Genomic DNA, 57,671 nt, shown 5'->3' with positions numbered 1-57,671 from the left:
AAATCCAGCCTACCGATACGTATTTGGACTGGAAATATCCCGCATTTATTCCACGCTGGGTTTGTATGATATGCACCTCAATCCCTTGTCGCTCACTCGCTGGAGTATGGATGAGCGGATGACACCGGAACGGCTGGTCGGCCTGGTCGCGCAAGGGGCCCAGCAGTTCCTTGACCAGCATGGCATCTCTTCCGAGACCGTTCTGGGCATTGGTATAGGGGCTGTTGGACCCTTGAATCAGAAGACAGGCATTATTCTGGAGCCTGAATGGTTCCCGGCCCCATTGTGGAAGAACGTACCGATATGCCGCATGCTGGAAAGTCTGCTGCATATCCCGGCCAAGCTGGATAACGGGGCGAATACGGCTCTGATTGGCGAGCATTGGGCCCTGCGCAACAACCATATCCAGCATGCGCTTTACGTCCATGCCGGAGTCAGCATTCGCTCTGCCGCCATGTCCGGTGGACAAGTTCTCCGCGGTGCCGCTGATACTGAAGGAGCCGTTGGCCAGATGATTATTCAAGCCAATGGCCCGCGCCTGCGGGAGAGCGGGAATTACGGGGCGCTTGAAGCCTTCGTATCCGTGCCGGCGCTAGAGGAGCGGGTACGTACCCAGCTTAAGATCGGTCGGGAAAGCCGGCTGTCCGGCATGCCTCCCGAGCAAGTCAATTTCGCTACTCTGGTTGAGGCATTAAATCAGGGTGATGCGCTTGTGAGGGAGCAATTCACGGAAACCGCCGCTTACCTCGGGATTGGATTGTCCAATCTCATCAACGCGCTGCATCCTGAATACGTCATTTTGGGCGGCCCTCTTGTAACTGCCCATCCCGTCGTTTTCGATACTGCGCTGGAGATTGCCAAGAAGAATACGTACCATTACCCTGAGTATAATCCTGTCTTCACGCTGGGAGAGCTCACTGATGAAGCGGTAGCAACCGGGGCAGCGATGATGGTTATCCAGCAATGGACAGGCGAATGATGGGCTTCAAGCGGGTAGACAACAAAGAGGACAAACCGTGAAATGCAAAATGACCATTATAAAAGCGCTTGGGGCCTTTAACTTCTCCCCCAAGCGCTTTTGATTTGTTCTGCCTGCTGCACCATGCGCTTGATCAGCTCAGATACCGTGGGGATATCCTGAATCAGGCCTGTCACCTGACCGGCCCAGCCAAAGCCAGCTTCCTCGTTGCCATCATGAATCCACCGCCGGTTAACTTCCCCGCTAATCCATGGCTTCAGCTTCTCATAACCGGGATCGCTGCGCTCCAGCTCCAGAATGCGCTCGGCGAAGGAGTTGCGCAGTACCCTGGCAGGAAATTGAATCGATTGCTTGATGATGGTGGTGTCCGCTTCCGAGCTCTGAACCAATGCACGCTGATAGGAAGCCGCCGCTGCGGTACATTCCTGTGTTGCGATAAAACGGGTGCCCATCAGGATTCCCTCCGCTCCCAAGGCCTGTGCCGCCATCCAGCCACGTCCGTCACCGATTCCTCCGGCTGCAATGACGGGGATTTGCACCGCATCCACCACGCGGGGAACCAGTACCATCGTCCCCACACCATCGCGTCCCAGATGTCCTCCCCCCTCGTGCCCGACGGCAATGACAGCCGAGGCGCCTAGCTGCTCGGCCTTCTGCGCCTGCCTGCGCGAGGACACCAGCACCAGGGTGGCGATTTCCGTAGCACTCAAGATTTGCAAAATCTCGGCTGGATTGCCCCCTGTTATGGAGACGACCGGGACCTGCTCTTCCATGATGATTTGCAGCCGCTCATGGAAATCGGCATGGTGCATGCCTAACGCCAGGTTCACCCCAAAGGGCTTGTCCGTAAGCGTCCGTGCCTGCCTAATCTCTTTACGCAGGACATCGGCATTCGGAAGGCTCATCGCGGTAATCTGCCCCAGCCCGCCTGCATTGGATACGGCTGCCGCCAGGCCCGCATCTCCCAGATAGGCCAGCCCGCCTTGAATAATGGGGTACTTGATATTCAATCGCCGGGTCAAACGTGTGCTCCAGTTCATCCATTTGTCCTCCATATCATAAATAGCAGTAAAAGCAGGCATCCGCCTGCCCAAAAATCCTGTGCCCTCAAGGTCAGCGGCCTGAATGTGCTTCTTCCCTGTCCATTCCCGAATGCCCTGGCCTCGATAGCCATCGTTAGCTGCTCGGCCCGCTGGATCGTTGTCATCAAGAGTGGAATGACGATGGGAATATACGCGAGCAGACGCTTTGGCATTCGCACCGCTGCCAGATCATAGCCCCGAGCCTTCTGGGCTATGATAATCCGCTCCAGTTCCTCCATAATCGTAGGGATGAAGCGAATCGCAATGACAACCATCAAGGAGACTTGGCTGACAGGCACTCGCAGTTTGGACAACGGGGATAACAGGCTCTCCAGGCCTTTCGCCAATATCAATGGCTTGGTGGTCAACGTTAATATTGAGGCTGCTACAATCAACAACACAAGGCGCCAGGTAACAGATACGCCCGCCCAAATGCCCTCCTGCGTTAGCATGATCCAGGACCAGGACCAGATCGTATGCGTCCCGGGTGTGGCGAAGATGTTATAGAGAAAAGTAAACAACAGAATAAGCCTTACAGGCCGCAGCATCTGCCAATAGCTAATCCACGGAACTTTGGACATCAGCGCCGTGAACAGCACAAACCCCGTAATGATCACAAATTGCCGCAGCGAGTGCAGAGACATTGCCCCCAGCATCACCAGCAGCATGCCAAGCAGCTTCGTTCGGGGATCAAGCCGGTGAAGCAACGAATCTCTGTCCATAAATTGCCCCAGAATCATCCTGCTGTTCATGTCTTAAGCCCTCTTCCTCTCGCCTGCCACACCGGAATGACACAGCGCAGAATATCCTGCTCCCGGCAGCCAGCCGGTTCTATGGGCTGCCCGGACAGTTCCTGGATCAGGTGCAGCAATTGTATGGCTTCCGGCAGCGGCAGCCCAGCCTGCTGCAACAATTCGGCATGGCTCAGAAACAAGCAGTCAGCCTGCTCATGTCCAAGAAGCCGTCCCTTATGAAGCACCAGCACCTCATCCGAATACTCTGCCACATCCTCCATATGATGCGAAATGAACAGCACCGTGCGCCGCTTCTCCTGCTGCCAGGCACGCAGCATTTGCAATATCTCCGCCCGGCCGGGTGCATCAAGCCCTGCTGTTGGTTCATCAAGAATCAGCAGCTTCGGGTCCGTCAGCAGCACCGATGCCAGCGCAACACGCCGCATTTGCCCTCCGCTTAGCTGAAAAGGCGCCAATGGCAGCAGTCCTTCATCCAGACCCACCAGCGGCAGCACGCCCCGAATGGCCTCGTCGATCTGCCGGGAAGACCAGCCTTGCATGCGAGGGGCAAAAGCAAGCTCCTTGGATACGGTAGTCTCAAAGATTTGACGCTCCGGCTGCTGAAACACCAGACCGATCTGCGGCAGGACTGCCACCCGGCCACGGGCATCCCGGGGCACAGGCTGTCCATGGATCGTATACGCTCCAGCAAACTCGGGAACAAGCCCTTTGAGCAGATGAGCTAGTGTGGATTTGCCAGCCCCGCTGGCTCCGATCACCGCGATCCACTTGCCCTCATCAAGGGTGCAGCTTATCTGCCGGAGAGCGGTCACCCCGGCATAGCTCACGCTTACTCCGTCTAATCGGTATGCCATTGCGTGCGAATCAGCTCCTTCCAATCCGGGCCGATAGCTGTCTCAATCCCTAGCGCCTGCTGCACCCGGGCAGCAAAGGGCTGCTGTAGGCCGTACTCGGCTAACGGCAGTGTGCGGAATGCCTCCGAAGGCAGTCCGTCAAAGGCAACTCGCCCTTGATGCAGCACCAGAACACGCTGGGCATGAAGGACTTCGTCCATATGATGAGTAATCTGCACGAGAGTCACCCCTTGGCGGCGCAGCTCCTGAAGGATATACATCATCTGCTGCCGACCCTGAGCATCCAGCATCGAGGTCGCTTCATCGAATATAATCATCTGCGGCCGCATAGCCAGGACGGCAGCAATGGCTGCCCGCTGCTTCTGGCCGCCGGATAACCGGTGCGGCTGAGCCTGTCTGTATTCCTCCATCTCAACGGCCCGCAAGACCTCATGGAGACGTGCATGCATCTCTTCGCGGGAAAGTCCGATATTTTCCATACCAAACACGATTTCATCCTCCACGGTCGTGGTGATGAACTGGTCATCCGGATGTTGAAAAACAATGCCCACCCGCACGTTCTCCCCCTTGCGAATTCGCCCCCGTCCAGGCGATTGCAAGCCTGCCATCAGCCGGGCCAGCGTGGACTTGCCAGAGCCATTGCCCCCGATGATGGACACGAACTCGCCCGCTTGCAGCGTCAAGCTCACCTGCTCCAGAACCGGCTGCCCAGCCCGGTAAAAGAAGTCTACCTGCTCCAATGCAATAAGCATCATCCCTCACCCCCGCTTCTCCAGCGCCCGAAAGCCAGCGCCGGATCATCGGTGGTCCACCGCTTGACGGGCTTCTGCCATAAGGTCACCGCTGTACCGTTAATGCCAAAAATTTCACCGGTCAAATGAGCGTCCGGCTGCTTCAGGAGCAGGTCGACAAAGCGGGCCACTTCCTCCGAAGTCCCTACATTCCAAAATTCGGGAAACGGCTCGTTGCGAAGGGCATGCTTGGCCTGCAAGTGTTCGATTACGGGGCTGGTCATATCGGTGAGTGCCGCCGGAGCCACGGCATTGACGCGGATACGCTCCCCTTTCAGCTCCTCCGCCAGCGTCCAGACCATCCCCAGCATCCCCGCCTTGGCGGCACTATAATTCACTTGCCCGGCGGAGCCCTGCAGTCCGGCTGTCGAGGTCATCAGCACGATATCCCCGCCGCGCCCGGACATATGGGGCAGCACTTCCCGGATGCAGTAGAAGGCGCCATTCAGATGCACATTCAGCACCGATTGCCATTCCTCCTCCGTCATTTGCTTGCATTTGCGGTCCCGCACCATGCCCGCATTATGAATGAGGACATCAACCGGGCCAGCTTCCTCGGCAATGGCCTTCATCATGGCTGCCACCTGTGTGGCATCTGCAACATCAGCGCAATAACCCAAGGCTTCCCCGCCCCGGGTATGTATCTCTTCTATAACCAGCTCAATCGCGTCTGGCCGCAAGCCGTTCACGGCTACCAGATACCCGCTTTGGGCAAGCTGGAGGGCCAGGCTGCGGCCAATTCCCCGGGTCGCGCCGGTAATAAGAGCCATTTTTCGAGCGGGTCTATTCACCATCCAAAGCCTCCCTCACAATGAGATATCCCCGGGCTACCAGATCGCCGCCTTCTTCAGTCACGTGAAGCTCAACCTTATCATCGACAGAAGCGTAGGCAAAATAAGCCGTGGTGTCCACAAGCAGCGGACGGATAAAGGTCATTTGGGAGGATTTGATCCAGGAGGCAGGGTGCTGGCTTAGATACAAGGAATGCGCCAAGCCCATAATGTACATCCCGTGCGCAATCGGACGCTCGAAGCCAGCTTGCTTCGCCGCATCAGGCTCAAGGTGAAGGGCGGATACATCGCCGGAAGCTGCTGCATATTGCCGCAGGGCCTCTTCTGTAATCTTCATTGCCTTATTCATCATCAGTTGGTCCCCCCTTCTCTGGAAATTAACACCGTGTCCGCTGTCACGGCCAACTCGCCCCGGCACCAGCATTCCAGCCGATGCGTATACAAGATGAGTTGGCCGCTGCGGCCTGCTTTTGTCTCGCATTTGATTAACGCCAACTCGCAAGCCAGTTGATCTCCCGCCTTCAAGGGCGTCTCATAGCGAAAGGACTGCTGACCATGAATCAGCGCCTTCTCCTTGGCCAGCCATGGTACCTCATCAGTATGCCAGAAGGTGATCGGCATCGTTGGCGGGGCCACAAGGCAGCCGTCCACTTGTTGCAAAGGAGCTGCTATGCTATGTCCATAGGTCATAATCGCTTCGGCTGTCAGACAATAGGGAAAAACAAGCCGGTTCATAGCGCGGCCTCTACCAGGGTGGCCATTCCCAATCCTCCGCCGACACCAAGCGCAGCCGCCCCGCGCTTAAAGGGCTTATGCAGCATCTCCGCATACAGACGGGTCATCAGAACCGCCCCGGATGCCCCATAAGGATGGCCCAAAGCCAGCGCCCCGCCGCCAGGATTCACTTTGTCCTGCGGAATCCCCAGCTCCTGCAAGGAACCCAGCACCTGAGCGGCAAAGGCTTCGTTAAATTCCACCACATCCAGGTCATCCACGGTTAGCTGATGTCTTTGCAGCAGACTGCGCAGCGCCGGGACCGGACCTAATCCCAGATAGTGCGGGTCCACTCCGACCACCCGCGTATCTACAACATGCAGCACCGGTTGCAGCTTGAGCTCGCGGCACTTCTCCGCCGACATGATGAGCACGAGCGCGGCTCCATCATTAATGGGACAGGCATTCCCCGCCGTGACCGTTCCCCCTTCGAGAAAAACAGGCCTAAGCTGGCGCAGCTTGTCCAGGCTGGTATCCGCTCGGGGACATTCATCTTCATCGATCAGCCTCTCTCCGGCCTGAATCGGTACGATCTCCTGCCGAAACCTTCCCGTCTGCTGAGACAGCACGGCCTTCTGATGGCTGCGCAGAGCATATACATCCTGGGCCTCCCTGGAGATGTCGCAGGCACGGGCCACATTCTCCGCCGCTACTCCCATCTCCGGATCACCATAAGCCGCAGGGGTAAACGGCGCCCGCGTGTACAGCTCGGGCACGCCCGTTAGCGTCTGCGGCTTGCGCATCCGCCATGGCGCCCGGCTCGTGCTCTCCACCCCTCCGGCCAAATAGATATCACCGGCCCCGCTTTGGATCAGCCGTGCGGCCAGATGAATCGCCTCCAGGCCGGAGCCGCACTGGCGATCAATCGTGACGCCGGGCACGCTAACAGGAAGCCCGGCCGCCAAAGCCGCAACCCGGGCGATATTTCCGCCCGGTCCAACCACATTGCCGATAATGACATCATCCACACGGTCCTGCGCCACTCCCGTCTCGGACAGCAGCTGACGGATGAGCGGAGCAAGCAGCGCTTCCGGCTCAAGCTCACTAAACACTCCCCCTATACGTCCAATAGGGGTGCGCTTCGCCATAACAATTACGGCCTTTGTCATAAGCTGCTATCTCCTTTCATCACTTCTATCATCTGCCGGCGGGCTATCTTGCCGCTGCTGGTATAGCTGAAGCGGTTCACGGCAATAAGCTCCTTGGGAATTTTATAGCTGGCCAATCGCTGGAGACAGTAGGCTTTGATGTCCTCCAGGCTCCAGCGCAAGCCCTTGCGCCATTGAATGATCGCCGTGACCTGCTCGCCCCAATGCTCATCCGGCTTGCCAAACACCATGACCTCCCGGATGGAAGGAATGCGCCGCAGCACCTGCTCCACTTCCTCCGGAAAAACCTTTAGCCCGCCTGTTTTAATCATATTTTGCAAACGCCCGGCCAGATAGAGCGTACCATGGTCGTCCATATGCACATAGTCTCCTGTTCTTAGCCAGCCGTCCCGAAACACCGCCTGCGTCTCCTCGGCTAAGCCATAATAGCCGGCAAACAGCATGGGGCTGCGAACATAAAGCAACCCGGCTGCTCCTGGCGACAGCTCGCGGAAATGCTCATCGCGGATGGACACCTCTACGCCCTTAAAGGGCTTGCCCAGGCAGCCCGGCTGCTGTTCCTGACTCGCATCGGCATAGCTGATATAGCTCGCCTCGGACGAGCCGTAATATTCATAAAGCCTGGTCCCGGCAAAGCGCTCCCGGCATCGCTTTTTGGAGCGCTCGGACCATAGCCCTCCCGAGCTGATTAACGCCCCGATGAAGTATTGACCGCCATCTGCTGCCTCAAGCAGCGCATCGATCATGGTCGGCACCACATACAAGATCATCCCCGGTATGCTGGCGCACAGCTTCAGCACATCTGTCGCCGCAAACCTCGTTTGCATATGAAAGGTGCCCCCGCCAACCAGGCATTGCATCAGGGCAAACAGCGAGATGGAATGAGCCAACGGCCCGGGAGCCATCACCTGCTTCATGTGACCTAGCTCAAAGGCCTGACCCGTAGCCTCAAAGCTACGCAGCCACGAGCTAGGTGTACGGGCATACCCTTTGGGCATACCTGTTGTCCCTGAGGTGAATCCGATGAACAACAGCTCATGCGCAGCTTCCATCACTAATCTTGGCTCTTGAGCAGCCAGCCACATATCATAACTTCCTGGCGGTTGGCCATCACCCGAGAAGGCAAAGCGCTCGCATCCATCGTCCTCCCCCGCCGCGATCCCGGTCAGGTCCTGATCATGAACCAGAACCTTGGGACTGCATTGCCGGATCACCGCAGCGACTTCGCAGGCACTCCATTTGGGATCAAGCACAACGGGCACTCCCCCGGCATAGAGAGTCCCAAGGAAGACCTCAACGAACTCTGCGCGATTCTGCGATAGAATGGCTACTTTATCACGAGTACCAAAGCCGGCCATTTTGCGCAGACCACAGGCCACCTTCTGCACCCGTTCTACCAGCTCCGAATATGTCAATGAGCCTCGCGCGTGGGAAATGGCGGTTTGATCCGGTTCCTTTATAGCATGATTCAAGATAGGCAACAGTAAGTTCATGTTCAATCACGTCCAGACTAAACTCAAGATGCTGAGCTATGTATTTTGTCCTCAATGGGACTGACCGCTCTAAGCTGCATCGCAATCAGACTTGCGGCCACTGCCTTGATCAGATCACCGGGAAGATATGCGGCTGCCCCCAGCAAGCCCGCCCAGATGGATGTATTCGTAATCAGCGCCATGACCGGAGCGCCAATCAGGTTCACCAGCAACACGCCAAAGCCAATATGAATGATTAGCATTTTCCAGGTTTTCAGGCTCCGCCATACCTTTTCTGTTGCCCAACCGATGGCATAAGCGGCAATGGGAAAGCTCAAAATATACCCGGCCGACGGACCAACCAGTGCAGCGAAGCCTCCCCGGCCACCGGACAATACCGGCAAGCCGATAGCCACTAAAATAATGAACAAGAGCAGGCTAATGGCTCCCGTTTTTCGGCCCAGAAAGGACCCGGCCAGCATAACCCCAAGTGTCTGCGCGGTAATCGGAACCGGGATAAATCCTAACGGAAGGGGCGGAAGCAGGCCTAGTACGGAAATGAATGCAGCTAACAGCGAGGCGTATACCAAATCCTTCGTCTTCATCGTTGTTCCTCCACCCATTGCGAAATGAGAAATGTATGCTTTGAATTATATTTCGCCGCTCGCCAATTGTAAACCACTTTTATCAGAAAAAGGTTAACAATACATCCAAATGTATTAAATCATTTTCTGATACTGCTTGACGAATCCCATGATTCTTCTGACCTGGTAGTATGACCATCTTGAAATACAGAAAAGAGCTGGCACCAGATATGTTTGGTGCCAGCTCTAATTTAACTTTGCTTCAAATTAACTTACTTTCATGAATTGGTGGATCCTTCTGGCCCTAGCCCTTTTTCATGAAGGTAATTTAACATAAGACTCCGCCACGCTTGGTTAGCAATAGAATCAGCAAACATAATATCAAACGCATGGGGGCCATATGGAAATTCAATCAAGGTAACATCAATTCCAGCAGCCTTAGCACGCTCTGCAAATCCCTTAACACTCTCCGGCACAACAACCGTATCCGCAGCTGGTTGAAGTATAAAGGTCGGCGGAGCGTTCTCAGAGAAATAAGTCTCTGCCGATATTGCAGCTAAACGTTCAGGATGATCATCAAATGCTCCTCCAATCAACTGCTCAAGCGCCTCTTTTAATGTTTCCTTGAGTGCAGGGGGATCTATTGCCGGATAGTCTACAGCAATCGCTGCAGGAACAGGAACATTATCTCCACTTTGTGCTTTACCTGCGGCAGCAGCATATCCGACTAAGGTTGCAAGATTTCCGCCTGCAGATTCCCCGGTCAATATAATTTTAGAGGTATCTCCATTCCACCTGCCAGCGTTCTCACCCACCCAGGCAAGGGCGCTGGATACGGCAGCTGGTGCGTCCTCCCAAGTCGGGTCACTAGGTGTAGAAAGAGGGTACTCCACATCAAATACAAGATATCCCTGTTTAGAGAAATAATAATCATCCGCAGCAAAATCCTCGAAGGTCCCCATTAGCCAACTTCCCCCATGGATATGCATAATGATCGGAGCTGGCTTGGACGAATTCTCAGGAGCAAATACAGCAATGGGATAAGTCTTGCCATTTGGCGCTGTATACTCCTCCAGTGCAGTCCGATCAGTAGGATTTTTAGAAGGAAACAACGCTTTTAATGCACTGGCTTTGCCTCCATGCTGCTTAATAAATTGAAGTTCATGAGTTACTATCCCCGTTGAACCAAACAAAGCAATCAAAGCAATGCTAGCCATAACCACCGGAACCGTCTTACGTCGTTTGATTGCTATATAACCAAGAACCCCAAAAGAAAACAAACTGATAACAACTATATACTGGCCTATAGTTGGCCACATGATATGACTAACCATAGCAAAATCGTTCGCTAACGGAGCAAACAGAAGCGTTCCCAACACAATCAGAAACACTAATACTGCAAAAAGAACAGCGAGTGCAATTGCAATTTTCCATAACCATTTTTTACTCTTTGCCCATGGGCTTAGTTCTTCCATCGGTTCACATCTCCTTCATCCTTCTCCAATGCTTGTTGCTTATATATGAATTGCATGCTTCTATTTTAACCTATTCTACCTGAGAATAAACACGAGATTCAACTCCCAGCTTATTGTATATATTTGTTAGATGAGCCTTCAACCGTGCATTCCGTATTTTCAAGTCAGATGTAACTCTTTTTTCTTTGATCCAACCTTTGTAAAAGCAACCCTGATAAACCTCCGCACGCCAACAAGCTGAACAGGCTGGCAACCCACTGAGTCGGTGTGGTCTCATAGTATCCTGCTACAGAAAATGCCGCAGTAATTGGATAGAGGGAGCGCATTGTATTTTGCATTCCTGCAAAAAGACCAAAAAACGAATAAATTTCAGCAAATATTAAAGCCAGCCAATAGCCCTTTTTTAACCGATACACCATAGCTATGACAGGAGATACCGCAAGGAAAAGGCCAAGACCCTCTATGAGATAGATTTTTGCAAAGCGAAGCACCATTCCAAGCTCAAGCAATGAGCTATGTAGAATTGCCTCTATGACACAGCGATCCATACTAATTTTGAGCGCTCTATTTGGCATACGGTCCTCCTATATCTCTTTTCTATTTTAGCGACAGCTGCTTTGAGTTGTTATATAGTCCACGTTCAATACCTATGCCCTTATTATATTTCTTTTATCTAAAATATACAGGGATGTTCATAAGCCGCTTTTGGGATTGACTCTTCTCTCTCTCAACTATATGCTTTTCTCATGAACAGCATGGACTCAGGGATGGAGGATCGAATCATTGAGTGCAGAAATTGTCGAGCTTCAAATTCCACCATTGCCTTATTATTTGGGCTCTGGCCGTTCGGAATTCTCTATAGGAGATCGTCACCCTAACCGCAAGAAGCTGGGGATCTATGACCTGTTGATCATGGTGAAAGGTGAACTGCATATCGGAGAGGATGGCCAGGAATGGACCTTGCAACAGGGCGATACCCTGCTCCTCGAACCGGACGCTGAGCATTACGCTGTGAAGCCTTGCGAGCAGGATACTATATTTTACTGGGTTCATTTCGAGCATCATCTACCGCCAATTCAACCCCAAGCGGAGGATGCGCCATCCCTATCGCGTCCCTTCAACAACGCCTATACACTACGCCTGCCCAAGCATGCGCAGCTATCCAGCCCTGCGGCAATTCATGCCCTGATGGAGCAGCTGCTTGCCTTGCCAATGACCCATTCGTTCTGGCAGGAGCAACGCTGCCTGACCGATCTGTTATCCATGCTGGAGGAAGGGGAAATTAGTGAAGCTGGATTGGCTGCAGCGCGACTGGCTGAGAAAGCCTCTGCCTACATTCGGGAGCATTATCGGGAGAAGGTTACCAACAAGGCTCTGTCCTCGGCTCTTCATTTTCATAGCAATTATATTGTCCGCTGCATGAAGTCGAGATATGGGCGTACCCCGCTGGAATATTTGCAGGATTTCCGCCTGGAGCAAGCCAAGCGGCTGTTAATCACCACGGAGTGGTCCATCGAACGGATCGCCGAGGAAATCGGTTTTCGCTATGCTCCCTATTTCTCGGCTTGCTTCAAGCAAAACGTAGGGATATCCCCTTTCCACTTCCGCAAGCAATACTTCAGTTAACTCAAAAAGGGACTGAGAATGTAAGACGCTCTCAATCCCTTTCCTTTATCCTCATGGTTGTATTAATCGACTCGTTCCTCGCCGGGAATTGGATAAATCTTAATTTTGTCAAAGATGTTATTCACGTTGTCCACCTCATTGTATTCCCCGGCTTTCGTAAGAATTCCATATTGAAGAGTACCTGCCATCCATCCATGGGAGTAGTAGACATAGTCTCCAATGTAAGCAGGACGCTCTCCCCATTCCTTGCTCACAGCCGGAACAATATTATTGATCACATCCGGTTCACCTGATGGTTTGGTTGTAACTTCTCCTTCCCAGACCTGCCACGCCGCATAATCACGAACCTCATAATAGCGGACATACTTGCTCTCTCGGGTGAAGAACCTTTTGGCTTGACCATAAGGGAAGTAATATTGCGTATTCCGTATATCCATGGTGAAACCCAGATGAGCTTTCAAGCTAATGTCAGGCAGCTCCAGAACTGCCTGACGTGCCACCGCTAGGTCGCTACTTTCCGTATCCGGATTTCTCGGGGCAGGATAAACGACGGCGGTTCTTGTCGTTGAATCCCAGAACGTCAACGTGTCCAGAGACTCCGCAATCAATCGCAAGGGCACATACACCGAGCCATTTACAATACGTGGAGCTTGGCTAGCTGCTATTTTTTCCGTTCCTTTCAGCGCTTCCTTGCTTCCAATAGTTAACTTAAGCGTTTCCCTGGATAAGGCATCGTGAACAGAAACAGTCTTGGTTGCATTGTCCCAATTCACCGTGAATAAAGGAATTTCACTAATGGCTCGAATCGGTACCATAGTCGTTTGATTGATGATAAGCGCCTTCTCATGGGTTAGGTTCTGCCCATTGATATTTAGATTCACCTCTGAATTTTCGGCTGACGCTGCACTGCTCCAGAATATTGCTGTTGCCAACAAAATGGAGAACATGAGAAAGCCCTGTTTTTTCATTAATCCATTATCTCCTTCGTATCGATAGTCCTCATAGATAAATATAAATCGCCTGCCTATTAATATATAAACTAAAAAACCGAAATGACCCAAATTGTTTTTGGGATCATTCGGCTTTTTGCAATTTCATGCTTGCTTATGCTGCTTATTCATATTCTAATTCTCTTACCTCTAATTTGGCCTTTAACCTCGGGTAAATTTGTTCATAGAGCTTCTTGCGCAAGATTTGATGAACCAACGCCAACATTAAAGTAATGACAATCAGAATAGCAGGCACAATATACAACATCGGGTTATCTACGAAGAACCCGATTACGTCGAAGGATGGATTGATCCACTTCCCATATACAAATGCCACTGCAATAATCAGGAACACAGGGGCGGCTACAATGCCAGACCATTTGTTGACAGCGTTCATCTTGCGATATACGGATTGATAGGTGTCTTCCTTAAGATATTCCTCCAGGAAAAAGCATTGCTTGTCAAAGGAATCGCTCTTTCTGACTGGCAATTGGTTCGTTGTAATATGCTTATGCAGCACATCCAGCTCGTGGCTGAATTCCAGCGTTTTTAACAGAATTCTTCCGACATTCATCGTACAGCACATCCTCAAAAATAGTATAATCAATTACAAAGACAATGTGATTATTATACTATCAACCGAGGTGCAAATCATTAGTATCCTGGTACTGTATTTGCGAAATACCGTTGTTCTCCTGGGCCTTAGGTATTATTTGCAATGGTTTCTATGCCTTTTTAGAACTCGCTATAGAGCAAGCCTTGAATCGGGCTACATAAGCTGCCGCCAATTCGGTAATCCGGTCGTAACGGCCCTCCTGGGCCGGGGCAGTCAGATTACCGCCAATGCCCACCGCCAGGCAGCCTGCCTTGAGCCACTGCTCCATGTTATCGAGATCAACTCCGCCTGTCGGCATCATGTTGACATGAGGCATCGGACCCTTCACCGCCTTGACGAAGCCGGGGCCATACGCGCTGCCCGGGAACAGCTTCACAATATCGGCTCCGTGCTTCAACGCCTCTTTGATTTCGCTTAGCGTCAGCACTCCCGGCATATAGGGAATACCGTACAGATTACATAGCTGGGCGGTCTCCTGATCAAAGAAAGGGCTAACCACAAACTCTGCGCCCGCCAGCATGGCAATCCGCGCAGTTACCGGATCAAGCACCGTGCCAGCGCCTACCAATGCCCGGTCGCCATATTCGGCGGTCAATCGCCGGATGACCTCCTGGGCATCTGGTGTTGTGAACGTCACCTCCAGGTTGGTGAGTCCACCATCCATACAAGCGGCGGCCATGTTGTAGGCTTCCTCCGCACTGTCTGCCCGGATGACCGCCACCACACCGCACTCCTGCAAACCTCCCAATACCTTGAGCTTCTTCATCGGTTCCTCCTTACAGCAATTCCAAGTATTTATTTAATGTATTCCGCACCGCACCCGGGGCCTCCAGCATTTCATAGAACATTTGCTCGATCTTCTCCCCCAACCCGGCGGAGTATAAGGAAACCCCAAAGATTTGCTCATCCTCCAGGATGGCGCGTATACCTGAGGTCGTGTCCCCCAGCTTAACTCCCGCCAGATGTCCTTGCAGCACCGCAAGCAAAGGGTCAGGACTTGGTGTGAACGGCTTGCCTGTATCATCGATCCCTGTCAAATAGCGGCACCAGGCAGCAATCGCCAGTGGAATTGCCGTCAGGCTTGCCGGATTCAGATCCTCTCTGCGAATATAGGATTTGATCGTCTCTCCAAACCGGATTCCTACCTTTTGTGAAGTATCCGACGCTATTCTTTGCGGTGAATCAGGAATAAACGGATTAGCGAACCGCTCCTGCAGTACCTCGTCGAGGAACTGCTTCGGATTAATAATGCCCGGATCAACCACAACCGGCAGCCCTTCGGCGTAGCCTATCGTTTCTACTAATTTGCGGAGTGTGGCATCCTTCATCGTATCCGAGATTAGGGTGTAGCCCAGAAGACAGCCCGTTACCGCAAGGGCGGTGTGAAGCGGATTCAAGCAGGTCGTCACCTTCATCGTCTCGACTTTATTGACCGTATCCCGGTCCGTCAGAATGATTCCTGCTTCCTCCAGGGGCGGACGGCCGCCTGCAAATTTGTCCTCAATCACCAGATATTCGCTGATCTCTGCATTAACGAAAGGAGCAATATAGGTATTTTGAGCGGTAATATCCACCTCCATCCCCCCAATCCCCTGCTCCAGCAACGCCGCCTGCACCTGTTCAGATGGGCGCGGTGTAATCTTATCGATCATGGACAAGGGGAAGGTGATCCGGCTCTCGTCTTCAAGGTAAGCGATAAAACCTGCTTCCACGAAGCCCTTCTTCACCCACTCCCGGGCAATTGTCACGACCGCGTGCTTGAGCTTGTCGCCGTTATGAGAGCAATTATCCATGCTGACAAAGCTCAGCGGATAAGCGCCTTTCAGATAGCGGCGGTACGCCAGTGCAGCAACCTTGCTCATGGTATGCTTCGGGGCAGCCGGGCCATTTTCAATGTCTTGCTTCGCGTTATCCAGATAGTCCCCATCGGGTCCGGTGAGGGCGTACCCCTTCTCCGTGATGGTGAAGCTGGCCATTTGCAGGCTCGGCTGCTCAAAGACGCTGATTAAGCGGGCATATTCAGCTTCCCAGGCCGGGTCCGCTGTAATCGTATCGACAATGCTGCCGACCACGCTCTTATAAAATTCCCCGCGAGCATTGATCAGCACAAGCAACGTTAAAATGCCGGAAGGCTTGCGATTGGTGTCCACCTTATCCAGATCATAGGAGTTGACGGCGATAATTCCGGTATCTGCTTTCCCGCTGTTAAGCAGGCGCTGATGGGCATTGGCTACGAAGCCCCGGAAGATGTTGCCCGCACCGAAATGAACCCACTGCGGCTTCTCCCGGGTGTTCTCCGTCACCTGAGCAATATCAAACTTCGGCAGCTCCACACCCGCAGAAGCCCAGGCAGAGGCTTCATGGCAAATACTGCTTAAAGATAAACGAAGCATTATTTTGCCTCCCTTGCATTCTCCAGACTGTCCCAAACCCCAAGCAAATACATAATACCCAGCGCGCGATCATACAGGCCATACCCCGGACGGCAATCAGCTTCTTCTCCCCATAGATGACGCCCGTGATCAGGACGTACATAACCGGTATAACCGCTTTCGTGATAGGCCTTGACCACTTCAGCAATATCTACGCTGCCGTCGCGTCCACGGTGGGATACCTCGATAAAGTCTCCGTTCTCAAATACCTTTACATTACGGATATGAGCAAAGTGAATCCGGTCATGGAATTCACGAATCATCGCCGGCAGATCATTGTCCGGATTTGTCCCCAGCGACCCGGTACAGAAGGTTAGACCATTGTATGGACTGTCCACGGCATCCAACATCCGGCGGATCGTATCACGGCTGCGGATAATGCGCGGCAAGCCAAAGATCGGCCATGCCGGATCATCCGGGTGAATTGCCATCTTGATATCCACTTCCTCACATACCGGAATAATCCGCTCCAGAAAATATTTCAGATTCTCAAACAGCTTTTCTTCCGACACATCGGCATAAGCCGCAAAGAGCTCATCAAGCTTGGCCAGCCGCTCAGGTTCCCAGCCCGGCATCGTAAACGCCCCGGCGCCAGCCAGAATCCGATCCACCATCTCCCGCGGATGATCAAGAATGGCAGCCTTTTCATAAAACAGTGCGTTAGATCCATCGGGAAGCTCTTTATATAGCTCCGTACGCGTCCAGTCAAAAATCGGCATGAAGTTGTAGCAGATTACCTTCACGCCTACTTTGGATAACTTACGGATCGTATCGATATAAATGTCAATATAATGATCGCGTGTAGGAAGGCCGATTTTAATATCATCATGAACATTAACGCTCTCCACAACGGCGGTGCTGAACCCTTTGCTCGCAATCTGATCTGCCACTTCCTGAATCTGTTCCATCTCCCAGACCTCTCCGGCTATCTTGTTGTGCAAAGACCAAACAATTCCCATAACTCCAGGAATTTGCCGAATATGGTCCAGTGTAATATTGTCGTTCCCTTCCCCATACCACCGCCATGTCATGTTCATTACAAATCAGGCCTCCCTTGAAATGATAAATATTCTTGTATACAAGATCGGTTTGATCATAAAACAGGTTCTTTTGTTTGTCAACACGGATTATTTCAGCAATCTGCTTTCTCTGCAAAACCAAATCATGTATACTAGATAAAAAAACAAAGCAGGAGTATAAATGTCAATTAAAGAGAAAATCAGAAATACCCTGAAACAAGAAATAGTTACGTTAAAGCTCAAGCCCGGCTCCATCTTAAGCGAGACCGCCTTATCCGAACGTTATCAAATTTCAAGGACTCCGCTTCGCGATGTGTTAAAGCAGCTTAGTCTGGAGTCCTATATCGATATTTATCCCAAAAAGGGCAACCTTGTTTCCTTCATTGATTTGAAATCGGTGGAGCAAATGATCTATTTGCGCAGTGTGCTGGAAAAGGAAATTATTAAAGAATTGTCCTCCCGCCTCCTGCTCACAGGTGTTCATGAGCTCAAGGAGATATTGAATCAGCAGCAGGCGGTGATCCATGAAGGCGAAGACAGTGAGCGGTTTCTGAATCTGGATGATGCCTTTCATCATTGCTTGTTCCGGTTGGCTGGCCGGGAGTTCCTGTGGGACCTCATTCAGCAGTCCAGTATCCATTACGCCAGATACCGCCGATTGCATATGTTAAGGAGGGAGAAGCTGGTGGAAATCCACCATGAGCATCAAACGATGCTGGAGCTTATGATGCATAAAGAAATGGACCAGCTAGATGCGCTGATCCATCACCACCTCAGGGAGGATATTAATTCACGGTACTTACAGGAAAATTTTGCGGAATATATTAAGCCTTGATCTACGCCAGGCTGTTGGCGATACCGACCACAATCCAGGACGCGATTAGAATGCCGTTCCCCATCATAAGCTGCTTCTTCGGCCCGGGGAAGCCCGTCCATTCTCCGTCCTTCAAGCCCCAGGCATTGCTAACGATCAGAGCCAGGCCGTTAAAGGCCAGCCAGCCCACACTGGAGCCGATTGGGCCAAGCAGCACCGTGGCCTTCGCATAGAAGCCCAGAGCAAAAAACCAGATCAATGCGGTTCCGATGGCCTTGGCATACGCCTTGCCACAGCCCGGCTTGGCATAATCGCGATAGGTCCGGTTCTGGATCAGCTTGAAGCAGGCATAGGCAAAGTTCGCCACAAAACCGCCGGATAAGGTAACCACCCACGGAATCAGGCTGGCGCTCGTCTCGGATACCCCATGTTCTGCAGCGATATCCAGCGTCCGGTTCGCATAGGTGAAGCCGATGTTCATAGCCGCCGAGCCAAGCCCGGCAATGGAAGCCATAAGCAGCCCTTGGGACAACGGTAATGACGGAGCGGAAGTCTGACCTTGACTTCCTCCCTGCTGCTTGAGCCGCTTCTCCTTATCCAGACCGGCCTTGGTAATCACCACAACCCCACCCAGCATGATGACCATGCCAGCAAGCAACATGATGAAGGAAGCTGCCCTTGGCAGATTGCCGAACAGAAGCAGCGGAATAAGCGAACCTAGCGAGGCAGAAATCCCCATATTTACACCATACGTCAGTGACACACCTATTGTATCCACCGCTTTGCCGAACAGAACGGAGCTAATCCCCCATAGCAAGCCACACAAGGAAGCCAGGCCAAGCACCTTAAGCGGAGTCTCGCGAACATAATCCAGAAATTCCGGGACTTCAATCCAGGTCCACAACCAGGGAACAAGTAAAATACCGACTACGGAAAAGACGACCCAGAAGGCCTCCCACGAAAAAGGTTGATATTTCTTCATGCCAAGTCCAAAACTTCCTTGAAAGAAACAAGCCAATAATAAGAGCAAAAACCCGGTCAACAATTGATTCTCTCTCCTCCTGCCTCGGTAAGAGGCTAGCTTTTATATGTACAATCATGTTTACTATAAAGAGAGAGAAGCAATAATACAACCTACATAATTAGAGCATTATCATACTCATTTTTGAGATTCCTGATTTATGAGCTGAGCCGAATGGTGAAACCTTTTCCTTATCCTGCGGATGAAGAGATCGGCTTACTATGCCCTAAACCCAGCCAAACATCCGGGCCGCCTGCGCAACGATAAAGGTGACTGCCAAGGCAATAGACAGCGGGATGAGCGCGGAGAGAACCGCCCATTTCATACTCTTCGTTTCTTTATAAATGTTCACAAGCGTCGTTCCGCAAGGATAATGCAGCAAGGAGAACAGCATCATATTTAACGCGGTCAGCCAGGTCCAGTGGTGCTGAAGAAAGATAGTTTTGATATTTTCCAGACCATCCGCATCCACCAGCGCTCCAGAGGACATATAGCCCATCAGCAAAATCGGCAGAACGATTTCATTCGCCGGCAGTCCTAGAATAAAGGCCATAAGAATAAACCCGTCCAGACCAAATAATTGAGCAAACGGGTCTAAAAAACCAGCGGCATGATTCAGAATGCTATCCCCACCTACAAAGGTGTTGCCCAAAATCCAGGTGATGACCCCGGCCGGAGCCGCGACAACAACAGCGCGCATCAGCACATTCAACGACTTATCGCGCGAGGACAGCAGGATGGTTTTCCATACCTGGGGTCTGCGATAAGGCGGCAGCTCCAGGGTATAGTGAGTGGGCACCCCTCTCAGCAGCGTTTTGGACAGCGTCCAGGACACCAGCAGAGTCACAACAATGCCAAACAGCACCATCCCCATAACCACCAGCGCAGTAGCGAAGCTTTGCAGCCCGCTGGCTACCCCCGTCACCATAAACAAGGAAGCAAGCAAGATCAACGTAGGCCAGCGGCCGTTGCAAGGAACAAAGTTGTTCGTAATAATAGCCAGCATGCGTTCCCGCGGCGACTCAATGATCCGTGTGGATAAAATCGCTGCCGCATTACATCCAAAGCCCATAGACATAGTTAGCGCCTGCTTGCCGTGGCCTCCCGATTTCTTGAACAAGCGGTCCATGTTAAAAGCAACTCGCGGTAGATATCCGAAGTTCTCCAAAAGGGCAAATACCGGAAAGAAAATTGCCATCGGCGGCAGCATTACACTGATGACCCAACCCGTTCCGCGAAAAAAGCCCAGCACGAGCACGCCATGCAGCCAAGCGGGAGCATTCATCGCCTGGAAGGCGCGAGTAAGATAACCCTCGGCCACGCCGAACAGGTCGGCAAGCCAGCCGGACGGATAATTGGCACCGGCAATCGTAATCCAGAAGACAACGCCCAGAATGGCCAGCATAATCGGAAAGCCCCAAATCTTGGACGTGGCAATTTTGTCCAGGCGGTATGTCGTTTTCAGCTTTTGCTTATCCTCATAATAAATTGCACCCTGGCAGATTTCTCGGGAGGCTCTATAAATATCGCTGACAATGGCATCGCGCATTTCGGCTCCCCCAGTTAGCTCCCTGGCCATCGACATCAGCTTGTTTAAGGAGTCGGGTGCGTTAGTGGCAAGCGGATTGCCCATAATCCTTCACCCCCTCGCTCATAAATGGGTCTGTCGGGGCTTGCCGCCGTTCCATAATGGTTTGCAGGATTCCCTGCTCGCCATCAATCAAGCGCAGCGCTACCCAGCGCACCGGAAGCTGATCGCCAATTTGCTCGATAATGTAAGGAGTCAAGGCGGCGATTTTCTGCTCAATTTCTTCCCCATAGCGCACACCAAGCGGCTTCAAAGCTACGGCTCCCTTGGCTATGCTCTCGATTTGATCAAGCAGCTCCGCCAGGCCCGATTTGTTCCGTGCCGATACCGGAATGACCGGAACGCCCAGCTTGCGTCTGATTTGCTCAACATCAATCCGTATACCCAAACGCTCCGCCTCATCCATCAAATTAATACAGACCACGACCTGAGCGGTAATTTCCAGCACCTGCAAGGTCAAATTCAAATTTCGCTCAAGCGAAGTGGCGTCCAGCACGACAATCGTGACGTCCGGCTGTTCAAACAGAATGAAATCCCGAGCCACCTCTTCATCCGTCGAATTGGAGAATAAGGAATACGTGCCCGGCAAATCGACCATTCGAAACAAGCAGTCGTGATGCTCTACATTTCCCATCGCCAAATCGACCGTTTTGCCCGCCCAATTCCCTGTGTGCTGGCGGAGTCCAGTCAAGGCATTGAAGAGCGTGCTCTTGCCTGTATTCGGATTTCCCGCCAATGCGACTGTGTATTGCTTCATTCCCTTCCCACTCCTTCAAAGATTCCATAAATCAAAGAGCTTTCTTCCCGCCGCAGAGCAATCATCGTTTGATTCACACGATAAGCTACCGGATCACCTAGCGGACTGCTCTGCAACACCTCCACGGTATTTCCCGGTACAAAGCCCAGATCAAGCAAACGCCGCCTCAGCACACCTTGAACCTCGATCCGGCTAATTTCTACCATTTGACCGGTTTTGGCCTCTGCCAGCGACTTTTCTGATTCATTCATCATTTCCTCCACCTTTTTACTTGATGAAAAAGAATTGGTCTAGGTAAACATTTACGTACCAATATTATCATTATATGAATATGTATTCAAGTATTAATTTTGATACTGAATATGCGGTGAATACGAAGAGAAAATTTATCGTCTTGTGTAATCAAAAAGAAGCAGCCTGGGCATATAAGCCCAGGCTGCTTCAAGTTTTATGCTGAATTGATCACATAATGCTTATTTTAAAACCCCAGCCCTTGGCACCACGCCAAACGCTTTGGCCAAATCGGCCAGCTCCGAATCGGTAATCACTTGCTTGATTTCTCGGCTGCCGATCAGGTTGTGGACAGTTGCCGCCTTCTCTACCGTCTCGATCAAACCGAAGGTTTCGTCCATGGTGGCGCCTGTGCCAAAGATGCCATGATGCGGCCAGATGACAATCCGGTAGTCCTTCATCTTCTTGGCCGTTTCCCGGCCGATTTCATTGCTTCCCGGAACCATCCAGGGCAGGATGCTTACACCATCCGGGAAGACCACAAGACATTCCGTACACATCTGCCACAGGGTCTTGGTAAACTTCGCTTCATCCAGATCGTGGGTAAAGGTCATGGCAATGACATTGGTAGCATGCGTGTGCATAACGATGCGATGCTTGGCATCCACCTTCAACCGCTCGATATGACTCATAAAGTGAGAGGCCAGCTCACTGGTTGGTCTTGCCCCATTGCGCAGCCCCCAGAGAATTTCTACTTGCTCGCCGCTATCAGATACACGTACCACACCAAGGTTGGCTTCCGGGTCTTTGATTACGTTTCTAAAATACTTGCCTGATCCGGTGACGATAAAGTATCTGCCGGCCAGTTCCTTTACCGGGAAGGCCAGGTCCAGAGAGCGCAAGGAGTTGTGGATGTCAATATACTTCGCTACCTCCGCTTCATCCAGTAAATAACTGATATTGCCGCCGTTCACTTCATCCCAGCCCAAGCTCCACATATGATGGGTAATCTCGGTCATTTCCTGAATAAAAGGGGCTTCTGTGCTTCCGATATATCCTGATGTTTCAATCAGAGATGTTGTCATGATTTCTTTTCTCTCCTTAAGTATTGAATATTATGGTTGTTTTATCTCTTCAGCAATACTTCCTGCTCGTGCTGCTTCACCTCATTGAGCCATTGCTCTCGGACAGGCACGCCTTGCGAAGCACAGTAATAATCCCATACGGCTCCAAACGGATAAGACTTGAATTCCTCAACTAAAGCGAGGCGGGAGGTATAATCACCTGCCAGCTCAATTTTCCGCAATTCCTCCACCGGCTCCAGCATGGCACGCAGCAGCGCTTTAATCGTATTCCGTGTTCCGATCACCCAGGCGGCCAGATGATTGATGCTGCCGTCAAAGAAATCGAGACCCAGACTTGTCTTCGGCAGCAGGTTGCCACGAACCAGCTCACGAGCAATTTCCAGCAGTTCATCATCCATGGTCACCACATGGTCGCTGTCCCAGCGAACCGGGCGGCTGACATGCAGCAGCAGGTGCTTGCTGAACATCAGGATCGACGACAGCTTGTTGCTGATCACTTCGGTCGGGTGGAAATGACCCGCATCCAGTGTGATGGCCTTGCCACGCGTTAATCCATAGCCCATATAGAACTCATGCGAGCCTACAACATAGCTTTCCGAGCCGATCCCGAACAGCTTGCTTTCCACGCCGTCCACATTAAATTGCTCATCGATCGGTTCGCTGAAAATCTCATCCAGCGAGGCCGCCAGCCGCTGTCTCGGCGCCAGGCGATCCACCGGGGTATCTTTGTAGCCATCCGGCATCCAGAAGTTCGTGAAGCAGGTCTGACCCAGCTCCCGGCCGAAATGCTCGGCAATTTTACGGGAAGCCTTGCCATGACGAATCCAGAATTCCCGGATTTCATCGTTTGGATGACTCAGCGTAAAGCCATCCGCCGCATTGGGGTGTGAGAAATAGGTCGGGTTAAAATCAAGGCCCAGCCCCTGCTCCTTCGCCCAGTCCACCCACTTCTGGAAGTGGCGCGGCTCCAGCTCATCCAGATCAACCTGCTCATCCGTATCTGCATAGATTGCATGCAGGTTGACCTTGTGCTTGCCGGGAATCAGCGACAACGCCTTCTCCAGATCCTCCCGCAGCTCCTGCGGGGTGCTTGCGCGCCCCGGATAGCTGCCTGTAACGGCAATCCCGCCGCTAAGCTCCTTGTCGCGGAACAGGAAGCCCCGAACATCATCTCCCTGCCAGCAATGCAGCGAGATTTTAATCTGCGACAGCTGCTTCAAGACCTGATCCACATCAATTCCGTGGGATGCATACAACTTCTTTGCTTCGTTATAGCTATTGACTACGCTTTGATCCATGTTGCTAGTCTCCTTCCGTCTATCTCAAATGTTGTGCGCATCCGCCAGCTTGTTCACCTTGTTCCAGCGCTCCATAATCTGCTCCAATTCTTGCACCGGCTCAGGCTTGTAGTATCTGATATCGAATGAATGCGCAATGACCTCCCTGGCTTCCGCAATATTCGGCAGCACGTTGCTGCTAATCATCTGTACCGCCAGATTCCCCAGAGCCGTCGACTCGGTAGGTCCTGCCGAAACTTCGCGTCCCAGCATATTGGCCGTAAGCTGACACAACAACTTATTGTTCGCTCCCCCGCCAACGATCTGCAGCATATCGATCGATTGACCGGTCAATAGCTCCAGCTCCTCCAAATAAGTGCGGTAGGACAATGCCAGACTGTCAAAGATACAGCGGGCCACTTGCCCGATGCTCTCCGGTACCGGCTCGCCATACTGCTCGCAAGCCTTCTGAATTTCCTCAATCATATGCTCCGGGTTAAGGAACCGGTCATGATTACAAGGAATCAAGCTCCGAAAAGGCTCGGCCTCCGCAGCCAGATCAGCCAGCTCTGCAAAGCTGTATCGATTGCCATCCAGCCGGCGAACCTCTTGAATCAGCCACAGGCCCATAATGTTCTTCAGGAAGCGGAATGTGCCGTAAGCTCCCCACTCATTCGTATAGTTGGCCGCCATAGCTTTGGCATCATTCAACGGCTGCTTCAGCTCAACTCCGAGCAGTGACCAGGTTCCGCTGCTGAGATAAGCGGCATGACGCCCCTTGGCCGCCGGAATGCCCAGCACGGCCGAAGCGGTGTCATGCGTTGCGGCAACGATGACGCGGCACTCCGGCAGATCGTATTGCTTCATAAGCTCCGGGCGAAGCGCGCCAAGCTCAGACCCCGGTTCAATCAAGCCCGGAAACTGCTCCTTGCGCAAGCCAAGCAGCTCCAGCAGCTCCATATCGAAGTCACGCGTATCCAGATTTAACAGCTGCGTCGTCGAAGCATTCGTCGTCTCATTGCCTTTTTTTCCAGTCAACAGGTAGTATAAATAATCCGGCACCATCAGAATGCTGTCGGTACGAGCCAGCTCTTCACGATCATGCACAAACAGCTGATACAGGGTATTAAAGTTCAACTGTTGAATCCCTGTCTTGCCATAGACGGTCTCAGGTGGGATGAGCTCCGCCAGACGCTGCATGGCGTGCTCGGTCCGGTGGTCGCGATAAGCATACACCTCTTGAATCCGATTGCCCGCTTGATCCAGCAGCACATAATCCACGGCCCAGGTATCAATTCCGAGTGTGCACCGCTCGATTCCCTGCGCCTTGACCTTGGCAAGCCCGGTCAGGATTTCACCAAACAGAGCATCGATATTCCAGAAGCAGGAGCCATCCCGCTCCTGAAATCCGTTGGCGAAGCGATGGATCTCTTGCAATTGAATTTTCCCGTCCTGAAGCGTTCCCAGCACCAATCTCCCGCTGGAGGCGCCGATATCAACGGCAATATGATGGGTCATAGAAACAATCTCCTAGATGATTTTTTTGAACATCGCAATAACTTCTTCCTTCGTCGGAATGAATGGATTGCCTGGTGCGCAGGCATCCTTCATGGAATTCTCCGCAAGCAAATCCAGATCAGGATCGTTCACTCCCAGCTCAGACAGCTTGGTTGGAATCCCAACCTCCACCGACAGCTCCTTAATTCGCTGAATCACATAATCCGCACATTCCTTGTCGCTCTTTCCTTGAGTATCATACCCGATCACCTTGGCAATCTTGCGGAACTTCTCCGGCACCACCTTGGCGTTCTCTTCTTCCACAATCGGAAGAAGCATCGCATTGCACACGCCATGGGGCAGGTCATAAACTCCACCCAGCTGGTGAGCCATCGCATGGACATAACCAAGTCCTGCATTATTAAAGGCAAGTCCGCCTAGAAAAATCGCATAAACCATTTGTTCTCTCGCTTCAATATCATGGCCGTTCTTTACCGTGCGGGCGAGATGGTTGAAGATCAACTCAACCGCTGCAAGCGCGGTAGCATCGGTTACCGGATACGATCCGGGTGTAACAAGCGCTTCAATCGCATGAGTCAAGGCGTCCATCCCGGTTGCCGCAGTCAGGGCTGCCGGCTTGTCGACCATCAGCTCGGGATCATTCACCGAGATCGAGGCCAGACTATTTTTATCCACCATCACCATCTTCACCTTGCGCTCTTCGTCGGTGATGACATAATTAATCGTAACTTCGGCTGAAGTCCCGGCTGTTGTGTTGACAGCTACAATTGGCAACGCTTTAGATTTGGACTTATGAACTCCTTCATACTGCGAAATGTGCCCGCCATTCGTCGCGATAATGCCAATTGCTTTGGCTGTATCCTGCGGTGAACCACCGCCGATGGAAATCAGACTGTCACAGCCGTTGGCCACCAGAAAATCATGTCCGTCATGCACATTCTTGCAGGTAGGATTGGGCTTGACTTCATCATACAGAGTGTAATCCAGACCAATAGCATCAAGCACAGCCGTAACTTTGCCAGCGATTCCGCTCTGCACCAGAAATTTATCGGTTACAACCAGCGCTTTCTTCAAGCCCAATTCCTGGATGTATGGCCCCATATCCTGCAGACAACCCTTTCCCATCAGATTCACCGGTGGGACATAATACACATGCGTACTCATAATTTGACCAGCCTCCATAATCAATTTGACGAAGCAATCATCCCGCCATCCTGCCCATTTCTTTATACTACCCAATTATGTTCAGGCTGACTTTACTGTATCTCCGCCGACGGTCGGCCTGGACCCAATTATTTTGTTGAGCATGGAGTGCGTTATATCCATATCCTATCCGCATAAATCTTTGTTGTCAACAAATTAAAGATTTTTATTGTTGTTTTTATTTGTTTTATGACTTTTTTAACGCAAAACCCTTAAATATCTCCTTTGTTTTTGTTGCAAACACAGAATGATTATTCCATACTACATTTAAAAGCATGGTGAACAAGCTGTCGGACTCTCTTGGTGGGAGGCCTCGTTGTTCACACGTCCCATTGCGATTTCGCAGGAAAGGAAGATTTATGTTACCCGCCGAAAGACGAAAGAAAATCATCGATTTGGCTCATCAGGAAAAGAGGGTGCTGGTATCGGTGCTCAGCCGTATGTTTGACGTCACCGAAGAGACGATCCGGCGTGATCTTGAGAAGCTGGAAAAGGAAGGTATCGTAAGCCGGACTTATGGAGGCGCGATGCTTAACCGGCATACCAATGAGGACCTTCCATTTACCGCCCGTAATATTATGAATACCGATATTAAGCAGAACATCGCCATCAAGGCGATGGATTTAATCAATGAAGGGGATACTCTGATGGTCGACCCAAGCTCCACCTCCTTTGAATTGATCAAGCTGCTGACCAATAAGAACAACCTGACCGTGATCACAAATTCCGTCCACATTCTGAATGATTTCTCCGGTTCAGAGATGAACATCGTCTCCACCGGCGGCAACCTGAGACCCCGCTCCTTGTCCCTGGTCGGTCCGGTGGCTCATCACACCCTGCAAAGGTACAATGTGGATAAAGCGATTATCAGCTGCAAAGGCATCGACCTGGATAAAGGGATTACCGAATCCAACGAGCCGGAATGCGAGTTGAAAAAGTACATGCTCAAGCAATGTGACAAGGTGATCCTCCTCGCCGACCACACCAAGTTCGATAAGGTAGCCTTTACGGTGCTGAGCGAGCTGGAGCGGGTTGATTATCTGGTTACCGATCAAGCGCCGTCCGAGTCCTGGGTGCGCAGATTGGCGGAGCTGAATATCGAGCTGATCTATTAACTGTCTGGTCCAGCCAGGCTTGTTCATGTATCGCAGCCATGCAAAAAAGCTCTTGAATCTCCACCCACCAGTGGAAACTCAAGAGCTTTTTCAACATATAAAGAAAGTGCGGTCAAGCGGACTCAGACCTTACGAAAGGTTAGCCTGCACGAACCTGAAGTATACATTACCATTCAGCAAGGATTGGTCGGTGATTGTACCACCACAATTCATTGTCTTCAACAAACCTGCTCAATATCACATTATAATCTTGAGGTACATTCCATTCACAATAGGCTAATATAGAGGATACAAAATCATTTTTCGTCTCATCATCAAGCTTTTGCAGAAACAAATTAGCTTTATCTGTGATGTTTGCCGGTTTGTTATCAAGCTCATTGACAGCGGTCATTAACCATTTCTGACAAGGAAAAAGCTTTTCATTGTAGGCTAAGAGCATTCTTGAGCCGAATAAGACAATATCGGTTGCTGCTCTTGTTTTCAAAAATAAATCATTCGTTTTTACCGCTTGCTCCCAAAAATAATAGCTATTGAGCATCAATGCGCTGAAAAAGGATAGAATTTTTTCTTCCTTCTCCCAAACCGGGTATACAGGAATTTGATGGATGATCTCAATTATTTCAGGATCATTTGAAAATAAACAGCTCGCTCCAATAAAGGCGTTTCTCGTCGGTTCACTGCCAACCTTGGAAGCCTTCAGCAGATAGTCCTTAGTGAAATATTTGATATCAAAATACCCGTTCTCATAGGTGCAGTGCTCTGTAATCGTCTCTGAGAGCTTGTTTTTACTACTAAGCTCCTTATGCATCTCATCATTAACAATGACCATTAGATCAATATCCGAGTCTATTCTTTCCTTGCCTTTTGCAATGGAACCGCCCAAAATGACGGCGATTACATTTGAATTTTCTTGATACCACTTAATAAAATTATGGATGGAATCTTCATGATGTTTATACATAATATACCACACCATTCTTTGATTATTTTTGAACACGCATACATTTTCTCATTCCAGTGGCGCTCAGTCAAATTACTTCTTGGGCGGACGAACATGCTCTTTCCTGAGTAATACTATGAAAATTCCGAATATGCAAAAAGCTCCTGAATTTCCATAAATGAAATTCAAGAGCTTATTATTGTAAGATTGAAGCAATGGTGCAAAATAGATTTTTACTTTTGATACCAATTCGGTACGCTATTTTTGAAATTATTATAATGATCAAAAGATTTTTTACATATTCTAACCATATTTTCAATTTCATCTTGTCCAAATTTTTCGGCCCATTTTATGGAATACAGAGCGGCATGTGCCACATAGACGGCAAGAATATCCCAAAAATCACCCGGTACATCATCATCAAAGTATGCGTTGATTTGCCCAATGCAGTAAGGAGTGCTCACGTCTGTTCCGAAACTTTCAAGTTTGTAAAACTCCTCATAGGGGTCCCCGATTTCCCAACGATTAAAGTCAATTACACCAATTTTATTTCCAGGAGTCAAGATTAAATTTCCAGGATGAAAATCTCCATGTTGATAGACGGGTGGCTTGGACCAAATTTTATGTATGTTTTGATTGATAAATTGAATAACCGTTTCGTCGTCTTGAATTCTATGTTCTGATTCGATATATTTCCGAAGCTGTAAAATTTTTTTAGGGATTTTTGTTTCCACTGGAAATTCATCAGACGGTATTTGAATGCTGTGTATTCTTCTTAGGATTTTGCCGGCTTCCCTGCCCAGACGATACTGTTCGCTTTGGTCAAGCTTGGGCAAAGCCAGTTCAAGATCACGGCCATCAACCCAGGTCAACAGCATATATATCTTTTGGGATTTATGAAATATGCCAAACTCAACAGGTTTTGACATTTCAAAATTTAATGCAGAATACTTTTTGATAATATCAAATTCTTTTTTCTTTTGCTCGTAATACTCAATGTCTGATATTCTTAAAAGCAATTTCTGTTCATCCACAGTTTCAATATAATATTTCTTGTCGTTAGACCAGCCCTTTTCGATTGGTACAACCTTTTTCCATTTTCCGGATTTTTGTAACTCTTCAAACATGACTTCACCTCTCTATCTTCCTAGAGTTTATATTCTCAAATAAAAAAAGACATAGATGCACCTTAACGGAGTAACTAAGTCTTTTTTGCGAGCTTCCGGTTATACTTATACTACGAACGGGTCGTTATTGGGGTCAGGATTCCAGACATATTCGATATGCTCAGCTGTTTTTTGTGCTTTATTTAAACCGAATCTTTCGGACACAAACCCCAATGCCATATCAATTCCGGCAGATACCCCGGAAGATGTGTAGTATTTTTCATCAACAACCCATCTGGCTTTTTCAACCCACAAAACATTCGTGTTGATGGATTTGACCCATTCAAAGGCCTTTTTATTGGATGTTGCCTTTCTATGATTTAAAAGGCCGGTTTTTGCAAGCAAAGCCGAACCTGTGCAGACGGTAAGACAATACTTTGATTTTAAAGCCATATCGTACAGCTTTTCAATAAATTTCATATCATTCACTAAAGATCGTGTGCCTTGCCCACCAGGTATCAATAGAATCCCATTGCAATCATCGTTTTGAATATCCTCAGTTAATACCTGTACGCCCTGTCTACTTGTAATCGTTCCGCCTGTAACGGAAATATAGCGAAGGTTATATTCTTCAATACGCCCAAACACTTCGACCGGTCCAAAAGCATCTAAGGTTTCAAAGTCAGGAAATAATAAGACACTTACATCCATAAAATCCCTCCCTTTATTCCTATCATATGATGAATGCGCATTTATGATAATTAGCATGGATAAAAACAATTTAAAACGCACCTGATGACACTATTGTTAGAATCCTGATAGAGCGCATAGACGCAGCTAAGACGGATATCAACATAACAAGTACGTTAATATCCGTCTTAGGTGAAACTGATGCGGTCGAGAGGACTCGAACCTCCACGGGGGGTTAGCCCACACGGACCTGAACCGTGCGCGTCTGCCAATTCCGCCACGACCGCATATTTCGTTGTCGCCATCACCAAGAAATGCGGCAACGAAATTTATAATATCACGTATAAGCAAGCGAGTCAACAAAAAAAATAAAAAATAAAAAAAAAATATAAATCCACTATCACCCTATCGGTGTGCCATCAGGTAGTTTAAAATCAGGCTTTAATAGGACGACATCACCCTTCTCTGGTATTCCTCCAAGAACTAATACCTCTGAATTAAACCCTGCTATGCGGCGTGGAGGAAAATTGACTACCCCTATTACTTGTTGTCCTATAATATCTTCAGCTGTATATCTTTTTGTTATTTGTGCGCTAGACGTTTTTATTCCAATTTCTTGACCAAAATCAATTTCAAGTTTAATAGCAGGTACTTTTGCTTTTGCGAAAAACTCAGCCTTAATAACTGTTCCAACACGAATATCCAGTTCCAAAAAATCATCAATTGTTGCCATTTAAAAATTCACCCCATCTATTGTTTTTCTTAAAGTTACACACTAATCAATTTCCTTTATTTATTCCCACTTTTCATCATTTATTTCGTGCCGTCTTTGAATCATGCTCATTGCCCCATTCGTTTTTCTCATATCATATCACATGATTCTTTAGTTTTCAGACACGCCCTGGATTTATAACTATCACAGCAGAATCAGTTTCTTTTCTTTAGACAACCTTAAACGGTAGCGCCCTACTCCCTGTGTACACCTAAAAATAAAATGACCTCTATGGTAAGATTTCAAATTATCATTAAGTAGGGAATAGAGTGCTACCGTTACTATGAATCAGACACAAATTTTGTTTAATCAGCCTTCGTATATTTTATTTTGAAATGACTCCACCAAAAATGACTTTCTTCATCTTCATTCCCGATACAGCATATAAATTTTGTTTCTCTTGCTTAATTGCCCCGTCACACACGGGCGTGCTCCTTGGCTTTGTCATTCGTCTGCCATATGCTTCCCAGGTCATTGATTTGGAGTGACACCAGCTTTACGTTGCCGCCAACAGCAAAAAGCTCAAGCCCGTTACTTTCTGAATCTGGAAAAATGGTATCCGAAATGATAGCAGTTCCATCACCACCGAACACTTCGATTGAACACCAATCCATAAAGATCGACATGCGAACACGATGATTAACCGGACTAAGTGGTGCTTCATGCTTAGCCGCGAAGTTTGGATGGAAATCTGTTCTACCTGAATTCGTTCGATCGACGAACAATTTCTTCATTACGGCGTCGTACCCGACAACCGTCTCCTCATTTTCAGACTTTCTGACTTTGAAACCGAACTCTTTGGCAGTTGCCATCTCAAATTCCGCGATGAATTCCGCTTTATTCGCTACGATGTTGACAAGCGGGTTGGCATTAGGCTCAATTGTCACGTTTTCCAGGGTTGCTAGCGGCGAGCGAATTCTATTAAATTCTTCTATCGGCTCTTGCACTAAACGAATGCCATCTGTAAATGTCCTAAGCTTCAGTTCACGCGGAATCGATGTGTGTCCCCGCCATTTATCTGTCGGAAGCGCCCCGGCATACCGCCAATTGTTCATCCAGCCAATCCATAGCCTCCGTCCATCTCCTTCTGGAGTATTACTCCAAGTCACGGCTGCGTAGAAATCAGAGCCGAAATCGATCCATTTCAAGTCATCTATCGAATGAATAGCTTCACCAGGCGTAAATACCTGGCCATCGAAATCCCCGACAAAGTACAACATACCCGATCCACCCGCCGGCGGTTCCGGATCGTTTGGATTCACACCATTGCAGTCTCCGACACTGAGTATCAGGACCCATTTTTTCTTATTTGGATCTCCGTCAACATGAAGTGAGAACAGATCTGGGCACTCATAAATCCCGCGATGCGTTCCGATTACGTCGGCTCCAAATCCGCTAGCAAACGTCCATTCTTTCAAATTTGGAGATGAATAAAATTCCACACGGTCTTTAACAGCCAGCGACATGATCCACCTGGATGTTTCCTCATGCCAGAACACCTTCGGATCGCGAAAATCAAGCGTCGTATCGGGGAACAAGACAGGATTCCCTTCATACTTCGTCCAGGTTCTTCCTTTGTCCTTGCTGTAAGCGATACTTTGAACTTGCGGCTTACCGGGCTGCGCCTGGTTTCCATTATTTGTATAAATTGCTACAAGCCCCGAGCCCTCCTCATTGAAAAAACCACTTGTATTGTGATAGTCCACTACCGCGCTTCCGGAAAAAATTGAACCGTCCTCGCCTGGTGGCAAGGCCGGCGGGAGCTCTTCCCAATAGATGAGATCGGAACTCACCGCATGTCCCCAATGCATTTTCTCGAAATCAGGTTGCGATGCAAACGGAGTGTGCTGGTAAAATAGATGGTATTCACCCTCGTAATAAACCAGCCCATTGGGATCGTTCATCCAGTTTTTCTCGGGCGAATAGTGATACTGTGGGCGGAATTTCTCAGTATAATTCATGGTTTCTCCTCCAAGCTGATAGTAGCCGGAGCATGGGCCCATACGCTCATGTCCCGACATATATCTGAGTTATTTTTGTTGCTTTGCTCTGTCATAGCCTGTTTGTTTGATCTTTAGCCAGTCCTGCATGCCAAGACGATCAAGCTCTTTTACGAATGCGTCCCACTCTTTATCAACGTTTGCGCCTTGCATCCATTCCGTGCGTTTCTTCAGAATGTACGGCCACAGGTCAGCTTCGACTTGTGACAAGCGTTCCGACTCCTCCTTGGAGAAAAACACTCTCGGATAAATGTTCTCGGCCTTCATATCCGGCACATAGATTTTCTTCAAAATATCCAAACGCCAAGCCGCATCGTCGGGCATCGTTGTTACCTTACCGTAATAGGAGTCCAGAATAGCAAGCGGTCCACCAACACTTGTTTTGGTGCGAAGTTCGTTCGGCGATGCTCCGTTCAACGGCAAGTGCTTCAGCATTTTCGCAGCTTCGTCGAACTCAAATATGTTTTGCTGCGTGTCGTCACCGTAAGTTCCCCAGTTGTTCTGTACGGACTGAATCGGTTCATACAGTGCGTCAATCCATTTAATTGTAGTTTCAACGTCCTTATTCTCAGAAGTGATGACCATTCTGCCACGGTCAAACCCCATGCCATTCGTACGGGCCACATTTTTCCAACCGTTGGGCCCTTCCAATGCCGGCATCGGTTCGAACGGACTATCCATGCCGCTCACATTCGCCTTGTCCCAAGTGAAGTACAAACCGTAACGATCATCTTTGGCTTTCGCAATAAATTTGTTCCAGTCTTGCGTAATAAACTCCGGATCAATCAGTCCCTCTGCGTATAGTTCCTGCAGATACTTCATGCCTTCTTTATAGCCCGGTGCCAGCGCAGCGTTATTCACCTTTCCATTCTCGTCGACTAATGTCAAATCACCGTTAAAACCTGCACCAAAGGAACCCAGCAAGAAACTTATATCCTCGTTGCCTCCATCATCATTAATAAATGAAAGTGGAATCTCGTCAGCTTTACCATTACCATTCGGATCTTGCGTTTTGAAGGCGATCAATACTTGCTTTAGTTCCTCTGTCGTCTTTGGCATTTTCAGGCCAAGCTTATCAAGCCATGCTTTGTTGATCCACGGAATATTATTGACGGAGTGAATGCTCCCTTTACCTTCACCAAGCTCTTCAATCCAAGGGAATGAATAAATGTGGCCGTCAGGTGCAGTCATCATGCCTTTATATTGAGGCGCTTGCTCCAGAACTTTACTAAGGTTTGGCATTTTCTCAGGCGTAATGTATTCCTCTACGGGAATAATCGTGCCATCATTCGATAACTTCAGTAAATCAAAATCGCTTAGTCCAGCGTTAAAAAGTGCGTCCGGAAGCTCTCCTGTTGCCATAGCGAGGTTTCGCTTTTCTACGTAAACATCGTCCGTATAGGCAATCCAATTGATATGAATGCCAGTCTTCTCTTCCAAGCGCTTGAAGATCAGCTTATCATTCGGGTCTTGGGGAGCAAGAGGCGAGTTCGACGTCATAAAAGTAAGCGTGTTGTCGTCTGGATCAACACCTTCATTGCCGCCACGACATCCTGTGATTGCCAGAATAATTGCCAGCGAAATAATGCAAAACGATTTCTTAAAATACTTCAATCTTAAACCCTCCCTTTTTCTAACAACTTCTTATTTATATATCTGCCAGTCTCTACTTGAGGGAACCAACCATGACACCTTTTTCAAAGTACTTTTGAAAGAAAGGGTACATCACGAGAAGTGGCAAACTCGAGATGACGATAGCTGCGTATTTCATCATTTCGGACAACCGAGCGAGCTCTGCCTGTTCTTTGATGGAGGACACGATATTCGGATCCACCTTGCTCAGAATCAGAATACGCCGGAGCACAAGCTGCAGCGGGTATTTATCCTGGCTCTCTAAGTAAATCAGGGATTGGAAGAAATCATTCCAGTGGCCTACAAAGGCGTATAACGCAAGGACAAAGACAATCGGTTTGGAAAGCGGAATAACAATCTTAAAGAAGATCGTGAAATCTGAAGCCCCATCAATTTTTGCTGCTTCATTCAGTTCCTTTGGCAAGCCGCGAAAGAACGTCCTAGCCAAAATAATATTCCAAACACTGACTGCACCAGGGATGACCAGCGCCCAGATTGTATCAAGCATGCCCAGGCTCTTTACCACGAGATAAGTAGGGATTAGACCGCCGCCAAAGAACATGGTGATAATGAAGAGGGTCATAATAATTTTTCGCCCAACAAAGTTATCAAGGGAAAGCGGATACCCCGCAAAGACGCAGACAGAAACCGTTATGACTGTAAAAATAGATGAATATAACAATGCATTCAGAAACCCGCCAATAATATTGTCATCGGACAAAATCATTTTATAGCCCTCAATGTTATAGTCTCCGGGATTGAATGATATCCCTTTATTGAGTAATGCCGTCGGCTCCATGAACGACGCTACGATCATATAAATTAACGGGCCGACAATCGCCAATACAAAGATGAAAAGCAAGGTGTAGGTAATGCCGAGCACGACCCGGTCCATTTTGGTTGGTTTAATATAGTCCATGTTGTTCTCCTTTCCTAAACAATCCCATTACCTTCGTTAACGCGCTTCACGATGATATTTACTGTAAACAGCATGATCAGGTTAATGATGGTGTTAAACAACTCAACGGCTGCGGAAAATGAGTAATTGGCCTGCTGGAAGCCGATTCGATAGACATAGGTGCTAATAATATCCGAGGCTTCCATATTCATCTCATTCCACATTAGAATCGCTTTATCACCACCGCCACTCATAATACCGCCTGCGGCGAGTATGATCATGATCGCGATGACCGGCTTGATTGTCGGGATATCGATATGACGTATACGCTGAAGAAGGCTAGCACCGTCGAGAGTTGCCGCATTGTGAAGTTCCGGATCAACGTTAGCTAATGCAGCCACATAGATGATCGATGACCATCCTGCCCCCTGCCAAATCCCGGAAAGGATGTACATTGGACGAAAATATTCCGGTTCTGACATAAACGAAATCGGCGCTCCGCCAAATGCCATGACCAGTTGGTTAACCGGACCAGTAGGAGAAAATAAGACAAACAGCATACCAACCACCACAACAACCGAAATGAAGTTCGGTGCATATAAGAACAATTGAATGTTCTTCTTGGCTGCTGCTTTGCGTACCTGATTCAACATTAATGCCAAAATGATCGGCACCGGGAATCCTAACAAAAGACCGTAAAGATTCAACTTCAATGTATTGAAGAACAACTGCTCAAAGTTCGGTGCGTTTAAGAACCGTTCAAAGTGATGAAACCCAACCCAATCACTTCCCAAAATGCCTTTACGGTAGCTGTAGTCCTTGAAAGCGATCAAAACACCATACATCGGGAAATATTTAAAGACAATGGTCAATATGACTGACGGCAGGACAAGTAAATAAAGCCAATAGTTTGTCTTAATGTATCTGAGCTTCTCCTTTAACCTGCGTTTTGGGCCCTCTGTTTCTGATTTAATATTCTTTGTGATTCCTGCAATTTGCTGCAAGGTCTCCTCCCCCTCAATTTTCATTAGCACAATATAAATGTGATTTTGGACACTCTTCTCATGAAAGAAAGCACTTCCACAAGTCGTCACCAACAACCTAGCAAATACAATTTACAACATCATAATTACATCGTCAATACTTTTAACCACTAATTTAATAAACAAGTGCACACTTTGTAAGCGAAATAATTGTTTCATACGTTTTATTATTGTAAAATCAATCTAATATTTTGAGCATAAAGCAATAAAATATCTGTTTTCGTTAAAAACATATATCTTTAACACCTTTCTAATATGTTCATCTTATGTGCATTTGTTTATTAAACGCAAAGGCAAATTCACGATTTTTGTAGTAAACATCTAATCCAATCAATTGTTCATTTGTAACATTTAAGTTGATTATTTTGTTGAGTTGTACTACCATAAACTTAGTCGAACTGTGATATATTTTCTAAAGGAGTCAATATCATTGGGCAAAATAAAAGTTACAATTCAAGATATAGCCGATTCATTAGGACTTTCCAGGAATACTGTATCCAAAGCATTAAATAACAACCTCTCCATACCGGACGAAACACGGAATAAAGTGATTCGGAAAGCGATCGAAATGAACTATAAGCAGTTTGCCTACAAATCAGGAAATATTGCTTTGCTTACAGCAAATATGCCGAACAATTCACATTTTGGGACATCGCTGTTAAGCGGCCTGGAGCAAAAAATCAGTTCTAAAGGCTTTAATTTATCCATCCACATGGTTCGAGAAAATGAACTTAATACATTAGCTCTTCCTGTGAATTTTGACAAAAGTAAAGTTGATGGGATAGTCTGTATCGAAATGTTTAACAAGAGCTATTCCGATTTTATTACGTCACTTGGGATACCAACTTTGTTTATTGACGCTTCAGCAGACCTGGAATTTTCTGACATGAAGGCGGATATACTTCTTATGGAGAACTCACACAGCACCTTCAGTATTACGAAAAGTTTGATTGAAGAAGGACTTTCCACAGTCGGGTTTGTCGGTGATTACCACCACTGCATGAGCTTCAGTGAACGTTGGGATGGATTTAATAAAGCCTTGTTTACCGCTCGGATAGATCTTGATGAATCATTGTGTATCCTTGATGAAGACCGATATATCGCTGACTATCAGTGGCTTAAACAGAGACTGGCAAACATGGAGAAACTGCCGTCTGCGTTCGTTTGTGCCAACGATTTTATTGCTATACACGTGATTCGTAGCTTAAAAGAACTAAACATTCGAATACCTGATGAGGTTATGGTTTGTGGATTTGACGATGCCCCAGAGTCACGGATCGTGGAACCCCACTTAACGACTGTCAATATCTATCGATTCGAAATGGGTTTTATTGCTGCCGAAATGGTTATTTCAAGAATTGAAAATCCCGATAGACCTCCACAGATTACGTATGTCAAAACAACACCGGTTTTCCGAGAATCGACGACCCATGCGAAATAGCTTAAGTGCATTTTATTTCCCTGACTTGCAGCGAACAAGCCCTGCGTATTCGATTGGAAAAAGACGTTGCTGCTGGTATCCGCACAGTGGATGTAATACAAAGAAGTATTGAGCGAATACCTCTTTATGCGGAGTTAAACACCTATAAGGTAAATGTATCCGAAATCACTCCGGAGCAAGCGGCGGATGCTATCATGACGCACAGGCGGTGAATGAATATGGTAAAAACGATCGATGCTGCCTCCTAAAATCCAAGTCCAATATTTTAGGAGGCTAAGGTTATGAATTTTATTGAAATACCAATGGAACAATGGGCCAGAAAAAGTCACTACGAGCATTACCAAAATAATATGCGATGCTCCTATAGCATGACGGTCGATATTGATGTATCCAGCTTGCTAGTCCAACTAAAAAAGCGAGGAATGAAATCTTATCCTGCGCAAATCTACATGCTGACAACCGTTGTAAATCAGTTTCCGGAGTTTCGCATGACAACCAATGAAGATGGACATTTGGGCTATTGGGAAGTCATAAATCCAATGTATACAGTTTTAAATGCGGACACGGAAACATTTTCAGCCGTGTGGTCGAAGTATGATCGTTGCTTTGATACATTTTATCAAGCCTATTTGAAGGATACCACACAGTATTCTACCGGAGTTTTGTTCCCTCAAGTGAAAATTCCAGACAATGTTTTTAACATTTCCAGTGTTCCATGGCTAGATTTTACAGCTTTCAATATCCATGTTTTTTCTGATGGAAGTCACCTGCTGCCCATCTTCACCATTGGAAAGTATAAGAAGGAGAACCACAAAACGCTGATGCCACTTTCCATCCAGTGCCACCATGCGGTTTGTGATGGCTACCATGTCGGAAAATTTGTGGAGACATTGCGTCAAATCGCAGCAAATCCAGAGCAGTGGTTATAATGCATTATGTCGTGACACGTCCCAATATCATCATCGGAGATTACGCCTATTATGATCTTCTCTCCATGAATGGTGGGATTGGCCAGCGAAAAAAATCTTGAAATTCTATGCAGTGGCGATCTTACAAAAATTAGAGAAATTGAATAACACTAAAGGGCAGCCAAAAATAGAACTTTTGGGCTGCCCTTTTTTCTACTCACTCCCAAGATGATGATTAAAAATCCCCTTCCCGTCACCATCTATATGCGCAGTTCTTCTCCCGGGTGGGCAAATAGAAAACGCAGCATTGGACTTATCAGTGGATGCAACACAGAAACATGGCCTTCCCCGGCAAACTCGCTCCATTCCAGCCTGCTGAAGGCTTGGTCACGGTAAGGGAGCAGCGCCCGGTAGTAGTCCCGGGCTGATTCATAGATTTTATCATCCTTCGTTCCCACCATGATCATAAGCTCAGGCGCCCGTTCCCGGGAGCCTTCTCGCTGCTCCCATTCAGGGAGACGGCGGAACAACAGGCGGTCATCCCACCACAGCGATGGGCTGCCTGCGATATAAGAACGGAACAGAGTTGGACGTGTCATCAGGGTATGCAGTGTAAAATATCCCCCGAGTGAGTGGCCAAACAGCGACTGTCGGGAGTAATCGATTGGCAATCGTTGCCCGATCAGGGGAATTAGCTCCTGCTCGATAAAGTCAAGGAACAACTCTGCTCCCCCATTCACCGGCCAGACAGAACCATCCGGGCGAAGCCCATCCCGCTTGGCAAGTGTCGTCAGATCGTAGAACCGGCGCTCAGCCACAAAGGGCCCCTCCGATGGATAACCAATTCCCACGATTACACCAGGCGGCAATCCGCGGGGATGCCGGGTGACCAGCCGCATCGCTTCGGCCAAAGAACCGAAATAGGCGTTGCCGTCCACGGCATACAATACCGGATAGCCCTCTGGCGGAGCGGGCTTCAAGGGCATATGGATGAAGATGCGATAGGGTAGTCCGGTGATGCCTGACACCAAATCAAGCTGTTCGGTGCCCGGCACAGCATATGGGACTATCGCAGCATCCTCGGCAGGCACTAAGCCAAGCAAAGCTTTACGAACATTTGCAGAGGATTTTCCAAAACTGTCCTGCACATACTGCTCCTTAGGAGGATACAACCAGGCCAAAGCTTCAGGAAATTGCTTGGCCATAAATATGAAGTCATGCGTAGCGCCATCCACAATCTCCAGCTTCAACGACAGGGGAGCTATCCCGCGAGCCCGCCAGTCACGGCATAACGCCAGCGTATTCGGCACCATTTCGCGCTGACGGTTCACCTTGCCCTGTCCCTCCCGGTTCCCCACGGAAACATAGAAGGTCTGCTCCTTAGGCGGAACAGGCCACTGGACAAGCTGCGCCAGCGCCCCTTCATACCAGAGGGAGGCGGATAAGAGACCGAAGCGGCCAAAGGCATCCGGCCGGAAGTAAGCAGCGAACAATGAGATCAGTCCGCCGAGCGACCCGCCGATTAATCCGGTATGAGCAGGCTCCGGCTTCGTACGGTAGACCGAATCGATCCAGGGCTTGATCGAATCCGCCAGTTCATCCAGATAAGCCCGCCCTGCTCCACCAAATACCGGGCGTCCCTCTGTCACGGCATCGGTTGGCCAAGGAGTATATTCATCGTTACGGCAAGCGGAATGGACGCCAATTACAATCACCTCTTCAACCTTCTCTTCACAGAAAAGCCGCTCCATATAACGGAAGCAGGCCCCCATCAGCTTGCCTCCGTCATGCACATATACCGTCTTATAAGATCGCTCCGAAACCGCATAGGTAGGAGGAAGATAGACTGTCAGCTTGCGGCCCGCCCACTCTCTTTCTTCCATACTAGATTGTACGTTCACAGATGACTCCTCCTTTTTATTGAATTTCATGCTCTACCTCTTCTGCCTCTTCCCGGCTTGCTCCCTTGAATCAACAAATCAACGAACCTATATAACCAATAATGAATATCATTATCAATTATAATGGAGATTTCGTGTACAGGTCCATAGTGGTCAATCGTTACCGCTAACGGTCAGTCTCACCGAGGCTTAGGCACCTCTCCCTTCACTCCTTAATATATTGTAGAAAAACGGAAGAGAGATGAAGCATGGAACTCAATACCGCCCAAGCACAGCGTGCTCTATTTCTGGCTGCCGTCTGCCAGCAGACATACAGGCAATTCTCCAATTCTGACGGATCCTTTGTGCTTCCTTACGGCTACTCGTTATTTGATATCATTGAGGCGGAATCGCTGGTTGGCGTATGGGAACGCTTTGGCTTTATTTTGCAAACGGATGACGAGGTCATCCTTGCTTTTCGCGGCAGCAGTTCAGCTCCCAACTGGGTCGCCGATGTCATCGCCACTCAACGGAAGCCCAAATGGAGCAAGAGCGCTTGTCTGACGCACCGTGGCTTCACCAACATATACGATTCCGCTCGCAAGCATATCCACTCCCTGCTAAAGCGCCTGCCCGAGCACAAGAAGTTCTTCGTTACCGGTCATAGTCTGGGCGCAGCACTCGCTACCCTATGCGCCTTTGACATCGCTCTGAACACGAACCGGACGCCAATTCTGTTCACATACGCCTCCCCGCGGGTTGGCGACCCTGACTTTATGAAGCTCTTTACCAAGCTGGTTCCTAACAGCTATCGCATTGCCAACGTTTTTGATGCCGTCACCCACGCTCCGCCAAATATCTTTAAGCTGCCGAAGCAGGACAAATCCTACTATTATAGCCACGTGCCCGCCGATTACCCGCTGCATTTCTCCAGCTTGTCTCTGTCCGACAACCATAGCCTGGGCAATTATTTTGCCGAGTTGACCAAGCTAGACCCTGCCTTTGTGCAACAGCTGGAGCTAACCAACCCGGGTTTTTGCCCTTGAAATCATAGCTTGATCTCCAATACCTCGCCTTCGCGAAGCTGGACAGCAAGTCCTGCTGACGTTACCGTGACATTCAAGGTGCGGAGCCCTGCTTCAAGGCTTGAAGAATCCATGCTCATGCCGGGAGGACGGCCATACATGGCCGACGCCAGCAAATGGGCGCCGGGTTCAAGCCGCACGTTCAGCGTTGGAATGAGGGTGCGCGGGTACAGCACATTCGTATTGGCATTGGGGTACACCATCTGAGCCGAGGTATATCCCACCAGTCCATATGCGCCGCTCGCGCCGAGCGCATTTGCAGCCTGGATGGCACATTCGCTTGCCGATACCGTCTCTGTATGCTGTCTCCCCAGCGCAAACCCGCCTTCAGCCGCCTCCAGCGCACGCCCCGTGTCAATGAGGTGAATCCGCACATGCCATGGCAGGCCAGCCACCATCCAGGTGCGAACCTCAACATCGCTCCAGGGCAGCCACCGGGCGTAAAGCACGTTAGCGCGGATGGAGGTTTCTTCATTTTTTCGCCGCACCCGGAACAGGTTGTCGCACTCGCTTAGCGCCAGCATTGAATCAAAGGCCCCTTGTGCCAGCCCCCACTCCGCTCTGGGCACACTGAAGCCAAATGCGGTGGAATAAACGAATTTCTCGTATTTAGCCGAAGTGTGGGTATGATCATTGGTTGAACGGTGACCGCTGTTAAACGCGGCGACATGTCCTGTCTCCGCCTCGCGGCATAGAACCAGATGCGGCCTTGCTTGCACGGACAGGGGCGGCAGTGTCGGCATGTCCTCCTCCTCCGCGCTCCAGAAAGAGTGATCGTCCGCAAGCGACAGCACCAGAAAGGTCTTCAAGGCCCAATAAGGCGAGCCGGGCGCATTGTAATTCTCCGCCATAACCAGGTTCGGATAGGCATATCCCACGGTGAGCACCCCGTCCCGGTCAAAGATCGGCTGCTTAAGCCACCAGCGCAGATTGCGCATAATTAGCCCTTTCACCACGCCGGGAGTTAGGTCATCGCTCCACACATCGGCAAAAGCCAATGCGCTCCAGAATGCGGATTGTGCAAAGCGATAGGTCAAACTGCGCCCATACGGCAATGCCGACCCATCGGGGGAGAACCAATGCAGGAACTGGCGAGCGAACAGGATGCCGCGTTCCCGGAAGCGGGCGCACCGCTCGGGGTCTTCCTTTGCCATCAGCCTGGCATAGACTAGCCCGTAGAACTGAATTGCAAACGGAACATAATAATCGCTGTGCCCGCCAATTCCGTCACTATACCAGCCCTCTCCCAGCTCAAATTCCTCCATACGGTTCAGATTCTTCTCCATTTGCTCCTGGTCATACGGTAAGCCTACTTTATAGAAGCCCATATTCACCAGGACATTAAAAAACAGCCAGTTGCAATCATAACAAGGATGATGGTTAATCTGATTCAGCCAGTTATAGAGATTGTCCCGCTCCTGCTGATGCAGCGGCTCCCAGATCGTTTCGGGAATCAGGCAAAGCGCCAGCCCGAGTACAGCCATTTCCACCAGCCGCTGATCATAGTCGGCGACATCGCCCCAATACTCCGGATGAGCAGGGTTCGTACCGTTCACGATCCCCTTCAGACCAAGCTCCCAAAGCCCCTCATCCTTTCCTCCGCCCGCCAGATAAGGCACAAGCCCCCATAATACACGCGAAAATCCTTCCATATCGGCCAGCTCTTCCGGATGTCCTGCTCCGCCCCCTCTGATCTGCAAATGCGCTCCGCCGGGGCTGTATAAGGGCCGCAGAGGCCGCAGCAGCTGACGGAGCGCCTCCTGCAAATCCTGTTTGGTCGCCAAAAGATTTTCATCCAGCGGCTGCCCTTTGAAAGTCATCGCTTCATCACCTCTCCCAATCAAATTACGCTATATATAGCAAGCTGCCATTTACGATGTTGCACGCTCATGATGCTGCTAATCCCAGTAGAACGGCCCGCTGCCCTTCAGCCTGACAAGTCCTTCTACGAAGTAATAATCTCCGTATATCAATGGAACATCGATGTTGCTGCCCTGCGGATAGTTGCCAGTGCCGTGCAGCAGCAGCCCTTCCTCCGCCGGGTGATCCCAGGCGCCGCAATCTTCGTACAGCGCTTTCAAGATGCGCTCGCCACCGGCCCGGTAGACCTCCGCCGCCGCACCTTCGAGCTGCTCCGCCAGCAGCAGCAGGCCGCTGGCCGCACAGGAGCCGGCCGAGGTATCGCGCAGCCCCCGCAGCTCTTCCGGTGCGCGAAAGTCCCAGGCCGGCACATGGTCCTCCGGAAGCTGGCTGAGGAAGAAGCTCGCCACCCGCTGTGCGGCGGACAGATATTCCTGCTTCCCGGTATGATGGAAAGCCAGCGTCAGGCCGTATATCGCCCAGGCCGCCCCGCGCGACCAGGCCGATTCCGGCGCATACCCCTGACCGCCCAGCGGTTCCAGCATGGCTCCTGTCGCCGGATCAAAGCGCATGATATGATACACGGAGCCGTCTTCGCGGACAAAATACTTCAGCACCGTATCCATGTGTGCTTCCGCAATATGGGCGAACCGGGGATCGCCGCTGGTGCGGGCCGCCCAGAACAGCAGCGGCGTATTCATGCAGCAGTCGATAATCGCCAGCCCCTCGTTCCGTTCGCCCTCGCGCCACGGATTCCAGGCCCGGATGTACCGCCCCTGCAAATTGAAGCGCGCCGCCAGATGGCTCGCCGCCTTCAGCGCCCGCACCCGTGAAGCCTCGCTCCCCGTCAGCTTATAGGAGGCTACACTGGTCAGCGTCCACATGAAGCCAAGGTCATGATCAAGCTGGACATAACCGTCTAGCACGGCATCCAGCTTGGCTTCACATGCTTCCGCCACCTCCCTTAACTCGTCCCGGCCGCACTCGCCGTATAGCAGCCACAGCATGCCCGGCCAGAAGCCTGCCGTCCACCAGGCCGGCCCGGCCAGCTCATAGACTCCGCCCTGGCTCGCATGGGGAAACTCCGCGCCGATTCTTGAAAGATTGCGCAGCGTTTTGTTTAGCGTTTTTGTCCAGGCCTCATCCACCCACGTCAGTTCGTTGCTCATGTTCCCTGATTCCTCCCTTCTTCTGCTCCCGTCTCACAAATGTAAAATCAAAGACCAGCTTCAATTCGGCTTCCGGTTGCCGGCCATGAAAATCCAGCGCATACCAGAGCGTATCCTTGCCAAAATGATCCCGGTAGCTGTGCTCGGCAATCCCGGCTCGCAGCCGTTCGCTGTCGTAGTGCAGCTCCAGCGCAAGGGAGCCGCGGGTTAAACGCAGCAGCCCCGGCCCGACATGCTCCGGCCTGATCAGGGTAACGAACCGTTCCGTCAAGCTGCCGGGCGCCTCCGCAAATTTGAACTCATCCTGCAGCGACAGGCTGGGCAGCTCCGATTGGCTCCAGACCCATGCTCTTCGGAAGGAACGCAGCTTCCCGCATTCATAAGCGCCGGACAGCTCCATGGCCAAGCGGCATCGCTCTTCCTCCCGGTTCCACTCCAGCGCCGCAGCGGCCCGGCTTCGCCCCGCGCTTTGCAGACAGCCGTCAATGATCGGAACCGAATGTCCCTGGGAGCCATTACAGTCGTATTCATACCGCCCTTCGCCGAAATACGCCCGCGTATATTCGCCGCAGCCGAGATCGGACAGAAAAAACGCCCCGTCCCCCGCCAGCATGAAATGCCCGAGATCATTGTGGTTGTGCGGCTCGGCGTTGTGGCCGCCCTTGGCGGCAAAGCCGAACGCGCCCGCCCCGGAGACCCTTCGCGAAATCAGCCACTCAGCGTCTGGAAGGAAGAAGTCCCCTTCCCGCCAATCCATGACAGGGACTGGGACTGTGGCTGCGGCGCCCTCCCGCCAGATCAGGTTGCGCAATGCCGGCGCCCATCGGCTGCAATGATCCTCGCGAAAGTCAGCGTACAAAGCTGCAGGCGGAGCCTCAACTTCCTCGTAACGCCCGGCAAGATAACAAGACAGCCCGGGCTGCACACTGCCACGGGGCAGCGCATCGGAAAAATTGGCGACCAGCGAGCCGCTCAAAAAACAGGTTTGCTGAAATCCGGCAATCCTCCGCACCTTAGCGTTCCGGAACCAGTCCAGCCTTCCCCCGCTGCGCTGAAGCAGCAGGTCGGCATAATACACGAAATAGCCGAAGCCGTAATTCCAGTAGCCCAGTCCCTCCAGACACGCTCCATCGTCTCCGAACCCCTGCAAATAAAAAGCCATGCTTCGCTCCGTCTTCTCCAGAATCCGGGCCAGGCGTGCCCCGTCCCGTTCTCCTTTCAGCAGCAGCAATGCGGCCGAGCCGATGGATCCGGCGCAAACGGCCGACCAGTTATGCTCCGCCGTCTCCCAATCGTAAGGCCCTTTCTCCAGAAAAGGGCGCAGCAGCCGCTCATCAACCAATTCGGCGATCCTCAGGCGTAGCCATACCGGCAGACGATCCCCCAGCAGCAGACGAAGCTCGGCCAACGCGAAGCCCGTCTCCGCCGAGAACAGATCAATCGTCTCCGAGACCGGCCGCTTCGGATCGATGTGGGCAGGCAAGCACCAGGTAAGCTCGGAGCAAATCGACCAGACCGCCGCCAGCAGCGCCGCCTCATAAGCCTTTTGCTCCGGCTCAAGCAACGACAGGAGCGCAAAGGTGTTAAGCCGCCGTCTTTTTTCAAAATAAACCCGTTCATATTCCAGCCTTGATCCCTGTTCGGCAAACAGGCTGAACAGCGAATACGTCAGCTCCGGCGAAGCAATAGCGAACAGCCGCTGCCCCTCCGCCGAAATCTCCGCGAGCGCGGAGGCGTACTCGCGATGCTGCCGCAGCCCGCTCCAGAAGGACGCTCCATCCCCTTGCGGATAGTACAAACGCAGACCGGCCGCAGGCATCGCGTCCACCCATCGCTCCAATACATGAAAGTCCGTCCTATCTCCGCTCATCCCCCGGCTCCTCTCGCTGCTGCCGGCAGCACTTACTTGCCAGCCGGCGCCAGCACAAACGCAAACTCCAAATCGTCCCCCGCCGGGATACGGTATTCGGGATGAACCGGGGCGCCCCAGCTATCGTCCCCGCCTACGCCCATCTGCCGCCCGGCTACGGTCACAACCGTGTAATGCACCGGGGGAAGCTCGTAAGCATGTGCAGCATGCTCCAGTTCAAAAGCGGTGTGCGGTGACAACGTGCATTCCAGCGGTGCGGCCGGCACGGCTGAAATTTTGAGGCCAAGCCCTCTGCCATCAGTGATGTTAACCCATCTGACCCCGGTCCGGCTGCCGGATTCCTGTGGCACCAGATAAGGCGTCGGCATATCGGCGACCTTGCGCTTGAAGCGCGACAGCCTTGCGCCAAACGCGCGATCGGCATAATTCTCTTCCTGCCCCATCGCCAGCCATTCCGATTCCCCGTACTCCGCAGCCATTTTGAACGAGACAGCCACGATCGGCACATCCGGCAAGGAGGCGTCGCCCTTATAGCTGGTGCGCACGGTAATGCTGCCGTCTGGCAGAACGGTGTAAGCGATCCGGGTTCTCAGCTTCTTGCTGATGCTGAACATATAATCGAAGCTTACGGTAACGCGCCCTGCCTCCCGTTCCAGCGTAACCGCTTCGCATTTGCGCGCCAGGCTGGCTGCGTACCAAAGGCCCGCACCGAACCCAAGCGCCGTTCCCTTATCATTATCGGTCGTTGCCCGCCAAAACAGCGGAGACGGCGGCACGGCAATCATTTCACGCCCGCCATAGCGCAGCGACACAAGCGAATGCGCCTGCTTGGAGAACAGCGCGGTGAAGCCGTTCCCCGATACCCCGATGTTCACGTCTCCTTCCACAACCCGAAGCTCTCCAGCCGGCTGTGCGTCTTCTTCCTTGGCATCCACGGTAAAAATATGCTCACCGAACGATACTTCATGCCCGGCTTTCGCCCACAACGTTGGCTGCTTCAGCACCAGCGATGCCTGAAGGCTATATTCGCCCCCTGCCAGCTCCTGCAGGGCAAGCGGAATATGCTGCCGACTCCCCGCCGCTACCGCGATGTCTTGCCGGATGCTGAAGATTGGCTCACCTTCCCGGTACAAGGCAACAACCAGTGCCAAGCCGTCCGTTCCGGCAAACAGATTGCCGTTGACCACGGTTACGGACTCACGGTCCGGTTGCAGCCTGATGTTCTGATACAGGAATTTTACCTCCTGCAGCTTTGGCGTCGGCTTCCGGTCCGCAAACACAATACCGTTGCCGCAAAAGCTATAGTCGGTTGGCCGGTCGCCGAAATCGCCGCCGTAGGCCAGATATTCGCGTCCATAACGATCCTTCGCCAGCAGCGCCTGATCAAGAAAATCCCAGATGAACCCCCCTTGATACAGCGGGTAGGCATCCTCCAGTTCTACATACTTGTGCATGCCGCCCAACGAGTTGCCCATCGCGTGCATATACTCGCAGCTGATATACGGCTTCTGCGGATCGTTCTCAAGGTACTCCGCAATATCCGCCGGCTTTGCGTACATTCGGCTTTCCATATCGCTCGCAGCATCAAACTTGCGGCTATGAAACACGCCTTCGTAATGAACCAGTCGGCTAGGATCGGTCTTGCGGAAATAATTCGAGACGTTCAGGATCACTTCCCCGGCATATGATTCGTTGCCACAGGACCAGATCAGGACAGACGGATGGTTTTTGTCCCGTTCCAGCATGGATACCGCACGATCCATAACGATGGCCTCCCATTCCGCTTTATCGCCGGGAACGTTCCAGGAAGGCTCGACAGCGCCCAGCTTTTGCCAGGAGCCATGCGATTCCAGATTCATTTCGTCGATCACATACAAGCCATACTCGTCGCACAGCTCGTACCATAACGACTGATTGGGATAATGGGAGGTGCGGACAGCGTTAATGTTCTTTTGCTTCATCAGCACGATGTCCGCGAGCATATCCTCCCGTGTGATGCTGCGTCCTGTCCGGCAATTGAACTCATGGCGGTTGACGCCCTTGAAAACAACCCGTTTGCCATTGAGCAGCATCAGCTTGTTCTTCAGCTCAAAACGGCGGAACCCTGTCTTTTGAACAATAACCTCTTTGACGCTTCCTTCCTCGTCCATCACCGAAATCACCACTTGGTACAGGTGCGGAGTCTCCGCGCTCCATAGCCGCACTTCACCGACAGCCAGCTTCAGCACCGCCCGGCCGTTCCGAACCGCTTCGCGCGCCGACGCCACCTTACAGCCGTCCGGATCTCTCAACTCCAGCAAAATATCAGCAGAGACGCTGCCCAACATGTCCAGCCCCACTTCGAGCATCCCTTCCCGGTAGGCATCATCCAGCGTAGCGGATACCTGCAAATCCCGGACATGCAGCTTGGGCACAGTATAGAGGTACACCTCGCGAAAAATGCCGGAAAACCGCCAAAAATCCTGATCCTCCAGCCAGCTTCCCGTGCTCCGCTGGTAGACCTCGACTGCCAGCTTGTTGGAGCCGCCTACGATGTACGGGGTGAGGTCAAACTCTGCCGGCGTAAAGCTGTCTTCGCTGTAGCCGATAAATTCGCCATTCAGCCAAACATAGAAAGCGGATTCAACCCCTTGAAAGGAAATGTAAACCGGCTGGCCGGACATGCCAGCGGGAAGCTCGAAGATTTTCACGTAGCTGCCGACCGGGTTGCTGTCCTGCGGAATCTCCGGCGGACGCACACCGCTTAAGCCATCCCAGGGGTACATCGTATTTACATACTGCGGGGAGCCATACCCCTGGAGCTGAATATGACCGGGCACCCGGATATCGGCCCAGCTATCGGTGGAATAATCCGTCCGGTAAAATTCCGCGGCTCGCCCTGCCGGGTTGACCGCATAGCTAAACTTCCAGTCCCCGTTCAGGGAATGGCGCATATCCATGGGTCCCTGAGCCTCCGCTTCGGCCAGCGTACGGTAATATCGGTGATCCGAATGGGCATCCAGCCGTCCCACACGAAAAACGGATACATCAGAGAGCCAGTCCAGGCTCGGTTGTCTCGATAAAGTTGGCACAGATATGAATCCTCCTTATTATGCTGTTTTACTTCTTCTCCATCATAACCAAGGCCTTGCTGCGTTCATAGTGAACATATCTAGAAATTATGAACCTTTCTGCACCTGAACCCGGGTAAAACTAGTAGAAAATCGCAGGAATATAATAAAATTAATTCAGTCCCATCAAGGACATGACATCTGTTTTCATGGCGTTGTCGTACCACGCGTTGACTTCTTCCGTCACGGTGTCGCCGCCCTTCTCCGACCATTGCTTGACAAAGGTATCGAACGCCTCCAGCGGTTCATTGCCGTAAATGATTTTGGTGAACGTCTCCTGCTCCATCGTGGTCAGTTGTTCCCATACGTTCTGCATGGTAGGGGTAGGCGGACCGTTGAAGGGATTCGGCAGCAGCGTGTCACGATGTTCATAGGAGATAGCAAAGCCCTGCTGGGTGGTTGGACTGGCCGCCGCCGCGGCCAATAACGGACCGCTATCCGGGGAAGCGCCGTTAGCCAGGTCATAGTAAATTTTGCCGGCCGGGCTGACGCTTGGCGTGTTTTTGGTGAAGGACATTTTGCCGACAGATTGAATCGCCTCCAGCGGTGTGTTAAACTTTGCCGGATCGAAGACCACCTCGCCATCAACGATGTCATAGTCATAGCCTTGGGCATAGCCATATTGGAAATCCCCCGTACCGAACGCCGCGTCATACAGCTTGTCGTAGTACAGAAAGAAGCCCTCCATATATTTGAAGTCCTTGTTGAACATGAACACCCCGTCATTCAGTTGAGCGGACTGATACGTTTTGTCGCCGCTTACGCCTTGAATCGCAGGATAAGCCCCGATCTTGGCGTCCGGTACGTTCTTCTCCACATCCTTCACGCTGTCGTAAAGCCATGGACGGCCGATGATGATGCCTGCCTTCCCTTCCGTAAACCCGGACAACGCGTCCCAAGCTCCCTGGGTAGCCAATTCTTTGTTCAGATAGCCTTTGGCATACCAGTCGCGGAGCTTGGCAAGGGCCTCCTTGTTGCCGGGGTGAATCGAGCCGTAAGTCAGCTTGCCATTATCGTCATACCATTGCCGCGGCAGATGCTTGCCCGTATAGGCGCTGAAGATAATGACGGGGTCGCTGACCCAGCCCGTGTTATAAGAATCCTTGCCCGAGAACGTAAAGCCATACGTGTCCTGCTTGCCGTTGCCGTCCGGATCGTCATTTGTAAATGCGGCGATCACCTGCTCAAATTCCTCGATCGTGGTCGGAGCCTCAAGCTGCAATTTGTCCAGCCAATCTTGGCGGATCAGCATGACCTCGCCTTCCGTTAAATTCGGCGCGATCGCCATTCCGTACACCTTGCCATCCTTGACCACCGGATTGAAGGTCGTCGGATATTGCTTGTAAATTTCTTTCAGCCGTTCAGGCATGTAGGCCTTGATATCTTCAGAAATCTCCTTGACCCGTCCCGATTCGATCAGATCGTTCATAATCATGGTGTCGTATACCGGAAGCACATCCGGCAACACCTCGGAGCCCGTCAGCGCCAGCCGCAGCTTGGTGTTATATTGGGAGGCATCGCCGCCCAGCAGGGTGGTTTCGATGTTGATGCCGAGATTTTGCTCGCCCCAACGGGTCAGCACATTATCGTTCAGACTTTCACCATTGATGTACTTTCCTGCGTTCTCATCCTGCTGCTTGGCAATCGTAATGCTAATCGCAGGATCATACTTGCCGTCCTTGAGCACCGCTTCCGGAGCACTGCTCTCCGAGTTCTCTTTGGAGCCGCAGCCGACCAGCAGACCCCCTGCCAAAATGACGGTTAAGCCTAAGGCGATTACGTTTGTTTTCTTCATAGAACCAGGCCCCTTTGTTATTTATTCATGACTCGTTCATTCGTTGACTCGCCGCTATTCCTTCACCGCTCCAAGCACAATCCCTTTGACAAAATATCTTTGCAGAAATGGATAGACGGAGATAATCGGCAATGTGCTGATAAAAATTTGCGCTGCTTTGATGCTCTGTTCCGCCATCGCTTCCGCCTCGGACTGACTCATCGCCATATTTTGAGCATTGCTTTGCACTACCACGGTCTGCAGGAAGGATGCTAGCGGATACCGGCTGGTATCCGACATATACAGGATTCCGTCGAACCAGGCGTTCCAGTGTCCCACCATAATGAACAGCGCTACCGTAGCCAGCCCCGGCAGGGATAATGGCAAATAGATTTTTCGGAGAATGGCAAAGAAGGAGGCTCCATCAATAAAGGCCGCCTCCTCCAGCGCCTTCGGAATCGTCTTGAAGAAATTGACCAGCAGGATCAGGTTGTAAGCGCCAAAGGCGCCCGGCAGCACAAGCGCCCAAATGGTGTCCTTGAATCCCAGGCTGGTAATCAATATATAGGAAGGGATCAATCCCCCGGAGAAGAGCATGGTGAATATGAAGAACCACATGAGCATATTGCGGCCGCGAAATTCCTTGGACAAGGCATATCCGGCGCAGGTAATGACCAACATGCTAAGGGATGTTCCCAGCACGGTCCGGATTACGGAAATCAGCATGGACCCGGTGAAATTGCTGTTTCTGAACGTTTTCAAATACGCGTCCACGTTGAAATCGACCGGCCAAAATGATACCAGGTTGCCGTTAACCGCCGCTTTGCTGCTGAACGATTGCGCCCATAAATGCAGCAGCGGCAAAAGACAAGACAATCCCGCCAGGATCATAAAGGTGTAATTGAACACGGAGAAAATTTTATAGCCTGTCGTCTTATGGTACATTCTCCTCCTCCTTCCCGATTAGAAGATTTTGTAGTTGGCATATTTATAGGCCAATCTGTAGGACACAACGATCAGAACCAGGCTGATGCCCGACTTGAACAGTCCCACCGCGGTCCCGAACCCGTACTGTCCATTCAGCAAGGAGGAACGATAGACATAAGTGTCAATAATATCCCCTGTGCTGTATACAAGCGGGTTGTACAAGTTGAAAATCTGATCGAAGCCGGCATCCAGAATGTTGCCCAGGCTGAGCGTTGCAATGACGATAATCATCGGCAGCATGCAGGGCAAGGTCACATGGAGAATTTGCTGCCGACGTGTGGCTCCGTCGATTTCCGCCGCCTCGTAATACGAAGGATCGATCCCCGTTATCGTCGCCAGATAGACTATCATGCCGAAGCCGAAACTTTTCCACAAATCGCTGATAATGACCGTAGGCCGAAATAACTCGGGATCACCCAGAAAGAAAACCGGCTCCATCCCGAACACCTGGGTCAGCACATGATTGACGCCGCCCTCCAGTCCGAGAATGTCGATCATCATCCCGGCGACGGTCACCCAGGACAAGAAGTGCGGCAGATATACGAGCGTCTGCACACTTTTTTTCACCCCGATGTTCCGGATTTCGCTGAGCAGGATCGCCATAATGATCGGGACGATCATGCCGACAATAATCTTGGCAACCGCAATAATCAAGGTGTTGACAATCGCCTCCATCGACTCCTTGTATTCAAAGATTCTTGCAAAGTTCTGGAGTCCAATCCACTCGGAACCGCCGATGCCAAGCCATGGCTTGTAATCCTGAAAGGCCATGACCAGACCAGCCATAGGGCCATACGAAAAAATACACACAAACACGATCGCGGGCAGGCACAGCACATACAAAGGCCAGTTTTTCTTCATTTCCTTCTTCCACGGAGTCGGTTTGGATAGCTCTGGTCTGGCCCGATTTGCCGATTTTGCAGTAACGATCTGACGAATAGCAGTTCCCCCCTTTATACAAACTCTGAGAAATCTCCCTCGCATTAAGCTTAACAAAAGCGCTTTCATACAAAAATGCCAAAGTCTTAACATCATCACCTCATTCTTAAACAATTGTATAACGCTTTCATTTTTTGGCTTGAAAGCGCCTTCCGCTTTCCGATGGTTTGACTTATGATAAAGCTAATCCGGTTGGAAAGGAAAACAGCATGATGAGAAAAATGAACATGAAGCACTTCATCTATTTTTTCGTTTTTTTTCTGTTGCTGACCTTGAGCTTGTTTTTCATTATGAACCAGTTAAGTTCAAAGACACTGGAAGAAAGCCTGATTAGCGCTTCAAAGAAGCAGCTGGAATATGCGAAGAGCATTGTTGACGGAATTATGTACGAGGCGAGCATGTATGGAGTACAGTTTGCAACAGACAACGATGTACGGTTCTATCAAAACCATGTGCTTGAACTGAGCAATTACGAATCGCAAATGAAAAAAAACGAAATGGTTGACCGCCTGGGAAGGCCGCTGCTTTCCAGCCGTTCTATTGATTCCATAGGGATTTACTGGAAAGCTGAACAAACCTTCTTCTCCACCAGTCTTGACCCGCAAGCCAAGCTCCCATTTATTGAAACTCAGACACGAGGCTGGAAAACGGTTGACAACAGCCTGTATTACTTTGCCGTCTATCCTTACATTCAAAAGCCCGGACATCCCGAGCCTGTGCAATATGTGGTTGGCGTGAAGCTGAATACCGATTACCTGAAGAGCCTGCTGAAGAAAGCAGTCAACGACGAAAGCTCCAACGCCTTTTTTCTGATTAATGACAGCCACCTGATCTGGAGCGAACAAGAGGTGGATCATGACCTGCTGCAAGCCGTGAGCGATATGCTTCTGCCCGATCCAGCGGAAACTTTAAAATATGATTATCATAATCAGAAAGACGACTACTACATTCTCTCCCGTTATATAGAGCCGCTGGATACATATTTGATTGCCTATACCCGAACCAATGATTTTCTGCAGCCGCTTGACCGCAGCAAAAAGCTCTTTTTGGCCAGCATATTAGCCGTCCTCGCATTAGGTCTGTTTGTCATCTTTACGTTTTATCGGAATTACTACCGGAATGTTCATCTGCTGGGTAAAAAGTTTTTGCAGGTCGAACAAGGCAATTACAGCACCCGAATTACCGAAAATCCCGACAATGAATTTTACAATTTATTCAGAAGCTTTAACCATATGGTCACCGAAATCCGCGAGCTGTTCACCTCCCTGAGCACGGAAACCGAGCTGAGGCAAAGCGCGGAAATGAAGCAGCTGCAGGCTCAGATCAACCCGCATTTCTTATACAACAGCTTGTTCTTCATCATGTCGATGGCCCGCTCTTCGCCCGATGCTGTAATCAAAATGAGCAAGCATCTGGCTGAATACTATCGCTACCTCACCAAATTGGAGCGCCATGATGTCACCCTGGGCAGCGAGCTCAAGCTGGCTGAGCATTTTCTGGCGATCATGGCACTCAGCAAAAGGATTGAATACAAGATCAGCCTGCCGCCCGAGCTGGCCTCGCTCCCCATGGTGCCGCTGATCATTCAGCCCGTTGTGGAGAATGCGATCCAGCACGGGATTGAGAGCCAGCAAGGCGCCCATCGGGTAGCTATTGACGTCAGACTGACGGAAGCCGCTATCGCGATCCAGGTCTGTGATGACGGCAAAGGGCTTGCGCCTGATGAAATCCGCAGCCTGGAGTCCCGGATCGCATCCACTATCTCCCCGGAGGGCACAGAGGGAGTTGGGCTGTGGAATATCAACCGCAGGCTGAAAAATACGTACGGCGAGCCCAGCGGACTGCAATTTTTCATAAATGATTGGGGAGGGCTATCCGTCCTGTTGCTAATCTGCTTCCCCTCTGAGAAAGGAGAGGCTTATGCAGCTTTTAATCGTTGACGACGGACAACATGTGGTTGAATACCTGAAGCACCTGCTTGATTGGAGAGCCTTCGGCATCGACCATATCGAGACGACGACCAATTCTATCGAAGCCAGGGACATGCTGAGCCGAAGCCCTGTGGACATCCTGATTACGGACATTCGGATGCCTGAGGTCACGGGAATTGACCTGCTTCAGCATATCCACGAAAACAGCTTGCCGACCAAAGTCATCTTTCTCTCGGGCTATTCCCAGTTCGACTATGCGCAGCAAGGGCTCCGGCTAGGCGCGCTCGACTATTTGCTCAAGCCTGTGGACAAGGATGATATGGAGACGGCTATGGCCAAAGCCGTGGCCAGAATTCACGAGAAGCGCCCCGTTCTGCCAGCTTCCGGAAAGCCGTTCGACGGTTTGGGATACCTGCTCTCGCTCCTCGGGGAAAACCGGGCCGCAAGGAAGGAATTTGCAGGCTATGAATCGGCTGTCGAGCAAATTCCGAATCACAAGCACTTGTCTAATCAAAGTATTGTCGCCAAGGTGCAGGCCTACATTGAAAACCATCTGGATCATAGTCTTAGTTTGGATGAATTAGGCAAAATCGCCCATCTTCATCCGGTTTACCTATCCAAGCTATTCAAGCAGGCAACAGCAGAAAATGTGTCAAGCTACATTTCCCGAAAACGGCTAGAGAAAGCTTCCCGCCTGCTGCTGGATTCCGAGCTCCGCGTATCAGACATTTCCCAAATGGTCGGCTACAAAAAGAACCAGTATTTTATCCAGCTGTTCAAGGAAAAGTACGGGGTCACGCCATATCAATACAGGAGAACCCGATTGATGTAGCCCATAGCCCATCCGGCAAGCATCTCATAAAGCAACAGGAGCCCGGCGCAATGCCGAACTCCTGTTGCATAAACAGCTGCGGACTAACTCAACGATGGATGATTCGGTAACCGTCGCTGCTGTTTGTACGCAAGTTGCTCATGCCCTTGGGACCATACCAGTTGCCTTCGATCGAAAGGAAACGTAAAGTCCCGAGCATATGTGCTTTGCGTTGCTCTACCCAATCCGAATGTCATATCAAATTGCTGAATAGCAGCTCCACTGTCAGGGTCTGGCAAAAGCACCGGACTCTCGGTCTCACTCGCCTGAATCACATAATTTTTCTCCACCACGCCACTTGTTTGGCCATCTGCTGCCGCTATCGCTTTGAGTGTAGTTTTACCTATCGGCAGCTCAATCGGCTCCCCATAAACCGCACTTGTAACGGTTGGCGTACTGCCATCCAGCGTATAATAGATCCTGGCCGTTTCCTTCTCATGGGAAAGCGTCACTTGCTGCGAAGAAGAATACACGCCCGAGTCCAGGTCAGCGATAGGCAGGGAGAGTGTGGCCGGGTTGCCCGGATGGGCATATACCTGAACCTCGACAAGCCCGCTGCCCCAACCATTGCTGAGCGAATCGTTGTTGACGCGCCTTACCTCGTTAACCTTGAGCTTCACATATCGATAAGCTCCTTGTAACGGATTCGAGTTGAACCCGGCCCACATGTTCGTATCATTATTCACCAGCTCTGTCCAGTTCTCATCATCGTTTGAAGCGAAAATTTGATACCTGTGATACATCTCCGAGCCGTTATACAACCGATAGGCTACATCGATCCGGGCTAAATCATAGACAGCCCCCAAAT

51 protein-coding genes and 1 tRNA gene (2 of these 52 running past the window's edge) are annotated in these 57,671 nt (G+C 50.5%); 9 read left to right on the top strand and 43 right to left on the bottom strand.

Annotated features, from left to right (window positions below; all coding sequences use genetic code 11):
• Positions 1 to 979, top strand: the 3' portion of a protein-coding gene (locus C557_RS0104505) for an ROK family protein (protein WP_018750637.1). 212 nt of this gene lie to the left of the window's left edge; the window shows 979 of its 1,191 coding nt (coding positions 213-1,191); its start codon lies beyond the left edge, outside the window; its stop codon occupies positions 977 to 979.
• A gap of 77 nt (positions 980 to 1,056) precedes the next feature.
• Here C557_RS0104505 and C557_RS0104500 read toward each other — a convergent pair whose 3' ends face one another.
• The 12 genes from C557_RS0104500 to C557_RS0104445 form a co-directional block, all read right to left on the bottom strand.
• Positions 1,057 to 2,019: an NAD(P)H-dependent flavin oxidoreductase gene (locus tag C557_RS0104500; protein WP_018750636.1), complete on the bottom strand. Its 963-nt coding sequence runs from the start codon at positions 2,017 to 2,019 to the stop codon at positions 1,057 to 1,059.
• Positions 2,016 to 2,813, bottom strand: a complete 798-nt coding sequence (locus tag C557_RS0104495) for an energy-coupling factor transporter transmembrane component T family protein (RefSeq protein ID WP_018750635.1) — start codon at positions 2,811 to 2,813, stop codon at positions 2,016 to 2,018. The genes C557_RS0104500 and C557_RS0104495 overlap by 4 nt, the downstream gene beginning before the upstream one ends.
• On the bottom strand, positions 2,810 to 3,670 hold the full coding sequence (locus C557_RS0104490; RefSeq protein ID WP_018750634.1) for an ATP-binding cassette domain-containing protein: 861 nt from the start codon (positions 3,668 to 3,670) through the stop codon (positions 2,810 to 2,812). Before C557_RS0104490 ends, C557_RS0104495 begins: the two co-directional genes overlap by 4 nt.
• The gene (locus C557_RS0104485) at positions 3,655 to 4,425 is read right to left on the bottom strand and encodes an ATP-binding cassette domain-containing protein (protein ID WP_018750633.1); all 771 of its coding nucleotides are present in this window, start codon (positions 4,423 to 4,425) and stop codon (positions 3,655 to 3,657) included. Before C557_RS0104485 ends, C557_RS0104490 begins: the two co-directional genes overlap by 16 nt.
• Positions 4,422 to 5,255 carry an SDR family NAD(P)-dependent oxidoreductase gene (locus tag C557_RS0104480; RefSeq protein WP_018750632.1) on the bottom strand — a complete coding sequence of 278 codons (834 nt, stop codon included), beginning with the start codon at positions 5,253 to 5,255 and terminating at the stop codon, positions 4,422 to 4,424. The genes C557_RS0104485 and C557_RS0104480 overlap by 4 nt, the downstream gene beginning before the upstream one ends.
• The gene (locus tag C557_RS0104475) at positions 5,245 to 5,604 is read right to left on the bottom strand and encodes a MaoC family dehydratase (RefSeq protein ID WP_018750631.1); all 360 of its coding nucleotides are present in this window, start codon (positions 5,602 to 5,604) and stop codon (positions 5,245 to 5,247) included. The genes C557_RS0104480 and C557_RS0104475 overlap by 11 nt, the downstream gene beginning before the upstream one ends.
• Positions 5,604 to 5,987, bottom strand: a complete 384-nt coding sequence (locus C557_RS0104470) for an FAS1-like dehydratase domain-containing protein (RefSeq protein ID WP_018750630.1) — start codon at positions 5,985 to 5,987, stop codon at positions 5,604 to 5,606. Before C557_RS0104470 ends, C557_RS0104475 begins: the two co-directional genes overlap by 1 nt.
• A complete protein-coding gene (locus tag C557_RS0104465) occupies positions 5,984 to 7,135 on the bottom strand; it encodes a thiolase family protein (RefSeq protein ID WP_018750629.1) in 1,152 nt (383 codons plus the stop codon). The genes C557_RS0104470 and C557_RS0104465 overlap by 4 nt, the downstream gene beginning before the upstream one ends.
• On the bottom strand, positions 7,132 to 8,628 hold the full coding sequence (locus tag C557_RS0104460; protein ID WP_018750628.1) for a class I adenylate-forming enzyme family protein: 1,497 nt from the start codon (positions 8,626 to 8,628) through the stop codon (positions 7,132 to 7,134). Before C557_RS0104460 ends, C557_RS0104465 begins: the two co-directional genes overlap by 4 nt.
• A 23-nt stretch (positions 8,629 to 8,651) precedes the next feature.
• Complete coding sequence (locus C557_RS0104455; RefSeq protein ID WP_018750627.1) at positions 8,652 to 9,212, bottom strand: biotin transporter BioY; 561 nt, start codon at positions 9,210 to 9,212, stop codon at positions 8,652 to 8,654.
• 257 nt (positions 9,213 to 9,469) lie between these two features.
• Complete coding sequence (locus tag C557_RS24035; protein WP_018750626.1) at positions 9,470 to 10,666, bottom strand: alpha/beta hydrolase; 1,197 nt, start codon at positions 10,664 to 10,666, stop codon at positions 9,470 to 9,472.
• A gap of 164 nt (positions 10,667 to 10,830) precedes the next feature.
• Positions 10,831 to 11,241, bottom strand: coding sequence for an ABC transporter permease (locus C557_RS0104445; RefSeq protein ID WP_018750625.1), 411 nt, complete (start codon positions 11,239 to 11,241; stop codon positions 10,831 to 10,833).
• A gap of 208 nt (positions 11,242 to 11,449) precedes the next feature.
• On the opposite strand from C557_RS0104445, the gene C557_RS0104440 reads away from it, so the two are divergent.
• Positions 11,450 to 12,292, top strand: coding sequence for an AraC family transcriptional regulator (locus C557_RS0104440; RefSeq protein ID WP_018750624.1), 843 nt, complete (start codon positions 11,450 to 11,452; stop codon positions 12,290 to 12,292).
• Positions 12,293 to 12,354: 62 nt separating this feature from the next.
• Here C557_RS0104440 and C557_RS24030 read toward each other — a convergent pair whose 3' ends face one another.
• From C557_RS24030 to uxuA, 5 genes are all read right to left on the bottom strand, one after another.
• On the bottom strand, positions 12,355 to 13,260 hold the full coding sequence (locus C557_RS24030; protein WP_018750623.1) for a copper amine oxidase N-terminal domain-containing protein: 906 nt from the start codon (positions 13,258 to 13,260) through the stop codon (positions 12,355 to 12,357).
• Positions 13,261 to 13,405: 145 nt separating this feature from the next.
• Positions 13,406 to 13,855 (bottom strand): DUF6097 family protein, encoded by a 450-nt coding sequence (locus C557_RS0104430; RefSeq protein WP_018750622.1) that lies wholly within the window; start codon positions 13,853 to 13,855, stop codon positions 13,406 to 13,408.
• A 151-nt stretch (positions 13,856 to 14,006) separates the two neighbouring features.
• Entirely contained in the window at positions 14,007 to 14,663 is a 657-nt protein-coding gene (locus C557_RS0104425) for a bifunctional 2-keto-4-hydroxyglutarate aldolase/2-keto-3-deoxy-6-phosphogluconate aldolase (RefSeq protein WP_018750621.1), read from the bottom strand.
• Between the two features lie 10 nt (positions 14,664 to 14,673).
• Positions 14,674 to 16,290, bottom strand: a complete 1,617-nt coding sequence (locus tag C557_RS0104420) for a mannitol dehydrogenase family protein (RefSeq protein ID WP_018750620.1) — start codon at positions 16,288 to 16,290, stop codon at positions 14,674 to 14,676.
• The gene (uxuA, locus tag C557_RS0104415) at positions 16,290 to 17,366 is read right to left on the bottom strand and encodes a mannonate dehydratase (RefSeq protein WP_018750619.1); all 1,077 of its coding nucleotides are present in this window, start codon (positions 17,364 to 17,366) and stop codon (positions 16,290 to 16,292) included. The genes C557_RS0104420 and uxuA overlap by 1 nt, the downstream gene beginning before the upstream one ends.
• A 163-nt stretch (positions 17,367 to 17,529) precedes the next feature.
• Here uxuA and C557_RS0104410 point away from each other — a divergent pair, with 163 nt between their 5' ends.
• A complete protein-coding gene (locus tag C557_RS0104410) occupies positions 17,530 to 18,183 on the top strand; it encodes a GntR family transcriptional regulator (protein WP_018750618.1) in 654 nt (217 codons plus the stop codon).
• Position 18,184: 1 nt separating this feature from the next.
• On the opposite strand, the gene C557_RS0104405 is transcribed toward C557_RS0104410, so the two are convergent.
• The 8 genes from C557_RS0104405 to C557_RS0104370 form a co-directional block, all read right to left on the bottom strand.
• Positions 18,185 to 19,204: an L-rhamnose/proton symporter RhaT gene (locus tag C557_RS0104405; protein ID WP_276202650.1), complete on the bottom strand. Its 1,020-nt coding sequence runs from the start codon at positions 19,202 to 19,204 to the stop codon at positions 18,185 to 18,187.
• A 205-nt stretch (positions 19,205 to 19,409) separates the two neighbouring features.
• The gene (locus C557_RS0104400; RefSeq protein ID WP_018750616.1) at positions 19,410 to 20,816 is read right to left on the bottom strand and encodes a nucleoside recognition domain-containing protein; all 1,407 of its coding nucleotides are present in this window, start codon (positions 20,814 to 20,816) and stop codon (positions 19,410 to 19,412) included.
• Positions 20,794 to 21,528: a FeoB small GTPase domain-containing protein gene (locus C557_RS0104395; RefSeq protein ID WP_018750615.1), complete on the bottom strand. Its 735-nt coding sequence runs from the start codon at positions 21,526 to 21,528 to the stop codon at positions 20,794 to 20,796. The genes C557_RS0104400 and C557_RS0104395 overlap by 23 nt, the downstream gene beginning before the upstream one ends.
• Positions 21,525 to 21,779 carry a FeoA family protein gene (locus C557_RS0104390; protein WP_018750614.1) on the bottom strand — a complete coding sequence of 85 codons (255 nt, stop codon included), beginning with the start codon at positions 21,777 to 21,779 and terminating at the stop codon, positions 21,525 to 21,527. The genes C557_RS0104395 and C557_RS0104390 overlap by 4 nt, the downstream gene beginning before the upstream one ends.
• Positions 21,780 to 22,001: 222 nt before the next feature.
• Positions 22,002 to 22,844, bottom strand: a complete 843-nt coding sequence (gene rhaD / locus C557_RS0104385; protein WP_018750613.1) for a rhamnulose-1-phosphate aldolase — start codon at positions 22,842 to 22,844, stop codon at positions 22,002 to 22,004.
• A gap of 41 nt (positions 22,845 to 22,885) precedes the next feature.
• Positions 22,886 to 24,142: an L-rhamnose isomerase gene (rhaA, locus tag C557_RS0104380; RefSeq protein WP_018750612.1), complete on the bottom strand. Its 1,257-nt coding sequence runs from the start codon at positions 24,140 to 24,142 to the stop codon at positions 22,886 to 22,888.
• A 24-nt stretch (positions 24,143 to 24,166) separates the two neighbouring features.
• Complete coding sequence (gene rhaB, locus C557_RS0104375; protein ID WP_018750611.1) at positions 24,167 to 25,639, bottom strand: rhamnulokinase; 1,473 nt, start codon at positions 25,637 to 25,639, stop codon at positions 24,167 to 24,169.
• A 12-nt stretch (positions 25,640 to 25,651) separates the two neighbouring features.
• Positions 25,652 to 26,803 (bottom strand): iron-containing alcohol dehydrogenase, encoded by a 1,152-nt coding sequence (locus tag C557_RS0104370; protein WP_018750610.1) that lies wholly within the window; start codon positions 26,801 to 26,803, stop codon positions 25,652 to 25,654.
• Between the two features lie 398 nt (positions 26,804 to 27,201).
• Here C557_RS0104370 and C557_RS0104365 point away from each other — a divergent pair, with 398 nt between their 5' ends.
• Positions 27,202 to 27,957: a DeoR/GlpR family DNA-binding transcription regulator gene (locus C557_RS0104365; RefSeq protein ID WP_018750609.1), complete on the top strand. Its 756-nt coding sequence runs from the start codon at positions 27,202 to 27,204 to the stop codon at positions 27,955 to 27,957.
• A 166-nt stretch (positions 27,958 to 28,123) separates the two neighbouring features.
• Here the strand turns inward: C557_RS0104365 and C557_RS0104360 are convergent, their stop codons facing one another.
• The 9 genes from C557_RS0104360 to C557_RS0104315 all read right to left on the bottom strand — a co-directional run bounded on the left by C557_RS0104360 (position 28,124) and on the right by C557_RS0104315 (position 37,023).
• A complete protein-coding gene (locus C557_RS0104360) occupies positions 28,124 to 28,918 on the bottom strand; it encodes a nucleotidyltransferase domain-containing protein (RefSeq protein ID WP_018750608.1) in 795 nt (264 codons plus the stop codon).
• 212 nt (positions 28,919 to 29,130) lie between these two features.
• Positions 29,131 to 30,024: an aminoglycoside phosphotransferase family protein gene (locus tag C557_RS0104355; RefSeq protein ID WP_018750607.1), complete on the bottom strand. Its 894-nt coding sequence runs from the start codon at positions 30,022 to 30,024 to the stop codon at positions 29,131 to 29,133.
• Positions 30,025 to 30,129: 105 nt separating this feature from the next.
• Positions 30,130 to 30,714 carry a DJ-1/PfpI family protein gene (locus C557_RS0104350; protein ID WP_018750606.1) on the bottom strand — a complete coding sequence of 195 codons (585 nt, stop codon included), beginning with the start codon at positions 30,712 to 30,714 and terminating at the stop codon, positions 30,130 to 30,132.
• A 181-nt stretch (positions 30,715 to 30,895) separates the two neighbouring features.
• Positions 30,896 to 30,980: transfer RNA gene (locus C557_RS0104345), tRNA-Leu, on the bottom strand.
• Between the two features lie 113 nt (positions 30,981 to 31,093).
• On the bottom strand, positions 31,094 to 31,426 hold the full coding sequence (gene csaA / locus C557_RS0104340; protein ID WP_018750605.1) for a chaperone CsaA: 333 nt from the start codon (positions 31,424 to 31,426) through the stop codon (positions 31,094 to 31,096).
• 455 nt (positions 31,427 to 31,881) lie between these two features.
• Positions 31,882 to 33,426 carry a glycoside hydrolase family 32 protein gene (locus C557_RS22920; protein ID WP_240472916.1) on the bottom strand — a complete coding sequence of 515 codons (1,545 nt, stop codon included), beginning with the start codon at positions 33,424 to 33,426 and terminating at the stop codon, positions 31,882 to 31,884.
• Between the two features lie 69 nt (positions 33,427 to 33,495).
• A complete protein-coding gene (locus C557_RS0104325; RefSeq protein WP_018750601.1) occupies positions 33,496 to 35,079 on the bottom strand; it encodes an ABC transporter substrate-binding protein in 1,584 nt (527 codons plus the stop codon).
• 52 nt (positions 35,080 to 35,131) lie between these two features.
• On the bottom strand, positions 35,132 to 36,016 hold the full coding sequence (locus C557_RS0104320; RefSeq protein ID WP_018750600.1) for a carbohydrate ABC transporter permease: 885 nt from the start codon (positions 36,014 to 36,016) through the stop codon (positions 35,132 to 35,134).
• 14 nt (positions 36,017 to 36,030) lie between these two features.
• Positions 36,031 to 37,023 (bottom strand): ABC transporter permease, encoded by a 993-nt coding sequence (locus C557_RS0104315; protein ID WP_018750599.1) that lies wholly within the window; start codon positions 37,021 to 37,023, stop codon positions 36,031 to 36,033.
• 445 nt (positions 37,024 to 37,468) lie between these two features.
• Between C557_RS0104315 and C557_RS0104310 the strand changes: the two genes are divergently transcribed.
• Both C557_RS0104310 and catA read left to right on the top strand, forming a co-directional pair.
• A complete protein-coding gene (locus tag C557_RS0104310; protein ID WP_018750598.1) occupies positions 37,469 to 38,479 on the top strand; it encodes a LacI family DNA-binding transcriptional regulator in 1,011 nt (336 codons plus the stop codon).
• A gap of 281 nt (positions 38,480 to 38,760) precedes the next feature.
• On the top strand, positions 38,761 to 39,408 hold the full coding sequence (gene catA, locus C557_RS0104305; RefSeq protein ID WP_018750597.1) for a type A chloramphenicol O-acetyltransferase: 648 nt from the start codon (positions 38,761 to 38,763) through the stop codon (positions 39,406 to 39,408).
• Between the two features lie 239 nt (positions 39,409 to 39,647).
• On the opposite strand, the gene C557_RS24025 is transcribed toward catA, so the two are convergent.
• The gene (locus C557_RS24025) at positions 39,648 to 41,288 is read right to left on the bottom strand and encodes an alpha/beta hydrolase (protein WP_240472915.1); all 1,641 of its coding nucleotides are present in this window, start codon (positions 41,286 to 41,288) and stop codon (positions 39,648 to 39,650) included.
• A 248-nt stretch (positions 41,289 to 41,536) separates the two neighbouring features.
• On the opposite strand from C557_RS24025, the gene C557_RS0104295 reads away from it, so the two are divergent.
• Complete coding sequence (locus C557_RS0104295; RefSeq protein WP_018750595.1) at positions 41,537 to 42,313, top strand: lipase family protein; 777 nt, start codon at positions 41,537 to 41,539, stop codon at positions 42,311 to 42,313.
• A gap of 2 nt (positions 42,314 to 42,315) precedes the next feature.
• Here the strand turns inward: C557_RS0104295 and C557_RS22905 are convergent, their stop codons facing one another.
• From C557_RS22905 to C557_RS0104260, 7 genes are all read right to left on the bottom strand, one after another.
• On the bottom strand, positions 42,316 to 44,172 hold the full coding sequence (locus C557_RS22905) for a DUF2264 domain-containing protein (protein ID WP_018750594.1): 1,857 nt from the start codon (positions 44,170 to 44,172) through the stop codon (positions 42,316 to 42,318).
• 78 nt (positions 44,173 to 44,250) lie between these two features.
• On the bottom strand, positions 44,251 to 45,381 hold the full coding sequence (locus C557_RS0104285; RefSeq protein WP_018750593.1) for a YyaL domain-containing protein: 1,131 nt from the start codon (positions 45,379 to 45,381) through the stop codon (positions 44,251 to 44,253).
• Positions 45,353 to 47,251, bottom strand: a complete 1,899-nt coding sequence (locus C557_RS0104280) for a heparinase II/III family protein (RefSeq protein WP_018750592.1) — start codon at positions 47,249 to 47,251, stop codon at positions 45,353 to 45,355. Before C557_RS0104280 ends, C557_RS0104285 begins: the two co-directional genes overlap by 29 nt.
• 32 nt (positions 47,252 to 47,283) lie before the next feature.
• The gene (lacZ, locus tag C557_RS0104275) at positions 47,284 to 50,322 is read right to left on the bottom strand and encodes a beta-galactosidase, LacZ type (protein ID WP_018750591.1); all 3,039 of its coding nucleotides are present in this window, start codon (positions 50,320 to 50,322) and stop codon (positions 47,284 to 47,286) included.
• 151 nt (positions 50,323 to 50,473) lie between these two features.
• A complete protein-coding gene (locus tag C557_RS0104270) occupies positions 50,474 to 52,156 on the bottom strand; it encodes a type 2 periplasmic-binding domain-containing protein (RefSeq protein WP_018750590.1) in 1,683 nt (560 codons plus the stop codon).
• Between the two features lie 54 nt (positions 52,157 to 52,210).
• Positions 52,211 to 53,080: a carbohydrate ABC transporter permease gene (locus C557_RS0104265; RefSeq protein WP_018750589.1), complete on the bottom strand. Its 870-nt coding sequence runs from the start codon at positions 53,078 to 53,080 to the stop codon at positions 52,211 to 52,213.
• 18 nt (positions 53,081 to 53,098) lie between these two features.
• Positions 53,099 to 53,983 (bottom strand): ABC transporter permease, encoded by an 885-nt coding sequence (locus C557_RS0104260; RefSeq protein WP_018750588.1) that lies wholly within the window; start codon positions 53,981 to 53,983, stop codon positions 53,099 to 53,101.
• 287 nt (positions 53,984 to 54,270) lie between these two features.
• On the opposite strand from C557_RS0104260, the gene C557_RS0104255 reads away from it, so the two are divergent.
• Positions 54,271 to 56,001 (top strand): sensor histidine kinase, encoded by a 1,731-nt coding sequence (locus C557_RS0104255; protein ID WP_040676409.1) that lies wholly within the window; start codon positions 54,271 to 54,273, stop codon positions 55,999 to 56,001.
• The gene (locus C557_RS0104250) at positions 55,982 to 56,824 is read left to right on the top strand and encodes a response regulator transcription factor (RefSeq protein ID WP_018750586.1); all 843 of its coding nucleotides are present in this window, start codon (positions 55,982 to 55,984) and stop codon (positions 56,822 to 56,824) included. The genes C557_RS0104255 and C557_RS0104250 overlap by 20 nt, the downstream gene beginning before the upstream one ends.
• 83 nt (positions 56,825 to 56,907) lie before the next feature.
• On the opposite strand, the gene C557_RS0104245 is transcribed toward C557_RS0104250, so the two are convergent.
• Positions 56,908 to 57,671, bottom strand: partial view of a chitobiase/beta-hexosaminidase C-terminal domain-containing protein gene (locus C557_RS0104245; protein WP_018750585.1) — the 3' portion only. 5,005 nt of this gene lie beyond the right edge of the window; 764 of the gene's 5,769 nt are visible here — the last part of the coding sequence; its start codon lies beyond the right edge, outside the window; it ends in the stop codon at positions 56,908 to 56,910.

This window comes from Paenibacillus sanguinis 2301083 = DSM 16941, from assembly GCF_000374825.1.
GTDB lineage: Bacteria > Bacillota > Bacilli > Paenibacillales > Paenibacillaceae > Fontibacillus > Fontibacillus sanguinis.
Note: the sequence above shows the minus strand (reverse complement) of the source record. Positions and strands in the feature narration are given on the sequence as shown.

Bases quoted from the DNA above. Each gene is read 5' to 3' on its own strand.
- C557_RS0104500 (WP_018750636.1), bottom strand. From the start codon at position 2,019: ATGAACTGGAGCACACGTTTGACCCGGCGATTGAATATCAAGTACCCC.
- C557_RS0104495 (WP_018750635.1), bottom strand. From the start codon at position 2,813: ATGAACAGCAGGATGATTCTGGGGCAATTTATGGACAGAGATTCGTTG.
- C557_RS0104490 (WP_018750634.1), bottom strand. From the start codon at position 3,670: ATGGCATACCGATTAGACGGAGTAAGCGTGAGCTATGCCGGGGTGACC.
- C557_RS0104485 (WP_018750633.1), bottom strand. From the start codon at position 4,425: ATGATGCTTATTGCATTGGAGCAGGTAGACTTCTTTTACCGGGCTGGG.
- C557_RS0104480 (WP_018750632.1), bottom strand. From the start codon at position 5,255: ATGGTGAATAGACCCGCTCGAAAAATGGCTCTTATTACCGGCGCGACC.
- C557_RS0104475 (WP_018750631.1), bottom strand. From the start codon at position 5,604: ATGATGAATAAGGCAATGAAGATTACAGAAGAGGCCCTGCGGCAATAT.
- C557_RS0104470 (WP_018750630.1), bottom strand. From the start codon at position 5,987: ATGAACCGGCTTGTTTTTCCCTATTGTCTGACAGCCGAAGCGATTATG.
- C557_RS0104465 (WP_018750629.1), bottom strand. From the start codon at position 7,135: ATGACAAAGGCCGTAATTGTTATGGCGAAGCGCACCCCTATTGGACGT.
- C557_RS0104460 (WP_018750628.1), bottom strand. From the start codon at position 8,628: ATGAACTTACTGTTGCCTATCTTGAATCATGCTATAAAGGAACCGGAT.
- C557_RS0104455 (WP_018750627.1), bottom strand. From the start codon at position 9,212: ATGAAGACGAAGGATTTGGTATACGCCTCGCTGTTAGCTGCATTCATT.
- C557_RS24035 (WP_018750626.1), bottom strand. From the start codon at position 10,666: ATGGAAGAACTAAGCCCATGGGCAAAGAGTAAAAAATGGTTATGGAAA.
- C557_RS0104445 (WP_018750625.1), bottom strand. From the start codon at position 11,241: ATGCCAAATAGAGCGCTCAAAATTAGTATGGATCGCTGTGTCATAGAG.
- C557_RS24030 (WP_018750623.1), bottom strand. From the start codon at position 13,260: ATGAAAAAACAGGGCTTTCTCATGTTCTCCATTTTGTTGGCAACAGCA.
- C557_RS0104430 (WP_018750622.1), bottom strand. From the start codon at position 13,855: ATGAATGTCGGAAGAATTCTGTTAAAAACGCTGGAATTCAGCCACGAG.
- C557_RS0104425 (WP_018750621.1), bottom strand. From the start codon at position 14,663: ATGAAGAAGCTCAAGGTATTGGGAGGTTTGCAGGAGTGCGGTGTGGTG.
- C557_RS0104420 (WP_018750620.1), bottom strand. From the start codon at position 16,290: ATGCTTCGTTTATCTTTAAGCAGTATTTGCCATGAAGCCTCTGCCTGG.
- uxuA (WP_018750619.1), bottom strand. From the start codon at position 17,366: ATGAACATGACATGGCGGTGGTATGGGGAAGGGAACGACAATATTACA.
- C557_RS0104410 (WP_018750618.1), top strand. From the start codon at position 17,530: ATGTCAATTAAAGAGAAAATCAGAAATACCCTGAAACAAGAAATAGTT.
- C557_RS0104400 (WP_018750616.1), bottom strand. From the start codon at position 20,816: ATGGGCAATCCGCTTGCCACTAACGCACCCGACTCCTTAAACAAGCTG.
- C557_RS0104395 (WP_018750615.1), bottom strand. From the start codon at position 21,528: ATGAAGCAATACACAGTCGCATTGGCGGGAAATCCGAATACAGGCAAG.
- C557_RS0104390 (WP_018750614.1), bottom strand. From the start codon at position 21,779: ATGAATGAATCAGAAAAGTCGCTGGCAGAGGCCAAAACCGGTCAAATG.
- rhaD (WP_018750613.1), bottom strand. From the start codon at position 22,844: ATGACAACATCTCTGATTGAAACATCAGGATATATCGGAAGCACAGAA.
- rhaA (WP_018750612.1), bottom strand. From the start codon at position 24,142: ATGGATCAAAGCGTAGTCAATAGCTATAACGAAGCAAAGAAGTTGTAT.
- rhaB (WP_018750611.1), bottom strand. From the start codon at position 25,639: ATGACCCATCATATTGCCGTTGATATCGGCGCCTCCAGCGGGAGATTG.
- C557_RS0104370 (WP_018750610.1), bottom strand. From the start codon at position 26,803: ATGAGTACGCATGTGTATTATGTCCCACCGGTGAATCTGATGGGAAAG.
- C557_RS0104365 (WP_018750609.1), top strand. From the start codon at position 27,202: ATGTTACCCGCCGAAAGACGAAAGAAAATCATCGATTTGGCTCATCAG.
- C557_RS0104360 (WP_018750608.1), bottom strand. From the start codon at position 28,918: ATGTATAAACATCATGAAGATTCCATCCATAATTTTATTAAGTGGTAT.
- C557_RS0104355 (WP_018750607.1), bottom strand. From the start codon at position 30,024: ATGTTTGAAGAGTTACAAAAATCCGGAAAATGGAAAAAGGTTGTACCA.
- C557_RS0104350 (WP_018750606.1), bottom strand. From the start codon at position 30,714: ATGGATGTAAGTGTCTTATTATTTCCTGACTTTGAAACCTTAGATGCT.
- csaA (WP_018750605.1), bottom strand. From the start codon at position 31,426: ATGGCAACAATTGATGATTTTTTGGAACTGGATATTCGTGTTGGAACA.
- C557_RS22920 (WP_240472916.1), bottom strand. From the start codon at position 33,426: ATGAATTATACTGAGAAATTCCGCCCACAGTATCACTATTCGCCCGAG.
- C557_RS0104320 (WP_018750600.1), bottom strand. From the start codon at position 36,016: ATGGACTATATTAAACCAACCAAAATGGACCGGGTCGTGCTCGGCATT.
- C557_RS0104315 (WP_018750599.1), bottom strand. From the start codon at position 37,023: ATGAAAATTGAGGGGGAGGAGACCTTGCAGCAAATTGCAGGAATCACA.
- catA (WP_018750597.1), top strand. From the start codon at position 38,761: ATGAATTTTATTGAAATACCAATGGAACAATGGGCCAGAAAAAGTCAC.
- C557_RS0104295 (WP_018750595.1), top strand. From the start codon at position 41,537: ATGGAACTCAATACCGCCCAAGCACAGCGTGCTCTATTTCTGGCTGCC.
- C557_RS22905 (WP_018750594.1), bottom strand. From the start codon at position 44,172: ATGACTTTCAAAGGGCAGCCGCTGGATGAAAATCTTTTGGCGACCAAA.
- C557_RS0104285 (WP_018750593.1), bottom strand. From the start codon at position 45,381: ATGAGCAACGAACTGACGTGGGTGGATGAGGCCTGGACAAAAACGCTA.
- C557_RS0104280 (WP_018750592.1), bottom strand. From the start codon at position 47,251: ATGAGCGGAGATAGGACGGACTTTCATGTATTGGAGCGATGGGTGGAC.
- C557_RS0104270 (WP_018750590.1), bottom strand. From the start codon at position 52,156: ATGAAGAAAACAAACGTAATCGCCTTAGGCTTAACCGTCATTTTGGCA.
- C557_RS0104265 (WP_018750589.1), bottom strand. From the start codon at position 53,080: ATGTACCATAAGACGACAGGCTATAAAATTTTCTCCGTGTTCAATTAC.
- C557_RS0104260 (WP_018750588.1), bottom strand. From the start codon at position 53,983: ATGAAGAAAAACTGGCCTTTGTATGTGCTGTGCCTGCCCGCGATCGTG.
- C557_RS0104255 (WP_040676409.1), top strand. From the start codon at position 54,271: ATGATGAGAAAAATGAACATGAAGCACTTCATCTATTTTTTCGTTTTT.
- C557_RS0104250 (WP_018750586.1), top strand. From the start codon at position 55,982: ATGCAGCTTTTAATCGTTGACGACGGACAACATGTGGTTGAATACCTG.